Below are 57,671 nucleotides of genomic sequence, written 5' to 3'. Positions count from 1 at the left end.
TTATATTTTGCTTTAATCTTTATACTACACATCTCCAGTATAGTATTGCCTTTCTACTAAATTCTATTCAAACTTTGTTTTAAAAGATCAATCTTTATTTCAAATGTTCAAACTTTGTTTTAATAGATCAAACTTTTTTTCAACAAGATTTTCTCCATCTTTAAAGGCTCTTAAAGATAACTCTTCAAACATTTCATCATTATTTCCACAATAGTGTATGCAGCTCTTCAATTTCCAACCAAATACATCAAAAATATTATTAACATATTTAATAGCTTCTGCACCTTTATTAGGATCTAAGCTTCCTTGAGCAAATATAGTTATTAACTTTTTACCTGGATGTCTAGGAATAAAAGTATGTGGAAGCTCTTCAACCATTGGAAACATACGGTCTAACCAAATTTTTGCTTGACCTGTAATTTGGAAAACATAGATTGGAGAACCAAATACAATAGCATCTGCCTCAGCAATAGCTTTATACATTGGCTGTAAATAATCATTAATAGCACATCCGTCATGGGTACGACAATAAAAACAACCTTGGCATCCACGGATTCCAGTATCATTTAAATCAAATTCAATAACTTCAGCACCTTTTGATTTTACTCCTTTTGCTACTTGATCTAATAACTTTGTGGTATATCCATTCTTTCTTGGACTACCTTTAAAAATAACTACTTTTGACATTTCGCATCTCTCCTTTTAGATATAATTTTTTTTAAATTAATTCAGTTATCTATTTACTAACATCTTCCTACTACAACACACCCTTATAATAGCTGTTTAATTATGTGTTCTTAATATGACAGACCTTTGTTTCTAATTTATCCCTAATTACACAGATGCTACTATTCCCATTTACCTGGTTTCGGTTTCCTATTCCGATTTTTTGTACTTTGTCAAAAATAACGTTGGGATTATTGCAATCACTGTAAAACCAATGGTCCACCAAAAGGCAACATTATATGCACTTGTTACATTTTGCACGTTCGATACAGAATGCGTAGCTATCTGATGCTGAACAATAGTTGCAAGTATCGCGGATCCGAAGGCACTTCCGATTGTTTGTAATATCCTTGTGGCAATACTTGCGTGAGGAATTTGCTCATTACTTAGTCCCATATATGCTGATACCATGATTGGAATGAACACTCCTCCAAGGCCCGCTCCTCGTATAAGTAGTACCACAGCTAATAGCACTTGATTCGTTTCGGAATTGGCGAAGGCGAATGGAAGTGTACCTATTGCAGTAATTACAAGGCTTACCAAGACTATTGGCCTCGCTCCTATTTTGTCAGTCAATTTTCCCATCTGACTTCTTGTAAGCAACATACCAATTCCTTGTGGAATCAACAAAAGACCTGCATATAAAACACTTTCACCACGCACCTGCTGGTAGTATAATGGCAGAAGCAACAGTCCCCCGTTTGTAATGAAGCCCGACATGAAAAGCAAAATTGTCGAAGCAGAAAAATTGCGTGCCCTAAACAGCTGCAAATCCAGCACTGGAGAAATCTTCGTACGTAAGGCATACATAACAAACACAGTCATCAGTAACAATCCAATCACTACAGGAACAACCACTGTACTGCTGTTTAGACCACCTTTAGATGCTATTTGAGCAATTCCGTAAATTAGTAAGGCAAAGGCTGGAGACAACATCATAATTCCAACAATATCAAGCTGCTGTTTTTTGTTTGAGAGGTTGTCCTTTGGTATTCCCCACAAAGCTAGCAATAAGGCGATGATTGTCACGGGAATATTGACATAAAAAATCCATCGCCAGCCTAAGCTGTTCACAATAATCCCACCCAGCACTGGACCAAGAATCGGTGCTAACATCATTGGTATACTAGTAATGGACGCCATCCGTCCCATATTTCGACCACCGGATACCTGAAAAAGCATAGTTGTCATAGTAGGCATCAATAAACCTGCGCCAATTCCTTGTAGGACACGGAATCCAATCAAGGAACCAATATCCCATGACAGTGATGAAAGAATTGAACCTGCCAGAAATAATACTAAAGAAAATTGATAAAGCCGTTTACCACCAAAACGATTAATCGCCCAACCTGAAATCGGTACAGCCATTGCCATAGCTAGCACATATCCTGTTACGACCCATTGAATTACTGAAACGGTGCTTTTCAGATCACTTGATAAGGTTTTTATGGCCACATTGACCATTGTCGTGTCTAGTAGCGGTGCGAGAGAACCAAATACCAAGATTAATGATACTTTAAGTAGCGTCGGATCAAGCTTTTCCTTCTGAGATTTTGAATCTTTTGCTTTATTTTTTGTCATATTATAACCTCCTTATTATAGAATTTCTTACAGAACTCTTATAAGTGTCATTTAAAATTTATGTTACGGACTAAACACATCTGTATTTCGTTCTTAAAGAAACCTTTGATTCGCCAACAACTTGTTGTACAATTGTATTGTAATAATTTTATGACTCATCATCAATCAACAATCATGGATGATTTGTCGCTTTTTGCGTAAGCTAAGGAGGAAGATTCTATAAATAAGCAAACTGAAATTACTAAACAGACACGAAAAAATTTAATGGATGCATTCTGGCAGTTATACTCTGAAAAACGAATCGAAAAAATCACAATTAAAGATATTACAATTAAAGCTGGCTATAATAGAAGCACCTTCTATAAATATTTCACCGATGTCTATGATGTACTAGAGCAAATAGAATCCTCCATTTTACCGGATTTAGAAAAACATAAAGACATCCTGATGGATACTAACAAACATCTATCACTCATACATATTACTGAAGTATATAACCGAAATAAAAAGTACTTTGTTGTTCTGTTAGGTAAAAACGGAGATCCCGCTTTTCATGAAAAGATCAAAAACGTATATAAAGAATTAATACGACCTAGCTTTCAATCAATCTATACGGATGATTTAACATTGGAATATACCCTGGAATATATGATGTCTGCTTTCATCGGTGTACTTACCTATTGCTTTACACAAGAAGAAGACCCAGACATCCAAAAACTAATTCAGATTCTATGGAATCTTATGCATAATGAGCATAGTAAAATAGTCAATCTGATGTTTTAATTTTTATTACTTAATTCAATAGCTTCTTGTTAATAATAATTTGTTAACAGCGCCAACCTTATATTCAGAGGTTGTTATTTATGTTATGTGCTATTGTGAGGTTAAAATAAACTTTTATAAAAATAAGCTCGCTAAGGCCGATTATTTCTAAAAAGAAAAAGACTAGATTTTGAAACAAAGATTGATCAAAACTTAGTCTTTTTTTTGTTTTGTGAGTTACTCATTTTAGTATATTCAAAAGGTACAACTACGTTTTCGTAAATTGAATCCCTGGATTTTATCTGTAGGTTTTAAATAACGAAAGTATTACTTTAAAAAAGCAGTTTTTTAGCCTTTATCCCTACTATATATAGTCTCGTCACTATATAAGAAAATCGATTTAATAATGACTTGACAAAAGTGTATAGCAACCATATACTATTTACATGGATAAATTTATAAATAACAAACATCAAATTGCATATGATTCTCTGAATTTAGCGGTTGCCTTGACTGACCTTGATAAAAAGACTCGCAACTTCGGAACTGATGTACCGATTTTTCACTCTGAAATACATATAATAAAGGCTATTGCCGAGCATCCTGGCATTCATGTGGGTGGACTGGCAGATATTCTAGGAGTAACAAAAGGGGCTGTTTCCGAAATTCTCAAAAAGCTAGAGAGAAAGGCTCTGGTTATAAAAGAAGTTGATGATCTTAATTTATCTAGATATTCATTAAGTCTGACTGAAAAAGGTAAAAAAGCTCATAACAACCATATGCTCTATCATTCTATTGTAAATAATATGGTTGAAGATCAACTACAAAATGCCTCCGAGCATGAATTGGAGTTTTTGTCAAACTTTTTGTCTACCCTGATAAACAAGGTTAATTTTTTTAGTGAAAATTTTGATGAATAAAAATTTTATGCAAGCGTATGGTTGCTATACACTTTTTTATTATAATTACGTTAGGAGGTTTTAATATCAAAAGAAAAAAATCATCTAAGCCATATATGGCTTCTGATAATAGTGAAGTGAGTGAGCTGAGGTATAAACAAACACTTGAAGCTGATAACAGAGCTTTATGGGTTATCTATAATTCTTTAGCCTCATATGTTCTCTTTAGTTTTTATCCATATGAATGCCCAATATTTCCACCAGTCAATTCTTTTAATAACAAATTTGAAAATAATAAAATTAATGACCTCTTAAAGAGGCAAGATGAATAACCAATTGTATTCAAGCGTATAGCAACCATACACCTTTCGCCAATAATTTATGCAAGAGGATTAGTCGTGTATCAAAATATGAGTTCTTCTTAGAGGAAAAAAGCTATTTAACTTCAACAAGTATAGTAAGTCTGTTTTATTAGTTTGGAAACTTTTATAAATAATTAATTATCTAACTAACTTTATAAATGAATAAATCTCTAACTTACGGACATACTATTGTTATGTGTATGGAAAAGACCCGTTAACACTAAATTAAACTTATAGTGTTAATGTTGGTTTGAAAAAAAGTTTGATCAAGATAATCTTGCAAAAGCTGATTATAACGTATAAGAAAAAGACTAGATTTTGAAACAAAGATTGATCAAAATTTAGTCTTTTTCTTTTTGTAAATTATTTATTTTTGTAAAAAAGTTTGATTATTTTAGGATTAATATTCATATTCTCTACACCAATAGATTTACTATATATTTTCATTTTATACATTTTGCATATTTTCTCCTAGTCACTCCATCCTTCAATCTAGAGAACTTGGAGCCTTCTGGCAAATAATCCACAATTATTTCTACTGATCTAATCTTTTTTCTTTTCTGTAACAGCCTCAGCATTTCAATAAATTCCTGCAATTCACCCTTTTCTTCAACCTTCTGAAGATTAGTGAACTCAAGTCCTCTAATTACGCTCTCTCCTCCAACATCTGCTGTAGCCCTTAATTTATCAGCTTCAATAAGGTATTCCTTTGTGTTCTCGTCTGACATTTTTCTGTTTATTTTTAATCCTATTTTCTTTTTATTTATTGTTGGAATATTTTCATACTCATGAGTTATAAGGAAGTCATCTATCAGATCAGAGGCCTTTGTTGCTCCATCTGCACCAGTGTCTATTTCCTTATCTGAATTTCGCGTATTGATGAATTCTCTTTTCTTTTTTAGGATATCTGAGGCTTGTGTTTCTTCTAGACTAGGATGAAATATATTAATTTCCTTTGTATTAATTCTCTTTTTTCTTAGAGATAATATCTGAAGTATTCTTATGTAGTTATCTTTTTTTAGAACCCTTGCTTTTATATTAAAGTTCTCAAATAGAAAATCAAATTTTAGTTCTTTGCTTTGCCACATATTTAGTCCAATAGAGTTGAACATCTTAAAGATATTAGGATTGGTTATTAACCAAGCTAAATGGTTAAGCTTTTCACTAGTTAGTAATTTTTTCTCATATAAATCTGTGAAATGGATATCTAGTTCATTCTTATCAAACTCATAGATAAAATAATTCTCTAAGGTATCCATTTCCACAGCTCTATTTAAAGTGAATCTATCTGGAGCTATAACAGCTCTTATTATTTCTATTAGAGGTATTGTATATAACCTTCCATTCTTTTTAAAATTAAAGGTCTTTGATTTATAGTCATCTTCAAAGCCAATACCTCTTACTTTCCAAGGCTTTTCTATGTATTGAGGCGTAATGCCACTTAGATTTATGTCTAAAATCTCAGCCGTTTCTACCATCTCACCACTATTAAGCCTTCCATCAGTATAATACTTATCTACCGAAAGAAAGTGTAAGCTAGCCCAATTCAATAATACTCTTCTGCTGCATTTGTCTCCCCTAAAGTATGCATAAAACATATATTTATTGTCCTTTGTAAAAGGCTCACCTATCCAAGTTAGTTTAACCTTCTCACCTTTATTAAATGGCCAGTTCTTTATTGTTATTGTTTCTCTACCCATTTCTCCCCCTGTTATCCAACTGAAATATATATTCTTCTAACATAGATCTTAAGTTATCAAACTGTTTTCCTCTTAAGCCGACTAAGCGCTGGATCTCCCATAGCTTTACTGGTAATTCTTCTTCTATTAGTTGCTTAATAATTTGTTTACTTCTTCTGAGTTGAAATTCTTCTACAGTTTCACATTTTTCTTTTAAATATTCTTGAGTACTTGGCAATTTATCTAACCTTTTATCTATATCAGCTGATTTTCCAAGCTTCTTACCTATTATGGATTTAGTTATTCTTACTGGAGGTTGAAGCTCTATAAGCTCCCTATAAGCAGCTTCAACTAATTTAAGAATTTCCTTATCTCTTTCTTCCCAGGATACCAGTTTATTTGGTTCAATTTTTTTCTTCTTTTTAGGAAGTTTATCAAATAGCCAAAGTCTATCTCTTCTATATATTAGAGTATATTCTTTCTTACATAGCCCTCTTATTTCAGTTCTTGATGACTTAGGATTTTCATTTATTGAAGCTAAAATTGAAGCCTTAGCTGTTTCGAGTTTCGCCTCATTTAGTTTAGAAATAGTATCTGCATTTCCACCTTCAATACTACTGTTAAAACAGTTAATCCCAAGCTTTTTGTCAAACTTTAATATAGTTTTAGGATCACAATACATGAGTCTTGAAAGCTCTCTAAGTCCATAGTTTCCTTCCTTTAGAAATATCTTAAGCTTATCTTCCCATACCATTCCGAAAACTTTTATCCTACCTATTTTGTATCTATCCTCATAAGATTTATCTGGTCCCTTTCTTGAATATATAAACCCGCAGCTACAAGTAAAGGTACCAACTGGTAATCTGGTTTTAAAATCTTCAGTTATTTTTAAATCCGTTATGATAGCTTCATGATAGTGCTCAGCTATTTTATTTAAACAAGGCCAAGGTCCTTCACCAAAAGGATTAAAAGTATTAGTAGTTTCACTAAAAAATTGAGCTATATCTCCAACCAAAAAATTTATAAGCAATAAATGTCTTAAAGGATGAACGGCTCTTTTTAAATTTCTAGTTATTACCCTAAGCCAATTGTATTCATCAGCATTATCAATATCACACTCCAAGTTAATTAATAAACCTTTACCATAGAAATTTATAACTTCTTCGTATAATTGATTTTGCTTTATTCTCCCACTGGAAGTGGTTAATCCTTTTGAATAAAGTAGGTTTCTATATTTATCTAATAACTTTCTCTTATCAAAAGCTGTGAGTTCTTGATTAATAAGCCAATATGCATCCTTAGCTAGCTTATATTTTATTTCATAAATCTCTATAGGAGCGCTTGAGGATTTTAGATCAATCAGTTCTTCCTCCAGTTTTATAAACTCAAGTCTACTAGAAATTCTTCTATCCCTTTGATATTTATATAAAGTTATTCCATGATGTGGACACAAGCCAATTCCCTGCAACTGATGTTCTCTATGTATAAAAGCTTCTCCATATGCTTCAAGTTCTGCTTTTGCACATAAAGGGCAGTAGTATATCCCTTCCTTCTTGCATATACTCCCTGCTACCATTCCAATTTTAGTGTATACACCACTACCATCACTGTATTTAAGTTCTCTGATTATCTCCTTCAGCTTACTTTTCAGTAAGAACGGCTTGTAAAAGGGTAGTAACGTATGCTTATTCAAAATATATTTTTCAGTATAATTACCACCTAAGTTCTTTGCTAAGGCTTTAACTGGACTGCCAAATTCAAGACTTGGAATTATAGACCTTTTACCAAAGCACTCTTCTAAAGTATCCTTATAATCAATGTTTCCTACATAATAATGATATCTAGCGATTGCCGAATAGATTAATTCATCTTTATATGGATCAGTAAAAAAATGTAGCATCCTTCTTCCTTCCTTACACTTTTTACCGCCCATTCCCCTTATTTAGTTTTAATCTAAGCTTCTAAAAATTCTTCAATAGGATTTTTTATATATCCTTTTTTATGTAATAACTCATAGGTGTGAAGTTTTTCTTTTCTTGACTTTTCATATAATTCTATTAATCCACTGGACTTTACTTGAGGTTTTTCCTTAGTCTCCGCTGTCTTTTCTTCTATATTCATTGCAACTTTTAATACTTGTAGCTTTAACTTACTGTAATCTTCATCTATACCGGCTTCTTCAACTACTTTTTTACAAACCTTTTTAAACTCTTCCTTAGTTAAATTATTAAACAAACCCATAGATGTAATATCCAAAATCAAATTTTCTATAGTACTTTTTCTAATTAGCTCTATGGACTTCTTTCTTTCCTTAAAGGCTTCTTGAATCTTACCATTAAGCTCCATATCACTTCTATAATTTATGGTTATGTCATCTAAGCTTATAGAAATATCCTCATATTTCTTAATTGCAGTCACATTGTTATTTCGTAGAGCCTTAATCATAGGTTGTATCATCCTCAAGTCTTCTTTAGCAGTCTTTCTTATTAGGGTAACGTCAAAGGTTTCTTTTTCTTCAGCTAAAGCTCTTTCTTGAACAAGTATAAACAAATTAACTGCTACTGAGGTAATGCCTTGACATTCTTCATAAAAAGCCTTTTTCAACTTAGTCTTTAAAGGTGTTTCTTCCTTTAGACATTGAAAGTCCCATAAAGTTTCTAAGAAGAAGTTCCACTCGTCACTGTCTTCCTCCATCCTATCCCACATTATAGCGCCTTCACTCGCAGCTCTTCTTGCCTGTCTAAAGTTTCCCTTAAAGATATTTTGTGCCTTACTAGTTCCTATCAACACTGTTGGAATCCCAACCGTATTACTTAAGGTTACGAAGAAATTTAGCATATCCTCCATATCATTCTTAGCATTTAAGAGATGTTGAATTTCATCAATAACTAAAACACCAATACCATACATACTAGCTAGAGTGGTCATATGAAGCATCATGGTTGAAGTTATTCTATTGGCATAGCCAAACTTCTCTAAATATCTAGTACCTAGTAAATCATCTATAGTCTTGAAAAAACTCTTACAAAGGGTTGCTAAACTTCCATCATAAGGGCAGTCTATTTTTAACCACACCAATTGAGTTCTACTGAAATTTTGCCCTCTATATTCCTGATGTTTTATTATTTGAGGATACATAAGCAGTAACCTTTCTATTGCTGTGGTTTTGCCCATTCCAGATATCCCTATTATTGAAATACTATCTGCAGTAGATCTTATATGACTCATTCTTTTTTCAAGCATATTATCATCGTCCTTTGCTTGAACTCTTATTTGATTCAAAAGCTTTAATCTTTCAATAAAGCTTTTATCTAGTGGATTCCTAGCTAAATATCCACGTCTTATAAGTGCAGACAACCTTCTTTCTAAGGTAATATGTATTGGTAAAGGCTGAACAAAGTTCTTTGCTCTTTTTATTATGTGATATCTAAGATTAGAGGGTTGTTGTTTATCACTTTTAGATATTCTAGGAAACAACGTAAACTTATCAATAACTTCATCATCCGTAAATATATTAGGTAAAGCTTCTATGAAAGGATTATTATCGTATTCTTCTAGCTCTTGGGACTTGTAAACTGCTTTTTCACACTCGCCCTTTAATATGATTATGGCTTCATTAGCTTTCACGTTTTTCCTCCCTTTTCTTTCTTAATTTATCCATTAACTTATCCTTAGCTGAAGGTTCTTTATCTACATTTTTATCCTCATGTTTAGGTAGTTCAATAACTTCTGCAATCCTATCAGCCTTTACTGTATCTTCACCAAATTTGAAGACTTCCTTTTCTCTATTAATTTCTTTCTCTACAGCCCTGTTATTTCTTATTCCCCTAATCTTTTTAGCATTACTATCTTCATAAGTAACTTCTTCAGCTTTTTTCCTTTTAGCTTCCTTCACAATCTTCTCAATTTCTTCTTCTAAATCCACATTGAGCTGATTGTTCTGCTGAAGCTTTTCTCCCTTTAATTCTGCTAATAGCTCCTCATTAAACATAAGTTCTTCTAAAATGCAGCTCTTATATTGGACACTTTTATCTGTAAGATAACACTCTTCATATTCAAGTCCATTATTATAAGGAATAAATATCTTTTGAACATTTCTTGGATCATATACAACCTCCACACTTCTTTTACTAGGTTTTATGAACCACTGCTCTCTAATAGCTCTATCAGAACTATAGTATAAGCCTTTGAATCTTATCCCTGCTCTAGATATGCTGGCGTTACCTTTCGGTAAAAGATTTAGCCTTAAAACTTCTCTATCCACAGTTTTCAATCGTCCTTTTTTATTTTCAATCCCCCAATTCCACAAGTTAATAGGACTTGGAACTAATTCATCTCTTAGCATTTCTTTTTCCATAGGATATTTATCAACAATTTTGCTATTGTGGTGCAACACCATATTTATAAATATCCTTGTAAATTCATCTAAGGTTAGTGTAGCATCTAATCTATAATCCCTGTCTCCTCTTTTTCTATATTCCTTTAATATAGCACCCGGTGTCTTATGTTTTATCTTACCGTTAACTGTTCTGAAATTTCTCTCTACAATACCCTTTAAGTCGCCTCTATATGGTGAAGTATTTTCAAGCCTTACATTAAGATTATTTATTAAATTTTCTGGAGAATATCCTTCAAACTCACCTCTATCTGCGATAATAATATCTGGTAGATGTTTTGCCGGCCACTGTTCCTCTGATATTTCTATACCATAGCTTTTACAGAACTGCACTTTATCTGCTAGCATATTATCTAGAGCCATCATAGCACCTAGCCAAGAAGGGCCTTCTAAGCCTACATACACACCAGTAATTAATCTAGAATAAACATCAATAAGAGCATAAATAACTGGCCTACCTATAATCCGGCTTCTATTTAAAGAACTAACTAAATATATATCTCCTATAGTAGCATCCACTTGAAATCTAGTTCCAGGACCGTCAGTTTCTATAGCTGAATTACTTAATAAAGACCTTTCTTTAAGATTAAATTCTTTCTCACTTTCTCTAAAGCTTATATCCATTTTTACATCTTGATTTTTTCTAAACCAATAATAGAATTGATCATAGGTAGGAATTCGTCCATTATCCCAAACTCTATACTTTAACTCGCCAGCTTCCTTATAAGGATCAGAATAAAAATCTCTAAGCATTAGTGTATAAGCTTCTTTTAAGGATATCTTCGTTTTACTTCTATAATATTTATTTATAGCGAAGTTAAAGTGCCTTTTAACATCCTCAGTAATATTTATACCTTCTATTACTTCACCGTTATAATCAACTCTCTTTGGACGTCCCACTTTACTATCAGAAAGCTTTTTTTCCTTACCTTTTCCACCAGAATTTATGTAGTCTGGCAAAAGTGCATTTTTGTTCATTCCTCTTTGCCAGTACCTGCTTAAAGTTTTTTTGACCTTAGTCAAACTCACTCCACTTTGCTTTGATATATCTTCGAGCTTATTAGTTCTATTATTTTTCTCTAATAACTCAGCCTTATATAAAACTATGTATTTAGTAACAAACTCCCAATCTCTATCTCGCTTTTCAATTTGAATCTTAGAAAGCTCTTTATCTTCAATCATCCTTGAAAATGGGTCTTTAATTTGTATTAATTTTTCTGACTCTAGCTCATCTTCTATAGTTGTGATTAATTCCTTTTTAGGCATTGAAGTTGCAGCATCAATATTTACAAGATAAGCGAAAGGCTCAATAATTTCTATAATTCTCATTCGCTCCCCATTTTCGTATTTAAAAACAGAATTTAAACTTATCATATTACCTCCAACTTATTGAGCTGAATGTCACTTACATTAAGCACTTGTATAACTTCATTTATTTCAAGTTTTTTAGTTATATCAACTTCAATAATCTTATTAGACACCAGATACTTGAAGATACTTAAGCCAGTACCTTTAGCTAATGCCATTTCCTTATCAAATTGATTACAAATAGTTCTCATAGCCTTGTTAGTAACTACTATTCTTTTAAGGAACTCATAAACTAAATCCTTTAACTCATTAGGATTTATATCAATAAGACTATCTATATTCGATATATCATGATAGCCATGCACAAAGCTTATATTGTGGGCTATGTCCTTGTTTATCTCTTCTTCTGTTACTATACCCCAATTAGTATTTCGCTTCTCCCAGTATAGCCTTTCAATCTCAAACTTTTCTAAAACTCTTTTGTCTAATAAATCATCTTTGTATTTAGTTGTTCTTGCGACTTCAGCAAGCTTATTAGCAGCTTTTATCGTTATTAAAAAATCTGTAGTCATCACAATATATTCTCCACTATCAGGATGCTTAGGATGTTCTACACCTAATTCTTCAGCTATTAATAAGGTATCTTCTATTGGTAGCAAGGGAAACTGTTCTCTAATATCTAACACCTTGTCACTATACTCTAAATAATAGAAATAATTCCGCTCTAAATCTGATAAAAGCTCATGCTGTCTTTCAGTTTTTATTCCTTTTATTCTTGTGACTCTCCCTAAGGAAGGAACATCCTGAATTCTGATCCAAGGTTTATACTCTTTTCCTAACCCTTGTCCTCTGCCTTCTTTAATTAACTTTTCTGTATCTACAAGTCTTTTTCTTTTAGCTATTTTTTTTCACCTCCAAAAAAAGAAAGACTATACCTTCTCGACATGAGAATGTATAGTCTTTCATATTTATCTTTTTATTTACATTAATAGCATGCTATACCTCTCTAATAATAGTATAACTCTATTAATTATTTTGATTCAACTTTTTTCCAAAAGGTCGAACTTTTTTTCAAAGGGTGCGACTTTTTTCCAAAAGGTTTAACTTTTTTTCAAACCCACAGTTAACGGGTCTATATTTATATATTACTCAACAGTAACTGATTTTGCTAAGTTTCTTGGCTTATCAACATCGCAGCCTTTTTGAACAGCTGTGTAGTAAGCAAGAATTTGTAGTGGTATAACTGAAAGTACTGGAGCAAGTATTGACATAACCTTTGGAATGTAGATTGTTTGGTCTACAGTCTTTTCGATTTCTGTTTGTCCTTCCATTGCTATTCCTAGTACGTTTGCCCCTCTTGTCTTAACTTCTCTTATATTACTGATTTGCTTGTCATATAACTCGCTTTGAGTTGCAAGAGCTATTACTGAAGTGCCTTCTTCTATTAAAGCTATTGTTCCGTGCTTTAATTCCCCACCTGCATATGCTTCTGAATGGATGTATGATATTTCCTTAAGCTTTAATGATCCTTCCATTGCTACTGCATAGTCAAGACCTCTTCCTAAGTAGTATACATCGTTCTTGCTGTATAAATGATCTACGAATGATTTAATTGTATCTACATCATTTAATATTTCAGCAGTCTTTTCAGAAAGATTTAACAAACCATCTTTTATCTTTTCTATTTCAGTTTCTCTTACTGTGTGCTTAGCTTCAGCCATGTATAAAGCTATTATATAAAGAGCTATTAGCATAGTTATATAAGCTTTTGTTGAAGCAACAGCTATTTCAGGACCAGCCCATGTATAGAATACATCGTCTGCTTCTCTTGAAATTGAGCTACCAACAACGTTTGTTATAGCTATTATTCTAGCACCTTCTTCTTTAGCAAGTCTTAATGCTGCTAAAGTATCTGCTGTTTCACCTGATTGGCTGATGCAGATCATAAGAGTTCTGTCTGTTATAAGTGGATTTCTGTATCTAAATTCAGATGCAACGTCTATTTCTACTGGTATCTTTGCTAATCTTTCGATTACGTACTTACCAACAACACCTGAATGATAAGCTGTTCCACAAGCTATTATATAAACTCTATCGAAGTTTTCTATTTGCTCTTTTGTTAAATGAATACCATCAAGCTTAATCTTTTCTCCCTTAACAACTCTTGAAGTTAAAGTATCTTTTATAGCCTTTGGTTGTTCATATATTTCTTTAAGCATAAAGTGGTCATATCCACCTTTTTCAGCTGCATCGATATCCCAAGTTACGTGGAATATTTGTTTTTCTACTTTATTCTTGTTTTCATCATATATTGTTATTCCATCTTTAGTCATAACAACGAATTCTTTATCTTCTAGAAGATAAACGTCTCTTGTCATATTTAATACAGCTGGAATATCTGAAGCTATGAAGCTTTCTTTTCCGTCTTCACCTACACCAATTACTAATGGACTGTCTTTTCTTACAGCTACTATTTTACCAGGATCGTTCTTAGCAACAACTCCTAATGCATAGCTTCCTTCCATTCTCTTAGTTGCTTTTATTACAGCATCTTCTAAGTTTCCATCAAAGTAGTAATCAACTAAATGAGGTATAACTTCTGTATCTGTTTCAGAAACAAACTTATATCCTTCTGATATTAACCATTCTCTTAGAACTATATAGTTTTCGATAATTCCGTTATGAACAACTGCTATAGTTTCATCTTCATTGCTATGAGGATGTGAGTTAACATCAGATGGTTCTCCATGAGTTGCCCATCTTGTATGACCTATACCAATGCTACCAGCATACTCTTTACCTGCAACTTTGTCTTTAAGGTTTGAAAGTCTTCCTCTGCATTTTTCAATCTTTATTTCTCCATCTTCAACAACTGCTATTCCTGATGAATCATAACCTCTATACTCAAGCTTGCTTAAACCTTCAACTAATATTGGTGTTGCTTTCTTTTCTCCTAAATATCCTACTATTCCACACATAAAAAAATCTTCCTTTCATATCAATTATTCGTTTAATACAACCATAATTATATGAGTTATTTTATCCATGGAAGGCTTAATATATTTAATGTTTCAGCTCAACCTTAGAAGCAAAATTTTAATATTTAATTTTTAAAAAATTAGGCTTTTCTAAAGCTGAAGCCATTTTTCAAAAGATATATTTAAATATCTTGATACCTGACTGGATTTGTTCTAAAAATCACTTTTTAGGTTTACCAGGCTTTAACGGTAGTATCATACCGTGAGGCACCCGCTGAATTTCCGATACTCCTCATCCTCGTCTGGTTAAACACTGCACGTCCCAAATGTTTAACCCCAAGCGCTTAATTTAATACTTAATATTATTTCTATCCTCCTTTTTCTTGTATTTCTATAATTATGGTCTCTTCAGCCTTCACAATTTTATATATTATACTATATAGTATTTAAAGTCAATTTCTTTGTTACATTTTAAACAAGTGCCAATTTATTTTTATAAATTTATCAATTTTTTGTACTATATATGGGTATAGCCTTTCCATTTCACACCAAAAAATTCTTGTTTCATAAACAAAAATTCACTGGTATAGTCAACTATAATTATATATAATCACAACATATCTACTCACTTTTTGTTCTAAATCACTTAATCCTCAACTGATAATATCATATTAATTCTTTACGTAATCCCATTAAAGCATCAGATATCTAATCAATCAATTCCGACACTTTTTTTTAACAGTTTTAATATTTAAATTAAGCTACATAATATTTTTATACATATAATGTATTTTCTAAACTTTATATCAATAAATCAGTTACTAAAGTAACAAATAGACCTACAGTCACTAAAATATAGTTTCTGTAGGTCTATTAATGATATAGTTAATCAGAAATCTCTAGCATCTATTAAAGATGTATGGATATACAGCTATATCTATATATAATTTAAAAATTATATAACTACTTTTTTAATTTCTTTAACTCTTCATATTTCTTTGCTATTAAATCAACTAATGGACTATCTATTGATAAACCTGTAAATTGAACAATAGCTTCTTTTATACCCTTAGTGTTGATAGCAGTTTGAATCTCTTGTGCCTTATCATCTTCTTTAGCATCAAATAAAAGACCTGCTGCCACACCAGTTACTATATTTCCACTTTCTAAGTTAAGTTCATAACAAAGCTTTAATGGAGTTATTAATCTATCGTTAGCTGATAGCTTTCTTATTGGATCACGTCCTACACGGAAAACTTCATCTTGAAGATATGGATTTTCAAATCTTCCAACAAGCTTTTTAGAGTATTCAGTAAGTGCATTGAAATCCATTTTGTGTTTTTCACTTAAAGCTTTAACAGCTTCTTTGTGGAAGTCTACAATTACAGCTCTTATATATTCATCTTTTATAGCTTCATGTATGAAGTTGTATCCCATTAAATATCCAAGGTATGCTGTAGTTGCATGAGCTCCGTTCAAAAGGAATAACTTTCTTTCAAGATATGGAGCTAGGTTTTCAACGTACTCAGCACCAGCAACTGATCCATTTACCTTTACTTTACCTTTTTCAATATCCCATTCATAGAAATCTTCAACTGCTACGTCTATAGGAAGTTCCTTTTCGATATTTACATTAGGAACTATTCTATCAACTGCACTGTTTGGGAAACCTACATAAGTATCTAAATACTTAACTAATTCTTCACTAGCATCTTCAAGTATAGCCTTCTTAATCATGTCAGTAGCCATGATTGCATTTTCACAAGCGATTATGTCAACCTTCTTGTCAGTTACTGCCATTCTCTTTTCTAGTAAGCCTTTTAATAGCTTTCCAGTGCTGCCTAGGTTGTTTGCACCTATAGAAGTAGTAATTAAATCAGCTTCTATTACAACTTTCTCTAAGTTTTCAAGATCTTTAAGATGTATTGCGTCTACACCGTTAATCTTTTCTTTATTTTCTGAAGTACTTAAAGTAATTACAGTATATTCTTTGTGTTTATTGATTTCATCAACTAAAAAGTCAGAAATATCTACGAAGGTTACTTGATAATCTGATTTTGATAATAGGTATCCTATAAAGCCTCTACCTATATTTCCAGCACCAAAATGTACAGCTTTCATTACATTTCACCTTCTTCTTGTATAATCTCCATTATTGCTTGTGGAGTTTTTGCATTTTTTAGTTTTTCTACATTTTCTTCATATTGTATAGTTAATGCTATTTGGGAAAGTATAGCCATATGCTCATCACCAACACCTGCTATCCCTATTACCATATATGCAGTATTTCCGTCACCAAAATCAACACCATTTGGGTATTGTAGTATAACTATTCCTGAATTTAATATTTGTTTTTTATATTCATTCATTCCATGAGGAATAGCAACACCATTTCCCATAAATGTTGAAACTTCATCTTCTCTTTCTCTCATTCCTTGGATATAGTTTTCATTAACATATCCATTAGCTACTAATAATCTTCCTGCTCTTGCTATAGCCTCATATTTACCTTCTGATTGGAGATTTAATACAATATTTTCTTCGACTAAAACGTTTTTGTTCATTCAAATGTCCTCCTCTTTATTTACGATATTAACTAGATAGTTCCTTATATCAGTTATTCCACCTAGTTTTAATATATTCACAAAATTTTTATCTTCTATTAATGCAACACTTATCTTACCTAAAAGCTGCAAGATATAATTGCTTTCATTTTTTCTAGCAATAAGTACTATAAAAGTACCTGTTTGCTCTGTAGCAAAACCAATACTGGTCATGCTTAATGGTTCAGCAATTCTATATACCCCTACAAAAGGTTTTATCATTTTGTCACTTCTTGTATGAAGCAATGCAATATTACTTCCTGGAACAACTACATTTCCTTTTTCTTCTCTTTTAAGTATACCAAATTTAATTGCTTGTTTGTCATTTGTAAGATTACTTTTATATACATCATCTGAAATAAAATCTATTAGTTCTAAAAAATTATTAACTTTTGTTTTATTCAAACGAAAGTTTTTCAGAAGATCATCTGCAAGCTCATAATCTAAACTTGTGACCTCCTCATTTTTTAAAGAACTGGAAAGTGTTGAAGTTCTTTGTTCTCCATTTACCTTAAAATCAAATATAAAATTACTTATCTTTTCAATATCAGTTTTTGACATAAACGGCGATACAACAATAACCTTCCCTTTAGTATGAGAATTAATAGCTACTGTAGATATGATTAAATCATATAAATCCTCTTCAATTTTATTATTCATATTATTTATAGATGAAACAGTAAGTTCTCCTATATCCGGAAAAAGTGAGTTCACCTTACTGGAAAGTATCCTAGCTGTAGCTATTCCACCAGGACATACTATTAAGGCATTTATCTTCCTAGAGGCTTCTTGCTGCCTTTGAAGAGCCACATCTATATGCATAGCAATATATCCTACTTCATCAGAAGGAATTTTCAAATTATATCTTGAAAAAATGAGCTTACACCTATTTTTTATTATCTTAAATAGCTCACTATAGTGCTCCTTTATTTCATTTACTAATGGATTTATTACAACAAGACCTATGTTAAGCATATAAAAAGTTTGCTTAAAATGCTGTGATAAATCCTTAATTAATTGTGTATCTCCGGTAATATCAACTTGTATTTTCTTTGATACATCAGCTACTAACTCTAAAGCAATATCTTCATAATTAACATCTGATTGCATAAAATTATTACTATTATTATTTAGAAAATAATTGTATTCACTTAAATACAAAGTTAAATAAACCAATTCTTCTTCTGGTAAAGCTATTTCATTTTCTCTTAAAGCTTCATCAATAATCTTTATTTTTTCATAAGCTTCCGAGTTAATTATTTCATTTTTCATTTTTTCTGGTAGTTTAATACTGTCACCAGATTCAGTTCTTCTAATTGCTAAAAGTAACTGTATAAACAATGTGAAATACTTCACATCATTTACTCTTATATAACTAAACTTAGAACCATTGAATATTGACTTTACAAGTTTTATAAGTTTAGTTCCAAATATTATCTCGAAGAAAGCTTGAACTGTTTGATCAACCTCTTCATCATATAATATTGCTAAAAGATCTTCGTATGGCTTAAGTTCTAATAAAAATTCAACCAAAGCTATTCTTATATTCCATTCAGAGCCTTCAATACTTATGCCTTGATTTCTTCTTCTGAATAGGCATAAATTTTTAGTAAGCAGTAACTTTTCAATGTTATCTAAATCTAAGCTTATACTCCCCATAACAACATTAAATTTATGGCTAAAATAAGTAGCCTTTAATGGTTCCTTTGTTATAAGAAGTTCACATGCCATTATTATCTGCCTTTGTTCTTTACTAAATAGCCATTGCATAGGAACTTGATTTAAAGATATTTTTAATTCTTCAATATTCTTCTTATTACCTGAAATAGATAATTCCATATCTTCATGCGAAAATATGGTAACACTGTATTTCTTCAGTTCCTTATTTATCGCTGTGATCTCTCTTAGAATTGTTCTCGTGCTGACATCTAATTGTTTAAGAAGGCTCTTTATATTTAAAGAGCCTTCATTTAAAATTTTACTTAATATAAACTGTTGTCTAGGGGTGAAATTTTCCATTAATTTATACACCTAGTTTTAGTTTATTTCTTTAACTGACTTATAAACTCATCATATCTAGCACGATCTAAGAAATTTTTCACAGTTAGGATTCTATCAGTTTTAGCTGATTTTTTAGCTCTTTCGTATAAGTTTTCCTGAGTAAATACTACATCAGCATTTCCTGGAATACTATCTACAGGGGAGTGGCTAACATCAATACCTGTAATACCTGCATCTTTTAATGCTTTCTTAAGTATTGACTCTCCCATTGCTGAAGATCCCATACCAGCATCACAAGCAAATACTATTAACTTAACGTCGCCAGTTGTTGCTTCTGCTATTGTTTGACCTTTGCTTTCAGCTTTCATATCTTTAACTTTTGCTTGAGCTTCTTCGATGTCTTCGCCTTGTGGATCTCTCTTGATTATTATAGAAGCAACCAAGAATGATACTGCTGTTGCTACTGCAACACCTGCTAATACTGGTAATTGTCCACCCTTAGGAGACATTGCCATTAAGGAAATTATACTTCCTGGTGATGGAGCTGCTACAAGACCAGCATGTAATACTACAAATGTTAAATCTCCAGCGATTCCACCAGCTATTACAGCTAATAATAAAAGTGGTTTCATTAATACATATGGGAAGTAAATTTCATGTATACCACCTAAGAAGTGGATTATGATAGCACCAGGTGCTGATTGTTTTGCAGTTCCTTTAGCATATAACCAGAATGCTAGAAGTATACCAAGTCCTGGACCTGGGTTTGGTTCCAATAAGAAGAATATTGATTTTCCAGCTGAAGCTGCTTGTTGAATTCCTAAAGGAGATAATACTCCGTGATTGATAGCGTTGTTTAAGAATAATATCTTAGCTGGTTCAACAACTATTGCTATTAAAGGAAGTAAGCCAGCATCTGTAATTGCTTGAGCTATATTACCTAGACCAGTTGACACTCCTGCAACAAGTGGTTCTATGTAAGTGAAAGCTAATAATGAAAGTCCTCCACCTAATATACCTGATGAGAAGTTGTTAACTAACATTTCAAATCCAGTTGGGATTTTTCCATCTACTAGTTTGTCAAACTTCTTGATTAACCATCCACCTAGTGGACCCATTACCATTGCTCCTAAGAACATTGGGATTGATGCTCCAACTACAACACCGGCTGTAGCTATAGCACCTACTACTCCTCCTCTTGTATCATATACAAGTTTACCACCTTGGTAACCTATTAGTATTGGAAGTAAGTAAGTGATCATTGGACCAACCAATTTTGCAAAGTATGCGTTTGGCATCCAACCTGTAGGAATAAATAATGCTGTGATTAAACCCCATGCAATAAATGCTCCTATGTTTGGTAAAACCATTGAACTAAGGAAATTACCAAATCTTTGAATCTTGGCTTTTGCTGATGAATTATTTGCCATTATGAGACCTCCTGTTTAAAAATTTTTTATTAATTTTTATAATGTTTAATTCCTATGTACTTATAATAAAATAAAAAGTATTCGTTTTCAAATCATTTAACTTCAATTTTGTGATACGTTTTCAATGACAATTTTAAAGTCGTTGAAACTGGCTTAAACACTAGCCTCAGTAGGTACACTACTATTTTTATATTTTTTTGACAAAGAACACTTACGACAAATTTAAACCACAAATTAAATAAATTTATACCTTTTATGTATAATTTAATTTTTATCAAAGAGATTCTTTACGAATGCTTCAGTTATCCATGTTCGAAAATCATGCACCTATGACTTTTAGTATATATAACTAAATAGTTAAATTTGAATCTCTCTATATATTTCGCATAATACTTAAGATATAAACTAACATTTAGTGGATAAAAATGTACCAATCTGCCTATGTGGCCTTAAAAATATGTTATAATATTATCTGCTTCACAGAACGAAATCAATATTAATAATACCACATAATTGCTAAAGGTGTTAAAAATACTCTGCAAAATGAGGTGAGACAATGGATATAATGAATTTAAAACAAATAATTTTTAAGCCTTCTTCTAATTTAATGAAAGTAAAAGGAAATGAAATATTCAAAGAAGGCTTTGTAAGAAAAGTTAGAGGAAAAAGAATAGATGCTATTTATCATATATATGGTGATATAAAAAATAAAGATAACACATCTGAATTTAGCACACATATAAAGATAGATTTAGTAAAAGGAACTGTAATAAGCACTCGATGTAATTGCAATCTTTTTAAAGATTTTTCTCAAAACAAGCCACTATTTATGTGTGAACATTTAACTGCTACATCATATAAATTTATAGACTCTATGAAAAAACGCAGTGAATCACAGACTAATTCAGATAATCAGCCGGCTATAAACACTAAAGATAAGTCGATTCTCACAATGCAGATTTCACTTATATCTAAATCCTTCAAAGAATACTCAACATACGAGGCTGAGTTCCGTATTGGATTAAAACATAAATATTTAATTACTAATTTAAATCAATTTATTTCATCTATATTTCATAAAGATTATATCTATATAGATGATCATCTTAAATACGACCTTATGGAATATGAGATTAGTCAAAATCATAGTAAGCTTTTACAATTTTTAAAACAGCGGCTACAATTAAATGCAACTACGTCCATTAATGGGCGCTCTATCTTATTAGCTTCGTCAGAACTAAAAGAATTTTTTAAAGCATTGGTCAATGAAAAAATACAATTTAAATATAAAAGCATAGAGTACTCCCCTACTATATTTGAAGAAGATCTGCCACTTAGCTTCACCTTGAAAGACGATGCCACGCATTTTATATTAACAACCCATAAAAAGCTCCCAGTTATGCTTGATACTAAAGCTAATATATTTTTCTTTAATGGCAATATATATTTACCTAGCAAAAATCAGACTTGCAATTATTTACCTTTTTATAATGGATTTTCTAAAGAAGATAGTTTAACTTTTGCTAAAACTGAAGAAAATTATGATATGCTGATTTCTAAAATCACAAGTATATCCAAAGCTATAAGCTTAAGTGAGGGAGTAAAAAACTTTAGTTTAAATTACCTCAAATTTGAATTTGATATTTTCAAAGAAGCTGCAAGTATATATTGCAAAGTTTATGGTGTTTATTTTGATAATAAAATTGATATTCTCGTAGAAAAGAATAGTAGTTTAAACCACCTAAGAGATTATTCTAAGGAAAATAAACTTTTAATGAAGCTAGAGGCTCTACGATTTATATACAGAGAAGATAAGTTGCTATTTATAGGTGATGATCTAGATCTCTTCGATTTATTAGCCAACAAAGAAAATAATATTCATAAACTTGGTAAAGTTACCTTCGGCAAGGGTTTTGAAACAATTAAAATATATAATTCAAGTAATGTAAAGATTGATTTTTATGATGAAGACTCTTATGTAAAAATAGTATATAAAATTGGAGATATGTCTGTATCAGAGCTTAATTCGGCACACGAGGCATATAAATCTGGTGACAGCTTCTACAAAGATAGCAATAATAATTTTCTAGATTTTAGAGATGAAGCAGTTTTAAGATTTTTCAATTTACTTGATTTACTGGCAAATGATAAACCATCTTATGATGGAATATTTTATTTAGACAAAGATAAACTTCCATATGCAAGTCTTCTACTTAATAATACAAACTATGTAATGAATAATTTTTCAAAACAGCTAGAAAACATAGAGCAAAGTTTATTTGACTTAAAGAACAATAAAATTATTATACCTAGTGGACTTAAGGCTTCCTTGAGAGATTATCAAACAAGAGGCTTCAAATGGCTTAGTAATCTAGCTAGTTTAGGGTTTGGTGGCATTTTGGCAGATGAAATGGGACTAGGAAAAACTGTGCAAACCATAGCTTTTATAACATCAGAAATAAACAAAAAATTTCTGATAGTTACTCCTACTTCTCTAATATATAACTGGAAGGATGAGTTAGAAAAATTTTCTCCCGATATTACCTTCGAGATAATACACGGAAATAAAAATAAAACAGAAAATTTATCTGAACTGATTGAAAATAATACAGTGATTTTAACCACCTATGGTACACTAAAAAATAATGTTCATAACTATATAGACTCTTACTTTGATTACTGTATAATTGATGAAGCTCAGAATATAAAGAATTCAACTTCAAAAACTAAATTAGCAGTTAAAAGTATTAACGCAAAAGTTCATTTCGCTTTGACTGGAACCCCTTTGGAAAACACTTTAACGGAACTTTGGTCTATATTTGATTTTGTAATGCCAAATTATCTCCATTCTAAAGAAAGTTTTGAAAAAAATTTTTCAGCTAATGATAATGAAAGCATTGAACTTCTTAAAACACTTATTGGTCCATTTATCTTAAGAAGAACTAAACAAGAAGTTATAGATGAATTGCCTGACAAAGTAGAAAAAAAATTGCTTATAGAAATGACTTCAATGCAGAAATCAATATATAGTTCTTATATAAAAGATATAAGACAAAGTTTAAGAGATGCTTCAAAAGGAAAGATTGAAATATTCTCTTATCTAACAAGACTTCGCCAAATTTGCTTAGATCCTTCCTTGCTAATACCTAACTACTCAGGAGGCAGCTGTAAATTAAAAGCAGCTATGTCTATTATAGAAAATCAAATTAAAAATAAAGGAAAGGTTCTTTTATTTTCACAATTCACCTCTGCTCTAGCAAAGATAGCAGATGATCTTAATAAGCTAAATATAGCTTATTACTATATAGATGGTTCAATTCCTGCAAAAGAAAGACTGAGACTAGTGAATGAATTTAATGAAAGTGATACCGCTCATGTTTTTTTAATTTCTTTGAAAGCTGGTGGAACTGGACTAAATTTAACTTCTGCAAACCTAGTTATTCATTTTGATCCTTGGTGGAATCCTGCTGTAGAAGATCAAGCCACAGATAGAGCTCATCGAATCGGACAGAAAAATATTGTTGAAGTCATTAAATTAGTAGCTAAGGGAACCATAGAAGAAAAGATATTAACCCTTCAGCATAGCAAAAAGCAATTAATAGACTCAATTTTAACTGGCGAATTAAAAGATAGTGATTCTTTTGATAAGTTAAGCACAGAAGACTTGATTAGACTTTTCTATAGAACTGAGTAAAAATCAGAGTAAAATTGAATCAATCACTTTAATATTAATATCAAACTTTAAACTTAAATGAAGGTGCTTTCGCAAAACGAATATTTATTAGTTTGATATTAATAAAGCCATGCATAATGTAGGAATTACCCTCTTATTTATGCATGGCTTTCGTATTATTTAGGACTTTTATACAACATGGTATCTCTTTAACTACAGTCTGTAATTTTCTCTTCCTTCTTGCCAAAAGTAAGAATTCCAATGCTAATCAATTCAATCTTGTTTTGATATAGAGAAATGAAACTCTCAATAATTGCAAAAACATCATCATTATCAATTCCTAAAACATTTTGCTTAATTATTATGCTATAGGTTTCATCATAAATTGATTTCACAGGATCTACGTCTATAACCGGAGATATAGCTGGAGCAACATTATTTTTCACTTTTCCTGTTGAATCAAATAATAAATCCAAATATTCTTTCGACCTTCCAGAAATATCAATTATATATTTTTCTTTTAAGGGTAAGCTTTTAACTTCTATTTTATAGTTATCAAGATATCTAGCTTTAAACATGTAACTACTTGTAAATATTTCATGATCAAATATCCTCTCCAAAAAGCCATTTGAATAAGTATACATTATGCCAACCGCATATCCTCTTACCTCTAAAAAGCTACCTCTTACCAGAATTTCATCTCTACCATCACCGTTAAAATCACCTAGAAAAAGTTGAAAATAATATCCACTAAAAGGCACTTTAACAATAGATGGTCTTTTTTTTCCTTTAGGTTGTACTATTAATTCAATATTATTGGTAAAGGTCGTCTCTACATAAGGGAATTCACCAGTTAAAATAACTTTATCCTGAGAAAAGTATCCAGTCACATTACCTTCTTTTACTGAAACAATTTGTCTGCTTCCAAAATCGCTCATATATCCTATCTCTCAATCCATTTAGTAAGCTCTTTTCCACTTTTCCTTACAGTAGGTTTCTTATCCATATCTGAATATCCAATATAAATAAGAGCAACCACCTCGTCTTTCTGCTTTAAGCCGAAAAACTCCTTCATTTTATTGTCATAACAAGCCTTTCCTGTCTTCCAGTAAGCTGCTACTCCCAAGGCATGTGCAGCTAAAAGCATATTTTCCACAGCAGCATATGTTGCACCAAGTTCTTCAATCCTTAATGCTTTTTCATTTTCAGTAACCTCTGCAGCAACCGCTATTATAACTGGAGCCCTAAAAGGTTTGTTTATTTCTTTCTCTAATTTTTTCTTTCCAGCTTCACTTTCTATATCTACCCCTGAAGATAGTACAATATCTTCCATTACCTTTGAAAGAGCTTTCCTACCTTCACCACTTATAACAAAAAATCTCCAAGGTTGAGTTAGATATCTATTTGGTGCATGTGTCCCAGCCTCAATTATATTTTCTATTATCTCCCTTGGTACACTTTCTTCTCTTACTTTACCTATAGAGGTTCTTGTTTTTATTGCTTCTAATATATCCATTTATTATACCTCCATTTAAATTTACTAGTTTTATACTTAAGCTTTGATTATTTATAAATCACTTAATAATTATAATTAATATATTTTACTAAGTTTAATTTTTGATTATACTGAATTTTAAAAAATTAAATTATTTATAGTTAAACTCCTTCAATCCATAAACTCAAAATAAAGATATCTGGTTGTAGTGTTTAATATTTAATATATAATTTGAAAGGAACAATAAAAAAATATATAAGTAGCTAAAGCAATTCCTTTAGCTACTTATTTGAGCATCTGCATTTCCTAATATCCAAATAGAAAATATGAAATGCAAATATTTTTTTATAATAATTGTATTTGATTATTATAATTACAAAGCCTAATATTACTGATTCTTACCGAAAACTTTATAAAGTACCTTATCATATACTTCTAATTTTTCTGCAAGCATATGCCAATTTTTATGTTCAGCGTTTGCAACTTGGATCTGATTCTTTTCAATAGCAGCTACTCTTTCTTTTATATCTTTCACTTCCGTAAGCAATTGCTTTAATAATTCTTTTACTTCATCTTGATTCTGTTCCATAATACCTTCCTCCTAAAATCTTTTTCTAGTCATATTGTTCACTTTGTTGAAAAGTGAACTCTTTAGAAACTTCTATCTTATGGTTCCATGCTACAGTTCTCAACTTTTCTTCCACACTTTCAACGATGTGTTTTAAAAGTTCATATTCATCCATCAATTCATCTTTTGCAACACTTAATATTAATGTATCAAGTTTATCTTTTATTAATCCACTTAAATTCAAACTTAAAGAATAATTTCCTAAATAATTTATATCATAACCATCTTCTTCAAGCTTTTCTCTTTCACTTTCAGTTCCAATAGTAATATTTATATCGATTGCTTCTGAATCATAAAAGTATGATAATCCCATTGTATAAATATTTATTTCATTGTATTTTAATTTTATGTCTGTTATAAAAAAATCACTTATGTCTTCAATTAATTCTTGCATATCTTGCTTGATTTTTAGCAGGTTGTATCTAATATAAACAGGAATGTAATCCTTATTTAAATCAGATATTATTCCAAACTCACTTAAAATGCCATCCTTGTCATAAGAGGTCTTTATATTCTTTAGATCCTCATACAGCTTTATATCATACAAATGCCTATAACCATTGTTCAATATATCATATGTAGGAGAATAGCAAAAGATTAAATTTTGGTTTTCAACTTCATTATCATATTCAAACTCTTTTTCCACTAAAACTCTTGCTTCACCATCTACATTTTTATTAATCAAAATAATTTGATCAGAATCTGTATATACATTATACAACTTTTCCATTCAACTACTCCACCTCATTTTAAAATTAACTATTAAATTATAACAGCAAATTATCAAATATATCTATATATTTAATACTATTATGAGTAACTATATTAAAAGCTCAGTACATTATTTTAGCACTTTTATAACTTAATTTAAATATATAAAGCCCTAATATAGCACAATCTATATTAGGACTTTCTTAATTAGCAATTATTGATTTTTAGCATCTTTATCTTCAAATACATAATTTTGTATTCTCTTCTTTAGTGCATCTTTATCATATTTAAAGTAGAACGTTCCAGTAGTAGTTCCTACACAATTATCCAGACCTTCTATCGGGAATATTTGCTGTTGTATATTTCCAACACCGCTCTTTAATACTCCAGTTCCTAAATTAAGTATATCTGATGCTCCTAATGTTGTTTCTAAATATGGTGATATTTTTTTAATTACTCCAGGCAACTCAGTTGGACTTATTGTTTTCACCTTATTGAACATTGCTACTAATACATCTCTTTGCCTATCTGTTCTGGCAAAATCACTATCGGTATATCTTATTCTACAATATCCAACAGCTTGTACACCAGTTAAACGTTGCATTCCTGGTGCTGTAAGAGTCTTACCAGGTTTGTTAGCTTCTTTCATTACTGACTCTATATACTTATTAGTTTCAGTAAATTCACTTTGCTTTACATTAATATCTACACCACCAAGTGCATCTATTATATCTGCTAATTCACCGAAATCAACAACTACATAATCTGTTATATTAAGTCCAAAATTTTGATTAATTGTTTTTATTGATAATGCACCACCACCATATGCAAATGCTGCATTTAGCTTGTCCATTCCATGACCATCAATACTAACATAGCTATCTCTCATAAGTGAAGTAAGTTTGAGCTTATTGTGTTTCTTATCAACAGTTAGAACCATAGTTGCATCTGATCTTCCTGTATCACCTTTTCTTCTATCAACCCCAAGTAAAGCTATATTTATTATACTATCATCATACTTTGCTTTTACATCACTATCTATACTTTTTTCGATCTCTGCTTTTGAAATTGTATCTTTCTTTATACCTGAGAAGGTATTATAGAAATACATCGTTCCAAAGCCTATTACAAATAATAAAATAGCTGTTATAGTAATTAAAGTTATTTTTGTAGACTTTTTCATCTTTTTCTTCTTAGCTCTTTTTACCATTTTTATTCCTCCAATTATACTGTTATTGTCAAATTCTTATAAATATTTATGGACGTCAAAGCTCACATACAGTATTCTATCACAAATTTACTTATTTTTCACAAAAATAATACTGTTTTTGAGTAAATGAGACATGATTTTCATTTAAACTACCATAATAGCTTATTTAAATGAGGTTATTAAATTATTATGAACATTAATATTGAATGTTGAAAGCAATTTAATATTTACTATATATAATCTATAATAAAACTTTATTATAATATTAACAAAACGGTTAAATCCCATAACTTTTTAACTTATAATTTTGCATAATCTAATAATATAAACCTGTATCTTAGTATAACACAAACAAAGAAAGTATCGTCTGCCTAGTTTCCTCATATATATTCGGAAAGGCAGATGCAAAAAAAAATCGCTGAAGAAAGTTGCTTCAGCGATTCTTTAACGTAAGATTTTAAGTCAGTATATTTAAAAATCTATTCATTCTTTCATTTTTAGGATTTGTAAAAATTTCTTCAGGACTACCCTCTTGAAGTATTTTTCCATCCTCCATAAATACCACTTTATGTGCAACTTCTTTAGCAAAATTCATATTATGAGTTACAACTACCATTGTCATTCCTTCTACAGCTAATTCTTTCATTACTTTAAGAACTTCTGCTTCTAGTTCTGGATCTAAAGCAGAGGTTGGTTCATCAAAAAGTATAATTTTTGGATCCATAGCCATGGCCCTAGCAATTGCTACTCTTTGTTGTTGACCTCCAGATAATTCGTATGGAAAACTATTTTCTTTTTCACTCAAGCCTACCTTAGCTAAAAGTTTTCTTGACTTTTCTTTTGCTTCTTCTTTGGAACGCTTTAAAACAGTTACTTGTCCTTCCATTACATTTTGAAGTACGTTCATATGTGGAAATAAGTTAAACCCTTGAAACACCATTCCTGTTTGCTTCCTAAATGAAATTATTTCTTTTTCAGATAGCTTGGCATCTTTATGAAAGACGATTGTCATATCCCCTAAAGTTATTTCACCTTCGTTCGGAATTTCCAAGAGGTTTAAACATCTAAGTAATGTTGTTTTACCTGATCCTGAAGGACCAATAACAACAGTTGTTTTTCCTTCATTAATGTTTAAATTTATGGACTTTAAAATGTGATTATTTCCTATAATCTTATCTAAATTTTTTATATCAATCATTGTACTCCTCCATTACTTAGCAACATATTTTTCTAGTCTTACTTCTATTCTTCTTTGAATTGCTGAGAGTACAGTACAGAATATCAGATAAACTACAGCAGCTTCTGTATAAAGCCATAATGGTTCATAAGTTGTTGCAGTAACTCTTTGAGCGATTTGAAACATTTCTGTTAAAGTTATAGTTGCTGCCAAGGATGTATCCTTTACTAAACTTATAAAAGAATTAAATAAAGGAGGCACTGAAACTCTAGTTGCTTGTGGCAAAATTATTCTTCTAAGAGCTTTATTTCTGCTCATTCCAAGTGAAAATGCAGATTCCCATTGTCCCTTTGGTATTGATAATATCGCTGCCCTAATAACCTCTGAGTTATATGCTCCAACACTTAAAGTAAAAGCAATAATGGCAGAAGGTAATGGATCTAATACAACTCCTATTTTGGGCAAACCATAGAAGATTATAAATAATTGAACCAATAACGGAGTACCTCTTATTATCCAAACATAGAATTTTGCTATTCCATTTAAAACTTTTGAATTTGATAATCTACAAAGAGCAGTAAAAAGCGCTACAATTAAGCCTAATATAAAAGATATGATGGTAACAGGCATGGTAAAAACCAAGCCTGCTTTTAATATAGGCCAAAAAGCATCTAACAGAATATTAATTATTCTCGTAGTACTGTCGTCAAAAACCATTTTATATCCTACTTAGATACATCTGTATTAAAGTATTTGTTAGATATTTTTAGATAAGTACCATCACTCTTCATATCTGCTAAAGCTTTATTTATTGCATCTACTAGCTCTTTATTTCCTTTATTTATAAGTATAGCATTTTGATCTGCATCTTTCTTTTCCGCAGCTATCTTTACTGCAAGATCAGGTTTTTGCTTTTTTAAATCATAGAAAGATAAACTATCATTAATTGTTGCATCTGCTCTTCCAGCAAGCAATAAATCTATTGATTGGTTAAAACCATCTGAAGTAACTATTTCAGCACCATTATCTTTTGCTAATTTTCCTAAGTTGCTTGTTAAAGTCTGTGCTGCTTTTTTACCCTTAAGATCTTCAAAAGTTTTTATAGTAGTGTTATCACTCTTAACTATAAGTACTGCTCTAGAAGTTACATAAGGATCAGAGAAGTCATATTTTTGCTTTCTTTCATCATTTATCCCTACCTGATTTACTACAATATCAAATCTCTTTGCATCTAGACCAGCAAGCATTCCGTCCCATTTTGTTTCAACAAACTCAGGTTTAACTCCTAATCTTTTAGCTACTTCTTCAGCAATTTCAACATCAAAACCTACTAACTTTCCAGTACTATCGTGAAAAGTGTATGGTGCATAAGTACCTTCAGTTCCTATTTTGATTGATCCTTGTTTTTTTATACTCTCTAATAAATTTGTAGTTTTAGTTGTATCGTTACTCTTTGTTGTGCATCCAGCCAAACCCACTGCTGCAATTAGTAAAGCGCCCATAAGTAATGCTATCTTTTTCATTCTTCTCCCTCAATTCCTAGTATTATTATCATTTTAGTATGTTATAGGTATAGTATCATTTTCTCTATAATATGTCAACTTATATTATATGTTACTTTAACTTATATTTATAAGATTATTTTTTATAACCTTTATTTATATTATTTTGAATTTTTTCATTTAATATTATGCATTTATAAAATTGTTCTAATAAAAACTTATCTCACTTTAAAGTGTATTACTGCCAATATTTTAAATATATGTATGATATTGAATCGATTTATGCTAAAATATAAAAAGCTTAATCTTAAAAATTATATAGTATTTATTTTAAAAGGGGGAAAAATAATAATGGACAAATTTGGGATACTTGAATTTATACTTTCTTTTTTTCCATTTGTAGTTTTCGTACTTGGAATTTACGGTTTTGTTCTTTTCGTAAAACTTTGTAATAGAGGAATAAAGGCTTTTGATATATACATAGCAGAAAAAACAAATAAGGATGTTAGATAAAATTTAATCATTTATGATAATTTAAAACAGATCAAAAAATGAAAGACCTAATAAAATCACTTAATACGATTTTATTAGGTCTTATATTTTATAAGCTTCTTCTTGGTATCTTATATTTTATAGCTCTTTCTATTTCTTCTAAATCTCTTTTGTTCTTTGGATCTATGAAAAGGCAAGTATAGCCTTCCTCTCCAGCTCTACCAGTTCTTCCTATACGATGGATATACCCTTCTGCATTTTCAGGTATATCATAATTATATATATGCCCTACTCCAGTTACATCTAGGCCCCTGGCTGCAACATCTGTAGCTATTAAATATTGAATTTCAGCATTTCTAAAAGCCTTCATAACTTTTTCACGCTTTGACTGGATTAGATCTCCATGAAGCTTTTCGCAGTTATATCCACGTTTATGAAGAGCTTCTTCTAAATCATCTGCTCTTCTCTTAGTTCTACAGAATATTATAGACATAAAAGGATTATCTTCATCTAGCACTTTGCAAAGAGCATCTTGCTTATTTCTATCAGTAGTTTCTACAACTTCCTGCTTAATGTTATCAAGAGTGATTTCCTGTGATTTCTTTACTGAAACTACAACAGGGTCTTTCATATATCTATATGCCAATTTTTTGACCTGCGAATCCATTGTTGCTGAAAAACAAAGAATTTGTCTTTTCTTTGAGGTTTCTTTCATTATAGCTTCTACTTCGTTTTTAAATCCCATAAGAAGCATTTGATCTGCTTCATCTAGAACAAAAGTCTTTAGTTTTGATAAGTCAACAGCTTTTCTTTTAATATGATCTAATAACCTTCCTGGTGTTGCTATTATTAAATGTATATTACCTTTAAGTTTTCTAAGCTGTCCCTCAATGTCTTTCCCGCCGTATGCAGCTAAGATATTTATATCCTTAGCTTCTTTTAATTTATTTGCTTGTTCTGTTATCTGGATAGCTAATTCTCTAGTTGGAGTCAGTATCAAAGCTTGAACAGTATCAGTTTTATCCCAAAGATTTTCAAAAATAGGTAGCAAAAATGCTAAAGTCTTTCCTGTTCCAGTTTGAGCTTCTGCAATAACATCTCTACCTGATTTTACAAACTTGATACTTTCTTGTTGTATTTGAGTAGGGGTTGTAATCCCTGATTTTTTTAATACTTTTATTATTTCTTCATTAATTCCAAGTTCTTTAAAATTCATTATAATTACCTTTCTTCTTTATATAATTTACCTTTATACACTTACATAAGATATATCACTTGTAACTCATCTTACTTTAACCAATAGATACAGTACTTTTTTGAAACTTATATTTTCAATAAGATATATCTAATAAATTTATAACTGCATTTTATGTAACAATTAATAATAACACATAGTTTTAATTATAGATAGAAACTTTATTCTTTATTTATATAAATTGTACCGATATCAGATTCTATTTCGAAGTTTATCAAAGAAAAAGTACTCCAAATACATCTTCATATATTTAGAGTACTTTTATATAAATCATTTTTTATTATAAGTCATTACTAAAGATATGCCATTTTGGTTTAAAATCAATCTTCCAAACTAAGTTATTGGTGTATCAATAATTTCAACCTTTTTTACTCCAATTTCTCTTACAAGCTTTTCAATATAATTCATTCGCTCTTTTGTCGGAATTTTATCTTTTATTTTTTCCTTTTGCGTCTCTTTCAAACCTTCAGTATGAACTCTTATGAGTTTATATATAACCTCAGGATAGGCTTTAAGAACATTTGCTACAGTAACCACTGTATTATCTAAATCCATTAACTCTTCAATCAATACAGTTCTTACCTCATATACTTTATCAATACTCAAAAGATACTTTAGATTATCTAAATTATTTTTCATTTTAGTATCACACAAAGCCTCCAACTTATCTATAGCCTTTATATCAACCATAAACTTATCTGTGACTTCAATTAGCTCCGAGATGCTATCTCTATCAAAAAAGCCATTGGTATCAACGAAACAAGTAAGACCTAAACTCTTAACTTTTCTAAAAAGCTCAGTTATAAAGGCTGCTTTTAGTGTTGGTTCACCACCTGAAACAGTTATACCTCTTATAAAAAGCTTATATTCCTCGATTATTTCTACTAGCTCATCTACACTATAGTTTTTTGTTCTTGGAGAAGATTTAGTTTTACATGTTTTTATGCACTTATCACATTCAACACATAGTTTATCATCAAAAAACACTTTCCCGTCTATTTCTTTAATAGCCTTTGCAGGGCATCCTGGAATACATAATTTACAATTAGAACAAAGGTTAATAGTCTCAGGATTATGGCAGTAGACACAACTAATGTTGCAACCTTGAAAAAATATAGTCAATCTATTACCTGGACCATCTACATTTGAAAAAGGTATAATTTTATTTACAGGAACCTTAATTTCCATCTTTTCTCACTCTTCTATCAAGAACACGTGCCATTGTATTTGACCCAGAGCCTAAGATATCAGTGTCTCTAAGCACTGCTTCACCTTCTCTTACTTTCATTATCTCACTTTTCTTTACAAGATAACCAGTAACTCTTATTAAATCTGTGTTGTGAAGATAAGTAGTTAGATATCTTCCACCAGCAGCAAATGCTCCATCAATTATATCTAATACTGCATCTAGCTTATTCAAATATGTTTGATCTAAAGCAAATAAATCACCAGTACCAGAAGTAAAATAAACATGGAAAGGCATTGCTTGTTTTATATGAACTGGAAGTATTGGTTCTTCTCCAACTGGAACTCTATGAGCTGGAGTATTATTGTGATCTTCTTCACTTAGGCTTGCACCAACTTGTGCATGAAGGAGATATTTATTATCAGTTCTTTCGCAGTAAACTGCTTCATGTTCATTTGCAATCTTCTCAACCAACTTCAATATACTATGAGCTATTTCATCTCCTCTTTTAGAAGTTCCAAATCTTTCTTCTAAACCTTCAAGGTTTAAAATATAATTAACCGCATCAGCAAGCCCAACTATACCAAACATTGCAGAAAAATTCTCTCTTCTTAGAAAACCTTCTTTCACTAAAAAAGAGCTTTCAAAGAAATTTGATTTTTCAACTAGAAATTTTATTCTTTTGTCCATCATCGTTGCCATAGCTTTTGTTATTTTTGGAAGTCTTTCATTTAAAAGCTCATCAAGAGAATTTATGCCTTTAACTATAGTTCCAAGTCGAAGTCTTGGGAGAGTATAAGCCCCTCCACCGTTTGGCAGAGCATTATAACAGCTTACTATTCTATGATCGCCAACATCCTCTGTATATTTTTTATTGTTACTAAAAGATGGCTTGGATACTTTTAAACAAGCTTCTGCAGCTTTTAATGCAAAGTCTCTTGGAGTAATATCTTTATCATATCTTATAGACATATTAGGTGTTGGATTTTGAAGTTCAACTATAGCTCTTAATATTAATTCTCCTGCTCTAGTTTTTTCTGGACCTATATCAGCATGACAGAAGGAATCTACAATAGTTTTATCTACATGGTTTAAAAATCTCTTTATCTTTTTATAGTCTTCTTCTACATCAGTTATAAATGGTTCCATCAACTTATCCAAATCTCCTATATATACAGGGAATGAAGTTATAGATGGTATATGAACATATAATATTAATAAACTATCTAAAAGCTCGTCTAAATCAGTTGGAGCTTTTAAATCTAAAAACTCACAGCCTTTTTCTAGTAATACAGAATAATCAGGAACTATATATCTCGGTCTGTAAATCGCATAACCTTCATTAAGATCACAAATCATTTCCTCTTCAATATATTTCATCTCTTCTTCTGTATACCCTAGTATTTCACGTGGATCTAAAAGTCTTTCTGCAACATTAGCTAGATTGAAAAGCTTTTGTTGGTAAGTTAAACTTTTACTTGTTGCTATATCATAAATATCGCCAATCTTAGATATCATAAAAGTACCTCCTAATTTATATATATTTATTTACATGTTTTAAGATATTATTCTCCTTCAAGAAAATTGTTAACTACAACTTTACTAAGTATTTCTTCAATTTATATTATTAAACTTACTTGTTGTGAATAAAATCTCTAAAATATAAGATTATATGTAGTTAGTGCTTTTTTATATTACACATTTGATTATAAACCATTTTATCGAGATTTTAAATAAACATGTGCTTAGATACCGTACTGATATTTTTTCTATAATTGGTGTTTATAAATACAAAACCCATCACTAATTAGGACATACATATATACTTTTAATGAAAACGATATTATAATGTACTTATAAGCAATTATAATTATATATTGAATTTTTATAGAGAGGAGCATTGCTCATGGAAAAAGCAAAAAAGGTTTCAATTACTTTTTACGGTATTATAATAGGTTTATTTCTTATTACGGGGTTTGTAAATATAAATAAAAGCTGGGGTGGTCCAACCTTTATTTTTTTAGCTGTCTTATTTATGGTATTCGCTGCAATGGATTTCCTTTCAAGAGGAAAGCTTCAAAAAAAAGCTGTAGCTAATAGTACAGTTTCAAAGAATACTCCTAGTGGAAATAAAAAGAAGAAAAAGAAAAGAAAATAATATGTTAAGGAGCTGACTCATATTCTTATTATATAATATGAGTCAGCTCCTTTGTTAGTTTATTGCTTTCCAGTTATGACAAGCAACTAAATGTTGTGCAGAAACCTCTTGCAGTACAGGCTCCTTTTCTCTGCATATTGAAGTGCAATGTATACATCTAGTATGGAACTTGCACCCTTTTGGTGGATTTGCAGGACTTGGCACATCACCTTTAAGAATTATTCTATTTTTCCTAGATAACGGATGCGAAGTAGGAATTGCAGAGAGTAGAGCTTTAGTATATGGATGTAATTGATCTTTAAATAATTCTTCACTAGTTCCAACCTCAACTAAATTTCCTAAATACATAACTCCTACCTTATCACAAAAATACCGTACTACTCCTAAATCATGAGAAATAAATAAATATGTAAGCTTAAATTTCTCCTTTAGTTGTAGCATAAGATTTATTACCTGAGCTTGAATAGAAACATCGAGAGCAGCTATTGGCTCATCTCCAACTATAAATTTAGGCTGCAGAGCAAGAGCTCTTGCTATTCCAATACGCTGCCTCTGTCCACCACTAAATTCATGTGGAAATCTTTTTATACAGTTTCCTTCTAATCCGCATAATTCTAGAAATTCCTTAGAAATATTCATTGCCTCCATGCCGGTTGCGATGTGGTGCTTTTTAATTCCTTCTGATACAATATCCCCAATGTTCATTCTAGGATCTAAAGAGGCATATGGATCTTGAAAAATAATTTGCATCTTTCTTCTAAGTGCTCTCATTTCTTTCTTATCAATGTATAGCCCTTTTTCAACATCAAAGATCAACTTGCCATCAAACTCAACAGCTCCACCTGTAGGTTCAAGAAGATTTAAAATAGTTCTTCCTGTAGTTGATTTTCCGCATCCTGATTCTCCTACAAGGCCAAAAATCGATCCATCTTCTATGGTAAAAGAAACCCCATCTACAGCTTTTATACTGCCTTTACTTAGAGATAACACTCCATTTCTAATTGGAAAATGTTTTTTTAATCCGCTAACCTTTAGTAACTCTTTTCCCAATTATATCTCCTCCTTTTTCCCATATAACCAACATCTGACTTTATGACCTTGTTCAATTTCTATAAGTGGTGGCTTCTCACGTCTGCAAACTTCCATACAGCTTGAACATCTAGGATTAAAGGAACAACCCTTTGGTATATTTACAGGGCTAGGAACCATTCCTGATATACAGTTTAGAATTTCACCTTTCTCTACATTCTCTGTTCTTGACTCTAATAGTCCCTTAGTATATGGATGTTTAGGATTGTCAAATATATCTACAACACCGCATTGTTCGACTATTTTTCCTGAATACATTACCACTACATCATCTGCCATTTCTGCAATAACACCTAAATCATGTGTAATAAGCATAATTGATGTTTGTAGTTTTCTTCTTATTTCTTTCATAAGCTCTATAACTTGAGCTTGTATAGTAACATCTAAGGCTGTTGTAGGTTCATCCGCAATAAGAAGTTTTGGATTGCAGCATAAAGCAATAGCAATCATAACTCTTTGTCTCATACCACCGCTTAATTGATGTGGATATTCATTCACTACTTTATCTGCTCTTGGTATGCCTACAAGTTCTAGCATTTCAATACATTTTGCTTTATTCTCTATTCCTTTAAGTTTTTGATGAATTTTTAATGATTCTCCTATTTGTGCTCCTATTGTAAATACAGGATTTAAAGAAGTCATTGGCTCTTGAAATATCATAGCTATTTTATTGCCTCTTATGATTTTCAGCTTTTGTTCTGAAAACTCAAGGAGGTTCTGATCTTCAAAAACTATTTCACCACTTTCTACTGCACCTGAAGATTTATCTTGAAGCCTAAGAATAGACATGGCAGTTACACTTTTACCGCAGCCGGATTCACCTACTATTCCTAAGACTCTTCCCTCATAGATAGAAAAACTTACATCATCTACTGCATTCACTATTCCATAAGAAGTATGAAAACAAATTTTTAATTCATTAACTTTGAGTAATTCTTTTACCATTATCTCACCTCTACCGTCTTAACTTTGGATCAAGTGCATCTCTTATTCCATCCCCAAGGAAATTTATCGATAATACTGTTAGAAATACCATAAGTCCAGGTGGAATCCATAACCACCATTCACTTTGAAGTATGGTCATCTTCTGAGCTGCCGATAGCATATTTCCCCAGCTAGGTTGAGGTTGTTTTACTCCCATCCCTAGAAAACTTAATCCTGCTTCAGAAAGTATCCCTCCAGCAATTCCGAGAGTTGCATAAACAATAATTGGTGCAAAAATATTTGGCAATAGATGTTTAATTATAATATCCTTGCCATCTAACCCAAGAGCTTTGGCAGCTTCTATAAACTCTCTTCTTTTTAAAGATAATATTTCTGCCCTAACAATTCTTGCAAGGTTAGTCCACTGTAATACACCGATAATAATCATTACATTCCATATACTTGGGCCCAAAATTGCCGCCATTGAAATGGCAATAACAAAAAAAGGGAAGCACATTATTATGTCAACCAATCTCATAATAATTGTGTCAACCACACCACCACAATATCCTGCTATTGATCCAAGAATTATTCCAATAGCAAGCTGAATAGTTGTTGCTACAACACCAACGCTTAAAGAAATCTGTCCACCATATATTAATCTTGTAAAAACATCTCTTCCAAGTTCATCCGTACCTAATATATGTACTTTACTTGGACTAGCTTCTATATTTATCATATCTATTGTATCTCTACCATATGGCGCTATTATTGGAGCTATAATAGCTAAAACTATGAAAACTACTAATACTATAAGACCAAATAGGGCCAATTTATCATTTCGAAACCTTTTCCATGCATTCTCTGAAGTTTCTACTTTTTCTTTCGACATACTTGAAACCTCCTTTATTAGTATTTTATTCTAGGGTCTACAATAGCATATAGTAGATCAGCAATCAGGTTTATTATTAAAGTCATAACAGCGAAAATCATTACAATTCCCATGATTAAAGGATAATCTCTATTTAATACAGCCTCATAATTAAGTCTACCTATCCCTGGCCAAACGAATATTGTTTCTGTAAGCAAAGCCCCAGAAAGAAGTGATGGAAGCTGAAAGCTTAGTATCGTTATAATTGGAATTAAAGCATTCTTCAGTGCATGTTTAAAAGTAATACTTAAAGAACTTACGCCTTTTGCTTTTGCAGTTCTTATATAATCAAGCTTAATTATCTCTATCATACTTGATCTTGTATACCTCATAAGTGAAGCTGTGTTTATTAGTGCTAAAACAATAGTCGGTAATATCATGTGATTTATTACATCCATAACATGATTTATTCCTAAATAATTTTTTCCAAAAGTAGTCATTCCTGAAATCGGAGTAATATTTAAATCTACAGAGAATGTTTTTATTAAAAGCATTCCGAAGAAAAAAGCTGGTATAGACAATCCTATAAAGGCTAGTATTGTCATACTATAGTCAAAAATGGAGTTTCGTCTAACTGAACTTACAATTCCTATAGGTATAGCCAATAAAGTGCTTAGAAATAATGCTGATAAAGCTAAGATTATTGTATTTGGTATTCTTGAATTAATAACCTCTTTAACAGGTTCTTTGTAGGTTATTGAATATCCAAAATCCCCGATAACTGCTCTACTAGCCCACTTCACATACTTTATTGGTAAAGGATCATAGTATCCTACTTTCTTTAACATCTGCTCCTTTATTTCTGGAGTAACATTTGGGTCTATCATATTTGAATATGGATCTCCCGGTTGACTATTTACAAGTATAAAAACCAATATAGAAATTCCAATAAAAATTGGGATAGTCTGAATTAGCCGTTTACTCAAGTATTTAATCATTAATTTCTCTCCTTTAATTGTGTATTAACTAATATATTAATTATGGAAATAGCCCTGTATCTTTCTACAGAGCTATTTCGATTTCATACTCAGTTTGTTAAATCTATAATAAATTTACTTTTGGAGGCACTTTAATTTGAAATTGTATATATTATTGTTCTATATACCAGTTTTGAACATTTGAATATTCCACAAAAGTAAATGGATCGTACCCTTTTAGTTTTGAACTATATGCTCTTCCATCATTTTGGTTATATAAGAATACTGCTGGAACCTCTTCATTCATAAGCTTAGCCCACTCACTATAAATCTTTTTACGCTGTTCTTTATCAAGAACCTTTCTTCCATCATCAAGAAGCTGATCATTTTTGTCATTTATAAACCCAACCATGTTCCAGCCTCCTTTTTTAGCTACACTTGAATGCCACATTGTCTTTGAATCTGGCTCCGGATCCAATGACCACCCCATTAGATATACATCAAAATCTTGATCGTCTCTCACTTGTTTTTGAAGAGTTGCAAACTCCATGCTAACTAAATTAACCTTTATACCTAAATCTTTTAAGTTTTGCTGAATTATAGGAGCTGACTGTTCTCTTACTTTATTTCCTAGTGGATATTTCAAGGTTATCTCAAACGGTTTACCATCTTTATAAAGAACACCATCTTTCTCTACAAAGCCGGCCTCTTTAAGCAATTCCTTTGCTTTATCAACGTTATATGCATATTCATTTAATACACCTTTATCAGGATATGCCCAGTTTGTCTCTAAGATCGGAGTGTTCACAATTTTACCATGTCCTTCTAATAGGTTATTTACAATACCACTTCTATTTATTCCATAGGTTATTGCCTGTCTAACTTTTTTATCTTGAAAAATCTGTTTTCTAAGATTAAAGCCCATGTACTGATATCCACTACCAGCAAATTCAGATACTTTAATGCCAGCAGTTTTATATGCATCCAAATCTTTTTGCTTTAAAGATGACAGCATTGCCAAATCAATATCTCCCTTTATAAGTTCCGATTGTGCAGTTTCTTGATTAGTAACCTTTAGAATTACTTTATCTAGCTTTGGCTCACCTAAATTATAATCCTTATACTTTTCTAATTCTGCATATTGATCAGGTACAAATTTAGTAAGCTTGAACGGACCACTTCCAATAGGTGTCTTAAGTTGTTCGCTTTTAGCCCATTCAGCCACGGGTATTTTCTCCCATATATGTTTAGGTAATATTCCTCTTGCTGCAAAGGTTGATAAAGCCGGCGCGAATATTTCTGAGAAAGTGAAGCTTATAGTATGATCATCAATTACTTTTATTCCACTTACACTTGAAGCTTTTTTATCTTTATAATCTTTAGCTCCAACAATTTTATCTATTTGCCCAAATCTTGGCCCAGTATATGCTGGATCTGCTATAGTTGTATAAGTGAATGCAACATCCTCAGCAGTAACTGCTTGACCATCATGCCATTTGGCCTTCTTATTTAAATAAAAGGTTATGGTTAAGTTATCCTTTGAAACCTCATATTTATCTGCAAGACTCGGGATATAATTATAATTTTTATCCAAGTTTAATAGCGATTGATAAACAAGTGAATTAACTTTATCGTCATAAATATCATCATATAAGCTAGGATTGAACACGCCTTTTGGCGAACTCCAAATAGCATAGCGTAAAGTGCCCCCAGATTTTGCGCTTGCAGTAGTAGTTTTATCTTTTTCTGCTTCTTGTGGTTTGCAGCCTGTAAGTACAACACTAATTATTAATATCAACGTAGTAATTATATATAATCCTCTTTTTTTCATATTTACCCCCAATTTCTTAGCTAAATTTCACTAATGTAAAATATTTTTCACCTTGTTATATTAAACTATATTTTTATATGCATATTAGCTTTGTAGTTTTATGGATAACCCACTTCTACTTAAATTCATATTTTTAAAACCTTTCACATATCAGATGAAAAAGTTTTTGTTTTTTTATGCATAGTTTTAAAGGGTTTCTTAAACCATTAACATTTCTCAGTTTAAGATGCATAAAAATTTTATACTTTCCTTATACAGCAAATAAAAATCCTCTTCCTGCAAATGCGGAAGAGGATTTTTTAATCAGCAAAAAAACGCTGCTATATACTTACACCTCCCTCATCTTTCAGAAATAATTCCTGCTGGATTTAGCACCTTATCATACTAATGATTGTATGACGGTTGCTGAGACTTCATTGGGCCACTCCCTCTGTCTCTCTTGATAAGGATATTTAATTTTCTTTATCATGATAAAGCTTAATAATGAAATTATACTTATATTTTCCAATTATGTCAATATGTTTACTAGGTATTGTGGAAATTTACTCTTTATATACAAAAAATCGCAAACAGTTATTATCATTAAAATAGAATAGACTTCTTTTATTTCTTGCATTAAAATATCATTCTTGATACCATATAAAAGGAATTAAAGTTATATAGTATTGCTTTAAAGGAGATTTTTTTATGACGGTAGAAAATGTTAGCGAAATTGCTCTTATGGCAGGCGGCATACTATTAGAAAATGGTGCTGAAACACATAGAATAGAGGGAACTGTTTCATCTATTTGCCAATCCTACGGGCTAGATGCTGAGTGCTTATCAATGTCCAATGGTATATTATTATCAATACAAGATTCTGAAAGTAAAAAAAACACCTCAATGAAAAAGGTATGCCCTAAACAGGTTGATTTATATAGGATAGAACTTATAAACTCTTTTTCCAGAAAACTTAAAAGCAAGCAAGTATCTTACTTAGACGCAATAAAAACTCTTGAATCCATACAGGATTCTCCTACTTTTACCTTGCCAGTTCGTACCTTTGCTTCTTGCATGACTGGATTTGTTTACTCTTTATTTTTTAATGGCTCCTTTATTGATGGAATAGCTTCAATTGTTGTATGCCTTATTACTTATTTAATTACTGAAAAGATTTCAAACTTTGGGATTTCTCAATTTTTTAAATATTACTTAGCTGGCTTTATAATTGGTGGTGCAAGCCTTTTATCACATATTTTATTTACTTCCATAAATGAAAATAGCGTAATTACTGGATCCATTATGATTCTACTCCCGGGGGTTGTACTCACAAACGGAATAAAAGATGTAATTTTCGGTTATTTTTCTGCTGGTATTGCAAAATTTTGTGAAGCATTAATAATTATAACAGCTGTTAGTGCTGGAGTTGGTACTGCACTACTTGTTGGAATGAAAGGATTTTAATGTTATGTCAATAAAGATGGTTGCTTTAGCTTTTGTTGGAAGTATATTTCCTGTAATATTATTTAATATTGATAGAAAAAAAATCATATATGCTGGAATAGGTGGCTCCCTTGGTTGGATTGTATACAGTATTGTTCTTAATAAGACAAGCAGTGAAGTGTTAGGTTCATTTTTTGGAGCGTTAGTGGTAAATGCTTATAGTGAACTGATGGCGCGAATTATAAAAACTCCTGCTTCCATGTTTTACGTACCTGGTATCTTTCCTTTAGTTCCAGGAATTACAGCCTACAGCACTATAACTTATCTAGTTCAAAGTAATTTTACTGCTGCTCAAAATAGCGGAGTACTAATGCTTGGAATTGCTGGAGCTATTGCCTTTGGAATTATGTTATCTTCAACATTTTTTGGTTTTATATCAAAGATATATAAAAACTACATTTAAAATATTTTTATTACTACATACTATTTTGTAAAAACTTGAGGGAGCCTTTATAGGCTCCCTCTTTATATTTACGTATCAATAATAACTTTAATTTATGAAAAAATAAGAAACATAGTGATGTGGTTAGCACCAATAAAGATAATTTATCACCTAGTTAAAATCTTTCGACTATAAAAAAGCACATCACTACCAATATTAATGGTTCACTCGACCCTATTACATATTTACACAACTATATATAACCTTTCGGCTATATATAACCATTACAACACCTAATAAAATCTTATCTCGACCTTATATGATAAGTTGGAACCTCATTATGATCAAATAATGACCATAATAAAGCTTTTCCTAACCATATAAAATCTACTACATCTGAACACAAGCAGTTCCAGGCTGCAACCATTCAGAATCACTTATAATGTTAGTATAAACTAGTTTCATAAGCATTGCCTTATCACTATGTTCCTTACGATATTAATATAACCTTTATACAGAATTTAATACGCTTATTTTAAAAAAATTTTAAAAATTTTTTTTAAAAATATGTGTCGGGTAGAACTCTTACTTCTTTAACCCTTAATCACTTCGTATTTTTCTCCAACTTTTGTATCAAAAATAATAAGAGATTTTTCTTCATCGTAGCTTCCAACAGACTGATTATTACATACTACTTTTATATTATCTTTTGAATATATTTTACATGGTTGCCCAGCCTTAGATAAAATAGTTGACTTAATTAGATTACAATCACTCCATATAATATCAATCTCAAAACCGCCACGTGCACATAAGCCCTTAACTTCTCCACCCTTCCATTCCTTTGGTAAGGCAGGCAAAAACTTAATAGCTTCAGTATGACTTTGTAGCAACATTTCTGCCACACCCGAACAACCGCCAAAATTTCCGTCAATTTGAAAAGGAGGATGATTGTCTAATAAATTTGGTAAAGTAGACTTTGTTAGTAAAGCCTTAATATTTTTATATGCTAAATCGCCTTCATCTAAACGTGCCCACATATTTATTATCCAAGCTCTACTCCAGCCAGTATGACCACCACCATAGGTTAATCTTCTTTCAATAGTTTTCTTTGCTGCAGCTGCAAGCTCTGGAGTTTTTTGCAAATTGATTTGGTTTGATGGATGTAATGCAAATAGCTGTGATATATGTCTATGCCCAGGCTCAACCTCATCGTAATCTTCAGCCCATTCTTGAATCTGTCCGTATTTTCCTATAGCTGGTTTAGGTAATCTATCTCTTAATTCATGTAATTTATCTCTAAACTCATAATCACAATCTAAAATATTTGAAGCATTTATACAATTAGAAAATAATGCAAATAAAATTTGACTATCCATAGAAGGTCCTATACATATACACCCAGTTTGTCCATTAGGTAAACTATAAGTATTTTCAGGAGATACTGATGGGCAAGTAACTAATTGCCCCTTTTCATTTTCTATTAGAAAATCAACAAAAAACAAAGCTGATTCTTTCATTGTATCATATGCTTTTTCTAAAAAAGCATAATCCTTTGTAAACTCATAATGTTCCCATAGGTGAAGACATAACCATGCTGCTCCCATGGGCCACTGCGTTGCTGGCATCCATAAATCTTGCGGAGCTGTGTCTCCCCAAATATCAGTATTATGATGACATACAAAACCTCTGCAATCGTACATCGTCTTAGCTGTTAATCTTCCTGGGGCTCGCATCCTTTCTATATGATCAAAAAGTGGTAAGTGAAGTTCTGAAAGATTACAAATCTCAGCAGGCCAATAGTTCATTTCAGTATTTATATTAATAGTAAATCTTCCTCCCCAAGGCGCAATCATATCTTTATTCCATACACCTTGAAGGTTGGCAGGCAAAGTTCCTGGCCTGCTGCTACTTATCAACAAATATCTTCCATATTGAAAAAATAAACTGATTAAGCCTAGATCTTCTTTACCTTCCTTCATTCTCATAAGCCTTTGATCTATAGGCATTTTCTCAACGCTTTCGTCATTATCTAATTTTAAAGTCACTCTATCAAAAAAGTTCTTATAGTCAGTGATATGTTCATTTTTCAAATCGCTATAAGTTTTTTTCTCTGCTTTTTCTATAATCTGTTTGCACCACTTTTCAGGTTCATCTTTATAATAATCAGTTCTAGCAGTGAGAAATATTATAACTTCATCTGAATTTTCAACAACTATTTTATTTCCTATGCTGTAGGTATTTCCTCCATTAACTTTTACTTTAACCATGGAGCAAAATCTAATGCCTTCTTCACTTCCACTCTTTCCTTTTAAAACTACTGTATCATCAGATACAGCATCAATATGGTCAAAATATCTTTCTCGACTCAAGTTCAACATAAAAGAAATGCAATTTTTTCTACTTGAGGAAACTTTCATTACCATAACTTTGTCCACTGCACTTATAAATATTTCTCTTTTATAATCAACGTCACCTTGCTTGTACTTAACCTCTGTAACAGCATTGCTTATGTCCAAAGACCGTTCATAATTAGTAACTTCCTCTGTGTTTTCATTGAAAGTTAAAAATATATCTCCTAGAGGTTCATAATGCCGTGAATCTTCTGGAGTCCCAGCCATAGCTAAAGCGGTTAATTTCTCTGCTTCTTTAATATTCCCTTCAAATAGAAGTTCTCTTATCTTAGGAAGATATTTAAGTGAATCTTTATTATTTCTATCTCTTGGTCCACCATCCCACACAGTTTCCTCATTAAGCTGAATCCTTTCAGACTTTATTCCTCCGAAAACCATAGCTCCAATGCTACCGTTTCCTATTGGTAAAGCTTGATTCCAATTGTCTAATTCAGCTGGCTTTGTATACCATAATTTCAATAGATCCACCTCCTATTATTGTTTATATTCAATATATATTTTAAGTCTATGCTTTAACATCACCTTTATTATTTAAATCTAAAAGATCTAATCTTCATACCTTTATATAATTTTATATAGAGATCATGTACTCCAACTACTGGCTTTATTTCAAAACATATTTTTGTGTACCAGTGGGAATCATCTAACTTTTGGTATCTGTATGAACTTATTGCAGAGTTTTCCATAGAATCTAAAAACAGCTCTATATCTAAATCATTATTTGAAATCAATATCTCACACTGGCTTATTTCTGATGTAAATTCAATGTCATTGAATCTTACATAGCTTTCATCGCTATTAGCTATCACACAGTCTTCACCTGGCTGCCATTCATGGATTATAACATTCTTATAATCATCATAATTTTCAGCCAATATTTCTTTTCTACAATCTCTGTTTTCTAAATGATTTCCATTGACCTTAATAGTTTTCTCCAATCTTATATCCTTAGAAGAACTTCCTATCATAATAGTGTAGATTCCTTCTTCTAATAGAAAATCATTTGATCTTACATCCCAAAACACTAGATCTTCTGCCCTTAAGACAAGTTGAACCTTCTTACTTTCCCCTTTTTTAACAGTTACTCTTTTGAAGTCTTTTAACTCTTTAGAGGGTCTTTTAACCTTAGAATTATTTGATTTTACATAAAGCTGAACAACTTCATCACTGTCAAATTTTCCCGTATTCTCTATATAAAAGCTTATTTCAATTTGTCCAAATTCATCAATTTCTTCTGAAGAAAGCTTTATGTCTTTATATTCAAAGTAAGTATAACTAAGTCCATGTCCAAAAGGATATAATGACTTTCCATCAAAATACATATAAGTTCTATTGCCTTTTATGATGTCATAATCATTTATTGGTGGAAGCTGGTTTAAATCTCTATACCAAGTCATACTTAGTCTTCCGGATGGACTGTAATCGCCAAAGAGCACATTAGAAATCGCACTACCAAGCTCTTGACAACCATGTGATGTATAAAGAATTGCAGGAATATTTTCGTCTATATAATTGATAGCAAAAGGATAACTCCCAACAACAATTACAATGGTGTTTGGATTTGCATTATATACCGCTTTAACTAATTCCTCTTGCGCTTTAGCTAGAGTTATATCTTCCCTATCAATTTCCTCCTTACCATTAATCACTGGATTGTTACCTACAAAAACTATAGCTACATCACTACTCTCAGCAGCCTTAACAGCTTCACTTTTACCATCAAGTATCTTTTCTATTTTTAGCTTCTCATGTAAATTCAAGTTGTTCTTATCTTCAACTTTGTCATTGGTTTTATTTTGTATATCATTAACCTTTAAATAGCTGTCTTGGTCCAAGTACAAATTACTATTATTCCAGGTATTTATTGATACATTATTCTCTTTACCTTCTTTTACTTTAAATACTTCTCTAACAAACCATCCAAATACTTCATCAGCTGTAGCCATTATCTCTTTATCATCAGTGGTTAAATACTTATTCTCACTGATTGATTTAAGTGTACAGTTATCCCAGCCCCAGTCACTGAGTTCAAATTTTTCGTTTTCATCTGATGATTCATTATCAAGCTTAAGCATTTTACTAGTTTTATCAACCTTTAAAACTTTCCCGTTATCTATATTCTTTATTTTTACAATATCGTTTCCACTTTGATAAGAAATCTTATCTCTTCCTAACTTATCTATAATTCCTTCAAGCGGAGTGATTTTGTATTCATGTTTACCAGTGTACCAATCTTTATAAACAACATCAGCCAATGGTCCTATTACAGATACCTTCTTTAAATTTTCTTTCTTAAGTGGAAGAAAATCGTTGCTATTTTTCAATAATACAATAGCTTCTTCTGCAGCTTTTTTAGCTACTTTTTTATGCTTTTCACAGTTTAATATACTTTCAGGAATATTTTCATATGGATTAATTTCTGGAGGGTCAAATTGACCTAATCTAAACCTGATTTTAAAGATATTTTTTAAAGAATTATTTATATCTTCTTCAGACAAAATTCCTATATCGATAGCCTCTTTCGTCGCAGAAATCACCAACTCTTTATCATCAGTCATTACATCTACTCCATTTTTTAGAGCATTAGCTATGGTTTCTGCATGAGTTTTATAATATTTGTGGTATTCTACTGTTTGGCTCATATCACCACCATCACATACTATAAAGCCATCACATCCCCATTTCTCTTTTACAATGTCCTTTACTTCATGATTTACGAGGCAAGGTCTTCCATTTATTTCATTATAAGCTGTCATCATTGAGCAAGCTTTTCCTTCAGTAAATGCTTTCTCGAAGGCTTTTAGATAATACTCATGCTTATTTCTTGGATCAATGCTACTTGAAGAGAAAATCCTTCCTTCTTCATTGTTATTACCATAAAAATGCTTAGGGGCTGGTACCATTTTTAGATAAAATTCATTGTCTCCCTGCATTCCCTTTATCAGTTCTGTCGAAAGCTTTCCTGTAAGACATGGATCTTCACCGTAAGCCTCTTCAGTTCTCCCCCATCTTGGATCTCTTTCCATATCAATGGTCGGAGCCCATAAGGTTAAGCCACCTTCTTCATTATTTTTCTTATAATAAACTCTCGCTTCATCACCGATAATACTACCTATTTCTTTCATCAGTTCCCTATCCCATGTACAGGATAAGCCTTGTGGTTGAGGAAATACTGTAGCAGTGCCAATAGGTGATACAACCCCATGTGCTGCTTCTCCACCAACGTTATAAGCTTTTATTCCTAATCGCTCAACTTCTCCCTGTCTTGTAGGTATCATCGAAATCTTCTCATCCAAAGTCATTCTTGATATTAGATCTTCAATTCTCTCCATTAAAGGCAAACTAGGATTTAAATACGGATATTTTAGGGCCTTATTAACTGTTTCAATCCATTTTCTTGCTATAAGTTCATGTCCTGCAGCAGTAGGATGTACTCCATCCCAAATCCAATATTCTGGTTTAGTATTTTTACATGCATCATTGAATTCTTCTTGTAAAGGTACAAATACACAATTATATTCTGTTGCAATCTTCATTGTTGCTTCCTGACGTTTTTTTATCTCTTCACACCAATAATTCCAGTTATCTTTAACTGCTGCCACTGGAAGAATAAAGGGCTCACAAATTACAATAACCATTTTAGGGTTTACTTCTCTTGCCTCTTCGATCAGAAGTTTATAAATCTTTTCATATTTTTCAGCTGAGATTCCTGCCTTAACATTTAATTCCCAAACTATATCATTAACACCAACTAATATACTTAAGATATCTGGCTTTAGATTTAAAGTATCTTCCTTCCATCTACCATATAGATCCACTATTCTGTTACCACTTACGCCTCTATTAAAAAATTCGTAATTCTTTTCTGGCTCATCAGCTCCAAGTTTTGCTGCTATTATATATGCATATCCGTGGCCTAAAAAATGGTTAGGATCATTATCGCGAGTCCTATTACCATCAGTTATCGAATCACCTTGAAAAAGAACCTTGCTATTATTTTTAAAATTCATATATTGCCTCCTAAAGAATTCAATTTGTTCTTAGATTTTATCCTCTAATATAAGTAAATCCTTAGAATTTATTGTGACTGATTCAGATTTCTTTTCTCCAGTTAAAAGATCTAAATATACATTTTTATTTAGTTTGATCTCCACACTGTATTCATTATGATTAAGTATAAATATATACTTACAGTCGCCCTTCACTCTCTCCGTTATTTCTACGCCCTCAATATTATCAAAATTTGATGATATATTTTTCTCATTACATACCTGTCCAATAAAGTCTTTTATAAACAGTTCTTCTGGATCTGAAGCTATATAATACGCTCTTCCTTTTCCAAACTCATTTTTAGTAATCACAGGAGAACCCTTATAGAAATCACTTCCATAAAAAGCTAGTGCTTTAGCACCTTCAAGATGAAGAATATCACATAACATTCCACAGCTATATTCATCACTTAAATTAATTGCTTTATCAACTACTTTTATACTGTTTTTCATATGTGGGAATAGAGCATCTATTTCTTCTACCCAAATACCTAAAACCTTTCTGAGTTCACCAGGATATCCCCCTAAGGTAACTAAGTCATTTTCATTAACTATTCCACTAAAGAAAGTAGTAATGAAAGTTCCTCCATTTTCCACGAAATTTTCTATATTCTCTGCAACACCTTTTTTAACCATATACAATAGTGGCGCAATAACTACATCATATTTAGAAAAATCTGCTTCAGATTTAACAAAATCTATAGCTATGTTTTTATCATGGAAAGCTTTATAATATTTTTCAATTTGCTTTAAATAATTCAGCTCTATAGTTGGACCGCTAGAAAGTTCAACTGCCCACCAATTTTCCCAATCAAAGACTATTGCTACCTTTGCCTCTATTCTTGAATCAATTATTTTATCCTTTAGGCTGTTAAGCTCCTCTCCAAGTTTAGTACATTCCCTAAATACCCTTGTGTTTTCGTGACCAACATGTTCAATCACTGCACCATGATACTTTTCACATGCACCAATAGATCTTCTTAGTTGAAAAAACATGACTGTATCTGCTCCATGGGCAACAGCTTGATAGCTCTGAAGTCTCATAACCCCTGGACGTTTCAATCCATTGTAAGGCTGCCAATTTTGTTGGCTTGGAGTTTGTTCCATAAGCATAAATGGCTTTCCATCCTTTAAGCCTCTCATAAGATCATGCCTTAAAGCAGTAACATACATTGGATCTATCAACTGAGGATAATTATCCCAAGATATTACATCCATTTTTTCTGCCCATTTGAAATAATCTAAAGGTTTATAAGTTCCCATTAGATTCGTTGTAACATATAAATCAGGAGTAATTTCTTTAATAATCTTGTATTCCTCTAGATAACAGTTAAAGATAGCCTCAGACATAAACCTGTGATAATCTAGTGAAATCCCTTGGAAATTCGATCTATCTCTACCATTATCCCTCCACATCTCACTTATTCCAGATGGCACAACTATTTCATCAAAGTCATAAACAGTATGCCCCCAAAAACTCATATTCCAGGCTTTATTTAAATTTTCAATAGTTCCATATCTTTTCTTTAACCAAATTCTAAATTCTTCTTCACAATGCTCACAATAACAGTAGTTTCCATACTCATTGCCAATATGCCATAATAATAAACTTGGATGATCTTTATACCTTTCTGCTAGTCCTCTAGTTAATTTCTTAGACATCTCTCTATATACTTTGCTGGTTGGACAGAAGTTAACCCTTCCTCCATGCTTTCTCTTCCTACCATCAAAATCAACTGGCAACATCTCTGGATATTTTTTAGACATCCAAGCAGGTTGAGCTGCAGTTGAAGTTGCAAGACAAACATATAAATTACTTTCTGCTAGCTTATCCAAAATCTTATCTAACCATTGAAAATCATATACTTCTTCAGAAGGTTGTAGCTTTGCCCAGCTAAATACCGGCAAAGTAACTACATTAATATTTGCTTTTTTAAATAGTCTTATATCCTCTTCAAGGACTTCTTCTGACCATTGGTCAGGATTGTAATCTCCACCATAAAATATAAAAGGTAATTTTTCATTTATCATAAATTTTCTCCTATCAAATCTAAAAATAAAAGCATGCTCAAAATTCTTCCGTTATCTTTTGAGCATGCTTTTTCACAATAAAATTTATATAGTAAATACCTTGTCTAGTTTTATATCACTTGAAGAACTTCCCACAAGGACTTTAAATTCTCCGGCTTCACATACCCATTTATTTTCTTTATCATTATAGAAGGATAAGTCTTCTTTATTAAGGCTTAATTTAACTAATTTCGTTTCGCCAAATTCCAAGAACACTTTCTTGAAAGCTTTTAATTCTTTCTTAGGTCTTATTAATGACGATTCTAAATCAGATACATATACTTGTGCTATCTCAGCTCCTGAAACTCCTCCAGTATTTGTTATGTTGAAACTTAATTCAATATTGATTTCTTCAGAGTTATCTATTATTAGAGATAAATCACTGTATTCAAATTTTGTATAGGATAATCCATATCCGAACTCAAACCTTGGTTTAATATCCTTTGAATCAAAATACCTATAGCCAACAAAGATACTTTCTTTGTATTCTACAGTTTCAACTCCTGGAAAATCACCTATGAAATGTGCTGGTGAATCTGATAGTGCTTTAGGGAAAGTTACTGGAAGTTTTCCAGAAGGATTTACATCACCGAATAAAACTTCTGCCAGTGCATATCCGCCTTCCATTCCAGCGTAGAAAGAATGTACTACTGCTTTAGCCTCATTAATCCACTGTTCCATATCTACTGGTGAACCACTTATGTTGACAACTACAGCATTTGGCTTAACCTCTAAGACTGCTTTAACTAATTCATCTTGATTATATGGAAGAGTTAAATCCTCTTTATCTTTTCCTTCAACATCAAAGTCATGATCTAAACCAACAACAATGATGACTTCATCAGAACTTTTAGCCAACTTCACTGCTTCATCTAATAAATCTGCTTTTAAGGATTCATCTTTTGAGTATCCCTTTGCATATTGCACCTTTGTATTACCGCCAATTCTCATCTTAATCCCCATAAGTGGTGTATATTCATACAATGCTTTTATCTCAGCACTTCCTCCACCATTTGAATGTTGTTTGTCAGCATTTTCTCCAATGACTGCTAGAGTTTTTATCTTATCATCCTTAAGTGGCAATAGATTATCTTGATTTTTCAATAAAACTATTGATTCTCTTGCTATATTTAAAGCTACTTGTCTATGGTCAAGAGTATTGTAACTTCCTCTTACTCTCTTTTCAGAGAATATATTCAACTTAAACATTAATCTTAAGATTCTTTCAACTTTCTCATCTATAAATTTTTCATCAATTAATCCAGCCTTTACTTTTTCAATCAATGGATCAGCTAAGAAATATTCATTAAAGTTGTCTGTAACACTCATTTCAATATCAACACCATATTTAGCTGCATTTTCAGTATTGTGTACAGCACTCCAGTCAGATATAACCACACCGTCAAAGTTCCATTGCTTTCTTAAAATCCTATTTAGTAGGTAATCACTCTCACAACAGTGTTCACCTCTAAGCTTATTGTAAGCTCCCATAATGGTGTATGAGTTTCCCTCTTCAATTGCAGCTTTAAAACCAGGAAGATATATTTCATGAAGTGCTCTATCATCCATTTCTACATTTATATTAAGTCTCTCATACTCTTGATTATTAGCAGCAAAGTGCTTTACACAAGCAGCTGTATCCTTTGTCTGAACACCTTTTATAAAAGGAACTGCCATCTTTGAAATTAAATGCGGGTCTTCACTCATGTATTCAAAATTTCTACCACAAAGCGGAGTTCTTATTATATTTATTCCAGGACCTAATATTACATCTTTTCCTCTTGCTCTTGCTTCTGCTCCTATTGACGTTCCAAATTCATATGCCTTATCTGGATTCCAAGTAGATGCTAAAGCCATATTTGATGGAAAATATGTTGCATAATCATAGGTGTTTCCGATATCTTCCCACTTATCATTTCTATAGTCTTTTCTAACTCCCATTGGTCCATCAGACATAGTTAAAGCAGGAATACCTAGTCTTTCAACAGCTTCTGTTCTAAAAAGACCATTGCCATGAACCATTGATACTTTTTCTTCTAATGTCATCTCTTCAATAATTTCTTTTATTTTTTTATTTACAGACTGATTTAATTCGTTCATTCTCAAAATCCCCCACAGACCAAATTTATAATTGTTTACTTATATTTTAAACTTAATGTACTTTATATTAGATGCACCTAAAATTAGATACATTCGTTTTTCATAAACTATAATCTTATTGTAAGTTTGTTTATATCTTTATTTATTAAAACTCGTACACCTAAATTGCTACTATATATTAAAGCATCTTCAGCTTCACTAATCTCGTTTATTCCTCTAAGAAGGATACTGAAAGTCTTATGTTCTCCTTCTATTTCGATAGTAATAATATCATTTTCTCGTTTAGCTATTACTGAGAATACTGGTTGACTTTCTAAGTTAAGCAGATTATTAGTTGCTGTTTTTCCATCTTTAAGGTTAAATAAGTGCAATGTAACATCATCAGCATAATCATAATCAGGCTTGCTTGTATTACTTCCTACTGGAATCAAGCTATTTTCTTTAGCCATTAAAGGTATACTTAAATAATCATGTTTTTCACTTCTCCACACTCCGCCTTCGACAACTTCGTTTGTTATGAAGTTAGTCCAAGTTCCTTTAGGAAGATAGTAAGAAACTGTTCCATCTTCACTAAACACTGGAGCAACTAAAAGTGAATCTCCAAGCATGTATTGTCTATCTAAATAATGAGTTGCTGGATCATCTTGATACTCAAGTACCATTGCTCTCATCATAGGAACACCAGTATGTGAAGTATTGTTTGCTTGAGTGAATATATATGGCATTAAGCTACATTTTAGTTTGCTGAAAAGTCTAACCACATCACAGGATTCCTCATCATAAGCCCAAGGTACTCTATAGGAATGACTTCCATGTAAACGGCTGTGAGTAGAAAGAAGACCGAACGCCGCCCATCTCTTATACACATCGGCTGTTGAAGTGCTTTCAAAGCCTCCAATATCATGACTCCAAAAACCAAAACCTGATAAAGTAAGTGATAAACCACCTCTTAAGCTTTCAGCCATAGATTCGTAGTCAGAAGAACAATCTCCACCCCAATGAACAGGGAACTTTTGCCCTCCTACAGTAGCTGATCTTGCAAACAAAGTTGCCTTATCTTTACCAAAATTCTTTTCTAACAGTTCAAAAACTACCTTATTATATAAATAAGTATAATAGTTATGCATCTTTTTAGGATCAGAACCGTCATAGTAAACTACATCCGTAGGAATTCTTTCTCCAAAATCAGTCTTAAAGCTATCTACTCCCATATCTATAAGAACTTGAAGTTTACTTTGGAACCACTCACATGCCTTTGGGTTTGTGAAATCAACTATTCCCATAGCAGGTTGCCACATATCCCACTGCCATACATCTCCATTTGCTCTTTTTATTAAATATCCCATTTCCATTGCCTCTTCAAAAAGCTCTGAAGCCTGTGCTATATATGGGTTAATCCATACACATATTTTTAAACCTTTATCTTTTAATCGTTTAAGCATATTTACTGGGTCTGGAAAAACTCTAGTATCCCATTTAAAATCACACCAATTAAATTCTTTCATCCAGAAACAATCAAAATGGAATACATGAAGAGGAATATCTCGTTCTTTCATTCCATCAACAAAACTTGTTACAGTAGCTTCGTCATAGTTTGTTGTAAAAGAAGTTGTAAGCCATAATCCAAAAGACCAAGCTGGTGGCAGTGCTGGTTTTCCTGTAAGAGTAGTATAATTTTCAAGAACCTTTTTCATTGACAATCCATTTATTATAAAATACTCTAAGTATTCACCTTCAACGCTAAATTGAACCCTTGTTACCTTCTCTGAACCAACCTCAAAGGATACATTCTCAGGATGATTTACCAACACTCCATAGCCTTTATTAGTCATATAAAAAGGTATGTTTTTATATGACTGTTCTGTGCTAGTTCCACCATCCTCGTTCCAGATATCTACCACCTGTCCATTTTTTACAAATGGTGTGAATCTTTCTCCTAATCCATATACAAGCTCTCCTACTGAAAGGCTGAGCTGCTCTCTCATGAATACTCCATCATCGTTAGTTTTAATATAAGCCATATCTCTAAAGCCTGTACCTGTTAACTTCTTATCTTGATTAAAAAAGCTCATTTGCCATCCAGAAGTCTTATCTACACTTACACTTAAGTCTCCAGATTTAAGTTTTACTTCTTGATCATTTTCACTGATTTTCACTATATTTCCTTGATTTTGTATGTCAAACTCAGGAGCTTTCTTGTTAACACCCATATAATGATATAATTGCACCCTTATTACATCTTCCATTGGTGAAGATAATTTTACAGTAATACCAGGTCCACCTAAAGTATCACCTCTATGATTAATCTTATTGCATGGTGCATATACAATTACTGAATCATCCTTCACTTTAATATCATAAGCCTCAGCTGGACTGTAGGTTGTTACACCTTCTCTATTAAGCCAGCAACCATTACTAAATTTCATATAATTACACCTCACTAATTCAGTTTTGCGTAATAGATATACTATTTCCATCATCTAAAACCATACAAACAACTATTTAAACTAATAATTGTATTTTGTTTGATAAATAGACTTTATTTGAAATTGATATACCTATACGTAAAAATATTTTTTAACTTGAAAATAGTTTCTAATATAATGTAAATGTTTTCCTAGCATTATTATAAATTACTATGCTTTATGATGTATATAATAAAAATCAACTATTATCTCGAAAATCAACTTAATAATTGAAATCACTGGATTTAGATAAATTATAAATTATATATTTTCAATTGAAGTGTTTCATCTTTAATAAAAAGAAGTCTGATATAAAAACTTAACTTATATCAGACTCTCCTTCATCATATTAAACTATTTTACGTTCTTTCTAGCAGCAAATCTCTTTTCAGCTTGCGTTACATAGAACTTAACTACATCGTCGTAGCCTAAGCCCTTAGACTTATCTATCATGTCTTTTTGTAGTGAAGCAAATTCTGCATCACTCTTAGCAAATACCATCTTCCAGGAATCTTGTTTAATTACTGTAGCTATTTGTCCCATTTTTTGTTGTGTTGCACTATCTAAAGCATCACTACTAATATTAGTTACTGGATTTACAACGATTTTATTATTTTTAACAAAGTAATCTTTATCGTTGTTAGCATTCATAGCTGCTCTCCAGTTTTTATCAAGAGTTGATACATTATCGTTAGTTGTTGAAGACCATAATTGCCAGTTATAAGGTTCCTTAGTTTCAGGATTTATAGAGTTTGCATTTACTGTTACGAAGTTAAGAGCATTTACACCATCTTTATATGCTCCA

Annotated in this window: 41 protein-coding genes and 1 riboswitch (1 of these 42 only partly in view); of the genes, 7 read left to right on the top strand and 34 right to left on the bottom strand. The window is 31.6% G+C overall.

Features of this window, described 5'->3' with window-relative positions:
- Positions 1–99: 99 nt before the first annotated feature.
- Entirely contained in the window at positions 100–687 is a 588-nt protein-coding gene (locus J3477_RS21690; RefSeq protein ID WP_206872304.1) for a flavodoxin family protein, read from the bottom strand.
- A 189-nt stretch (positions 688–876) separates the two neighbouring features.
- Positions 877–2,307: an MDR family MFS transporter gene (locus J3477_RS21685; protein ID WP_206872303.1), complete on the bottom strand. Its 1,431-nt coding sequence runs from the start codon at positions 2,305–2,307 to the stop codon at positions 877–879.
- 264 nt (positions 2,308–2,571) lie between these two features.
- Here J3477_RS21685 and J3477_RS21680 point away from each other — a divergent pair, with 264 nt between their 5' ends.
- Positions 2,572–3,090, top strand: a complete 519-nt coding sequence (locus J3477_RS21680; protein ID WP_206872398.1) for a TetR/AcrR family transcriptional regulator — start codon at positions 2,572–2,574, stop codon at positions 3,088–3,090.
- Between the two features lie 425 nt (positions 3,091–3,515).
- Positions 3,516–3,989, top strand: coding sequence for a MarR family winged helix-turn-helix transcriptional regulator (locus tag J3477_RS21675; RefSeq protein ID WP_206872302.1), 474 nt, complete (start codon positions 3,516–3,518; stop codon positions 3,987–3,989).
- Positions 3,990–4,773: 784 nt separating this feature from the next.
- On the opposite strand, the gene J3477_RS21670 is transcribed toward J3477_RS21675, so the two are convergent.
- From J3477_RS21670 to J3477_RS21625, 10 genes are all read right to left on the bottom strand, one after another.
- Positions 4,774–6,030 carry a hypothetical protein gene (locus J3477_RS21670; RefSeq protein ID WP_206872301.1) on the bottom strand — a complete coding sequence of 419 codons (1,257 nt, stop codon included), beginning with the start codon at positions 6,028–6,030 and terminating at the stop codon, positions 4,774–4,776.
- The gene (locus tag J3477_RS21665) at positions 6,023–7,942 is read right to left on the bottom strand and encodes a TnsD family Tn7-like transposition protein (RefSeq protein ID WP_206872300.1); all 1,920 of its coding nucleotides are present in this window, start codon (positions 7,940–7,942) and stop codon (positions 6,023–6,025) included. The genes J3477_RS21670 and J3477_RS21665 overlap by 8 nt, the downstream gene beginning before the upstream one ends.
- A 20-nt stretch (positions 7,943–7,962) precedes the next feature.
- Entirely contained in the window at positions 7,963–9,636 is a 1,674-nt protein-coding gene (locus tag J3477_RS21660; protein ID WP_206872299.1) for an ATP-binding protein, read from the bottom strand.
- Complete coding sequence (locus J3477_RS21655; RefSeq protein ID WP_206872298.1) at positions 9,626–11,779, bottom strand: TnsB C-terminal domain-containing protein; 2,154 nt, start codon at positions 11,777–11,779, stop codon at positions 9,626–9,628. The genes J3477_RS21660 and J3477_RS21655 overlap by 11 nt, the downstream gene beginning before the upstream one ends.
- Entirely contained in the window at positions 11,776–12,399 is a 624-nt protein-coding gene (locus J3477_RS21650; RefSeq protein ID WP_228731338.1) for a TnsA endonuclease N-terminal domain-containing protein, read from the bottom strand. The genes J3477_RS21655 and J3477_RS21650 overlap by 4 nt, the downstream gene beginning before the upstream one ends.
- A 459-nt stretch (positions 12,400–12,858) precedes the next feature.
- Entirely contained in the window at positions 12,859–14,691 is a 1,833-nt protein-coding gene (gene glmS, locus J3477_RS21645; RefSeq protein ID WP_200268899.1) for a glutamine--fructose-6-phosphate transaminase (isomerizing), read from the bottom strand.
- A gap of 963 nt (positions 14,692–15,654) precedes the next feature.
- Positions 15,655–16,812, bottom strand: coding sequence for a mannitol-1-phosphate 5-dehydrogenase (locus tag J3477_RS21640; RefSeq protein ID WP_206872297.1), 1,158 nt, complete (start codon positions 16,810–16,812; stop codon positions 15,655–15,657).
- A complete protein-coding gene (locus J3477_RS21635; RefSeq protein ID WP_206872296.1) occupies positions 16,812–17,255 on the bottom strand; it encodes a PTS mannitol transporter subunit IIA in 444 nt (147 codons plus the stop codon). Before J3477_RS21635 ends, J3477_RS21640 begins: the two co-directional genes overlap by 1 nt.
- On the bottom strand, positions 17,256–19,313 hold the full coding sequence (locus J3477_RS21630) for a BglG family transcription antiterminator (RefSeq protein WP_206872295.1): 2,058 nt from the start codon (positions 19,311–19,313) through the stop codon (positions 17,256–17,258).
- Between the two features lie 23 nt (positions 19,314–19,336).
- Positions 19,337–20,725, bottom strand: a complete 1,389-nt coding sequence (locus tag J3477_RS21625; protein ID WP_206872294.1) for a PTS mannitol transporter subunit IIBC — start codon at positions 20,723–20,725, stop codon at positions 19,337–19,339.
- A 556-nt stretch (positions 20,726–21,281) separates the two neighbouring features.
- Here J3477_RS21625 and J3477_RS21620 point away from each other — a divergent pair.
- A complete protein-coding gene (locus J3477_RS21620) occupies positions 21,282–24,419 on the top strand; it encodes a DEAD/DEAH box helicase (RefSeq protein WP_206872293.1) in 3,138 nt (1,045 codons plus the stop codon).
- 188 nt (positions 24,420–24,607) lie between these two features.
- On the opposite strand, the gene J3477_RS21615 is transcribed toward J3477_RS21620, so the two are convergent.
- The 8 genes from J3477_RS21615 to J3477_RS21580 all read right to left on the bottom strand — a co-directional run bounded on the left by J3477_RS21615 (position 24,608) and on the right by J3477_RS21580 (position 31,142).
- Positions 24,608–25,336: a YybI family spore inner coat protein gene (locus tag J3477_RS21615; RefSeq protein ID WP_206872292.1), complete on the bottom strand. Its 729-nt coding sequence runs from the start codon at positions 25,334–25,336 to the stop codon at positions 24,608–24,610.
- Between the two features lie 5 nt (positions 25,337–25,341).
- The gene (locus tag J3477_RS21610; RefSeq protein ID WP_206872291.1) at positions 25,342–25,914 is read right to left on the bottom strand and encodes a nitroreductase family protein; all 573 of its coding nucleotides are present in this window, start codon (positions 25,912–25,914) and stop codon (positions 25,342–25,344) included.
- 367 nt (positions 25,915–26,281) lie between these two features.
- Positions 26,282–26,482 carry a hypothetical protein gene (locus J3477_RS21605; RefSeq protein ID WP_206872290.1) on the bottom strand — a complete coding sequence of 67 codons (201 nt, stop codon included), beginning with the start codon at positions 26,480–26,482 and terminating at the stop codon, positions 26,282–26,284.
- 25 nt (positions 26,483–26,507) lie between these two features.
- Positions 26,508–27,251, bottom strand: coding sequence for a hypothetical protein (locus tag J3477_RS21600; protein ID WP_206872289.1), 744 nt, complete (start codon positions 27,249–27,251; stop codon positions 26,508–26,510).
- A gap of 195 nt (positions 27,252–27,446) precedes the next feature.
- A complete protein-coding gene (locus J3477_RS21595) occupies positions 27,447–28,442 on the bottom strand; it encodes an LCP family protein (protein ID WP_206872288.1) in 996 nt (331 codons plus the stop codon).
- A 457-nt stretch (positions 28,443–28,899) separates the two neighbouring features.
- Positions 28,900–29,640: an amino acid ABC transporter ATP-binding protein gene (locus J3477_RS21590; RefSeq protein WP_206872287.1), complete on the bottom strand. Its 741-nt coding sequence runs from the start codon at positions 29,638–29,640 to the stop codon at positions 28,900–28,902.
- A gap of 12 nt (positions 29,641–29,652) precedes the next feature.
- The gene (locus J3477_RS21585; protein WP_206872286.1) at positions 29,653–30,336 is read right to left on the bottom strand and encodes an amino acid ABC transporter permease; all 684 of its coding nucleotides are present in this window, start codon (positions 30,334–30,336) and stop codon (positions 29,653–29,655) included.
- An 8-nt stretch (positions 30,337–30,344) separates the two neighbouring features.
- Positions 30,345–31,142 (bottom strand): amino acid ABC transporter substrate-binding protein, encoded by a 798-nt coding sequence (locus tag J3477_RS21580; RefSeq protein ID WP_206872285.1) that lies wholly within the window; start codon positions 31,140–31,142, stop codon positions 30,345–30,347.
- A 330-nt stretch (positions 31,143–31,472) separates the two neighbouring features.
- On the opposite strand from J3477_RS21580, the gene J3477_RS21575 reads away from it, so the two are divergent.
- Entirely contained in the window at positions 31,473–31,634 is a 162-nt protein-coding gene (locus J3477_RS21575) for a hypothetical protein (RefSeq protein WP_206872284.1), read from the top strand.
- An 88-nt stretch (positions 31,635–31,722) separates the two neighbouring features.
- Here the strand turns inward: J3477_RS21575 and J3477_RS21570 are convergent, their stop codons facing one another.
- The 3 genes from J3477_RS21570 to J3477_RS21560 all read right to left on the bottom strand — a co-directional run bounded on the left by J3477_RS21570 (position 31,723) and on the right by J3477_RS21560 (position 35,572).
- Positions 31,723–32,829, bottom strand: coding sequence for a DEAD/DEAH box helicase (locus J3477_RS21570; protein WP_206872283.1), 1,107 nt, complete (start codon positions 32,827–32,829; stop codon positions 31,723–31,725).
- Between the two features lie 372 nt (positions 32,830–33,201).
- Positions 33,202–34,056 carry a YjjW family glycine radical enzyme activase gene (locus J3477_RS21565; protein WP_206872282.1) on the bottom strand — a complete coding sequence of 285 codons (855 nt, stop codon included), beginning with the start codon at positions 34,054–34,056 and terminating at the stop codon, positions 33,202–33,204.
- A complete protein-coding gene (locus J3477_RS21560; protein WP_206872281.1) occupies positions 34,046–35,572 on the bottom strand; it encodes a YjjI family glycine radical enzyme in 1,527 nt (508 codons plus the stop codon). Before J3477_RS21560 ends, J3477_RS21565 begins: the two co-directional genes overlap by 11 nt.
- Positions 35,573–35,960: 388 nt before the next feature.
- Here J3477_RS21560 and J3477_RS21555 point away from each other — a divergent pair, with 388 nt between their 5' ends.
- On the top strand, positions 35,961–36,212 hold the full coding sequence (locus tag J3477_RS21555) for a hypothetical protein (RefSeq protein ID WP_206872280.1): 252 nt from the start codon (positions 35,961–35,963) through the stop codon (positions 36,210–36,212).
- Positions 36,213–36,266: 54 nt separating this feature from the next.
- Here J3477_RS21555 and J3477_RS21550 read toward each other — a convergent pair whose 3' ends face one another.
- From J3477_RS21550 to J3477_RS21530, 5 genes are all read right to left on the bottom strand, one after another.
- Positions 36,267–37,262, bottom strand: a complete 996-nt coding sequence (locus tag J3477_RS21550; RefSeq protein WP_206872279.1) for an ABC transporter ATP-binding protein — start codon at positions 37,260–37,262, stop codon at positions 36,267–36,269.
- Positions 37,263–38,246: an ABC transporter ATP-binding protein gene (locus J3477_RS21545; RefSeq protein WP_206872278.1), complete on the bottom strand. Its 984-nt coding sequence runs from the start codon at positions 38,244–38,246 to the stop codon at positions 37,263–37,265.
- Positions 38,247–38,256: 10 nt separating this feature from the next.
- Entirely contained in the window at positions 38,257–39,117 is an 861-nt protein-coding gene (gene opp4C, locus J3477_RS21540) for an oligopeptide ABC transporter permease (RefSeq protein WP_206872277.1), read from the bottom strand.
- A 17-nt stretch (positions 39,118–39,134) separates the two neighbouring features.
- The gene (locus tag J3477_RS21535) at positions 39,135–40,094 is read right to left on the bottom strand and encodes an ABC transporter permease (RefSeq protein WP_206872276.1); all 960 of its coding nucleotides are present in this window, start codon (positions 40,092–40,094) and stop codon (positions 39,135–39,137) included.
- A gap of 151 nt (positions 40,095–40,245) precedes the next feature.
- Positions 40,246–41,904, bottom strand: a complete 1,659-nt coding sequence (locus J3477_RS21530) for a peptide-binding protein (RefSeq protein WP_206872275.1) — start codon at positions 41,902–41,904, stop codon at positions 40,246–40,248.
- A 336-nt stretch (positions 41,905–42,240) separates the two neighbouring features.
- Positions 42,241–42,353, bottom strand: a riboswitch (SAM riboswitch).
- Between the two features lie 238 nt (positions 42,354–42,591).
- On the opposite strand from J3477_RS21530, the gene J3477_RS21525 reads away from it, so the two are divergent.
- Entirely contained in the window at positions 42,592–43,347 is a 756-nt protein-coding gene (locus J3477_RS21525; protein ID WP_206872274.1) for a threonine/serine exporter family protein, read from the top strand.
- A gap of 4 nt (positions 43,348–43,351) precedes the next feature.
- Positions 43,352–43,789, top strand: a complete 438-nt coding sequence (locus J3477_RS21520) for a threonine/serine exporter family protein (RefSeq protein ID WP_206872273.1) — start codon at positions 43,352–43,354, stop codon at positions 43,787–43,789.
- Between the two features lie 572 nt (positions 43,790–44,361).
- On the opposite strand, the gene J3477_RS21515 is transcribed toward J3477_RS21520, so the two are convergent.
- From J3477_RS21515 to J3477_RS21490, 6 genes are all read right to left on the bottom strand, one after another.
- Positions 44,362–46,650, bottom strand: a complete 2,289-nt coding sequence (locus J3477_RS21515; protein ID WP_206872272.1) for a glycoside hydrolase family 95 protein — start codon at positions 46,648–46,650, stop codon at positions 44,362–44,364.
- Positions 46,651–46,709: 59 nt separating this feature from the next.
- The gene (locus J3477_RS21510; RefSeq protein ID WP_206872271.1) at positions 46,710–50,192 is read right to left on the bottom strand and encodes a glycoside hydrolase family 3 C-terminal domain-containing protein; all 3,483 of its coding nucleotides are present in this window, start codon (positions 50,190–50,192) and stop codon (positions 46,710–46,712) included.
- A gap of 30 nt (positions 50,193–50,222) precedes the next feature.
- On the bottom strand, positions 50,223–52,262 hold the full coding sequence (locus J3477_RS21505; RefSeq protein ID WP_206872270.1) for a beta-galactosidase: 2,040 nt from the start codon (positions 52,260–52,262) through the stop codon (positions 50,223–50,225).
- A gap of 84 nt (positions 52,263–52,346) precedes the next feature.
- Positions 52,347–54,401 (bottom strand): beta-glucosidase, encoded by a 2,055-nt coding sequence (locus J3477_RS21500; protein WP_206872269.1) that lies wholly within the window; start codon positions 54,399–54,401, stop codon positions 52,347–52,349.
- Positions 54,402–54,508: 107 nt separating this feature from the next.
- Entirely contained in the window at positions 54,509–56,827 is a 2,319-nt protein-coding gene (yicI, locus tag J3477_RS21495) for an alpha-xylosidase (protein ID WP_206872268.1), read from the bottom strand.
- Positions 56,828–57,220: 393 nt separating this feature from the next.
- Positions 57,221–57,671 carry the 3' end of an extracellular solute-binding protein gene (locus J3477_RS21490; protein WP_206872267.1) on the bottom strand. It continues 1,274 nt past the right edge of the window, so the window shows 451 of its 1,725 coding nt (coding positions 1,275–1,725); the start codon falls outside the window, past its right edge; its stop codon occupies positions 57,221–57,223.

This window comes from Clostridium zeae (genome assembly GCF_017312485.1).
Lineage (GTDB): Bacteria > Bacillota > Clostridia > Clostridiales > Clostridiaceae > Clostridium_AR > Clostridium_AR zeae.
The sequence above is the reverse complement of the archived record's forward strand: the minus strand, read 5'-3'. Positions and strand labels throughout refer to the sequence as shown.

Bases quoted from the DNA above. Each gene is read 5' to 3' on its own strand.
- J3477_RS21610 (WP_206872291.1), bottom strand. From the start codon at position 25,914: ATGGATATATTAGAAGCAATAAAAACAAGAACCTCTATAGGTAAAGTA.
- J3477_RS21615 (WP_206872292.1), bottom strand. From the start codon at position 25,336: ATGAGCGATTTTGGAAGCAGACAAATTGTTTCAGTAAAAGAAGGTAAT.
- yicI (WP_206872268.1), bottom strand. From the start codon at position 56,827: ATGAAATTTAGTAATGGTTGCTGGCTTAATAGAGAAGGTGTAACAACC.
- J3477_RS21565 (WP_206872282.1), bottom strand. From the start codon at position 34,056: ATGGAAATTAAGGTTCCTGTAAATAAAATTATACCTTTTTCAAATGTA.
- J3477_RS21595 (WP_206872288.1), bottom strand. From the start codon at position 28,442: ATGGTAAAAAGAGCTAAGAAGAAAAAGATGAAAAAGTCTACAAAAATA.
- J3477_RS21665 (WP_206872300.1), bottom strand. From the start codon at position 7,942: ATGGGCGGTAAAAAGTGTAAGGAAGGAAGAAGGATGCTACATTTTTTT.
- J3477_RS21620 (WP_206872293.1), top strand. From the start codon at position 21,282: ATGGATATAATGAATTTAAAACAAATAATTTTTAAGCCTTCTTCTAAT.
- J3477_RS21685 (WP_206872303.1), bottom strand. From the start codon at position 2,307: ATGACAAAAAATAAAGCAAAAGATTCAAAATCTCAGAAGGAAAAGCTT.
- J3477_RS21605 (WP_206872290.1), bottom strand. From the start codon at position 26,482: ATGGAACAGAATCAAGATGAAGTAAAAGAATTATTAAAGCAATTGCTT.
- J3477_RS21655 (WP_206872298.1), bottom strand. From the start codon at position 11,779: ATGATAAGTTTAAATTCTGTTTTTAAATACGAAAATGGGGAGCGAATG.
- J3477_RS21520 (WP_206872273.1), top strand. From the start codon at position 43,352: ATGTCAATAAAGATGGTTGCTTTAGCTTTTGTTGGAAGTATATTTCCT.
- J3477_RS21640 (WP_206872297.1), bottom strand. From the start codon at position 16,812: ATGAAAGCTGTACATTTTGGTGCTGGAAATATAGGTAGAGGCTTTATA.
- J3477_RS21635 (WP_206872296.1), bottom strand. From the start codon at position 17,255: ATGAACAAAAACGTTTTAGTCGAAGAAAATATTGTATTAAATCTCCAA.
- J3477_RS21580 (WP_206872285.1), bottom strand. From the start codon at position 31,142: ATGAAAAAGATAGCATTACTTATGGGCGCTTTACTAATTGCAGCAGTG.
- opp4C (WP_206872277.1), bottom strand. From the start codon at position 39,117: ATGTCGAAAGAAAAAGTAGAAACTTCAGAGAATGCATGGAAAAGGTTT.
- J3477_RS21675 (WP_206872302.1), top strand. From the start codon at position 3,516: ATGGATAAATTTATAAATAACAAACATCAAATTGCATATGATTCTCTG.
- J3477_RS21555 (WP_206872280.1), top strand. From the start codon at position 35,961: ATGGAAAAAGCAAAAAAGGTTTCAATTACTTTTTACGGTATTATAATA.
- J3477_RS21505 (WP_206872270.1), bottom strand. From the start codon at position 52,262: ATGATAAATGAAAAATTACCTTTTATATTTTATGGTGGAGATTACAAT.
- J3477_RS21560 (WP_206872281.1), bottom strand. From the start codon at position 35,572: ATGATATCTAAGATTGGCGATATTTATGATATAGCAACAAGTAAAAGT.
- J3477_RS21690 (WP_206872304.1), bottom strand. From the start codon at position 687: ATGTCAAAAGTAGTTATTTTTAAAGGTAGTCCAAGAAAGAATGGATAT.
- glmS (WP_200268899.1), bottom strand. From the start codon at position 14,691: ATGTGTGGAATAGTAGGATATTTAGGAGAAAAGAAAGCAACACCAATA.
- J3477_RS21575 (WP_206872284.1), top strand. From the start codon at position 31,473: ATGGACAAATTTGGGATACTTGAATTTATACTTTCTTTTTTTCCATTT.
- J3477_RS21570 (WP_206872283.1), bottom strand. From the start codon at position 32,829: ATGAATTTTAAAGAACTTGGAATTAATGAAGAAATAATAAAAGTATTA.
- J3477_RS21590 (WP_206872287.1), bottom strand. From the start codon at position 29,640: ATGATTGATATAAAAAATTTAGATAAGATTATAGGAAATAATCACATT.
- J3477_RS21600 (WP_206872289.1), bottom strand. From the start codon at position 27,251: ATGGAAAAGTTGTATAATGTATATACAGATTCTGATCAAATTATTTTG.
- J3477_RS21585 (WP_206872286.1), bottom strand. From the start codon at position 30,336: ATGGTTTTTGACGACAGTACTACGAGAATAATTAATATTCTGTTAGAT.
- J3477_RS21630 (WP_206872295.1), bottom strand. From the start codon at position 19,313: ATGGAAAATTTCACCCCTAGACAACAGTTTATATTAAGTAAAATTTTA.
- J3477_RS21625 (WP_206872294.1), bottom strand. From the start codon at position 20,725: ATGGCAAATAATTCATCAGCAAAAGCCAAGATTCAAAGATTTGGTAAT.
- J3477_RS21670 (WP_206872301.1), bottom strand. From the start codon at position 6,030: ATGGGTAGAGAAACAATAACAATAAAGAACTGGCCATTTAATAAAGGT.
- J3477_RS21545 (WP_206872278.1), bottom strand. From the start codon at position 38,246: ATGGTAAAAGAATTACTCAAAGTTAATGAATTAAAAATTTGTTTTCAT.
- J3477_RS21535 (WP_206872276.1), bottom strand. From the start codon at position 40,094: ATGATTAAATACTTGAGTAAACGGCTAATTCAGACTATCCCAATTTTT.
- J3477_RS21525 (WP_206872274.1), top strand. From the start codon at position 42,592: ATGACGGTAGAAAATGTTAGCGAAATTGCTCTTATGGCAGGCGGCATA.
- J3477_RS21530 (WP_206872275.1), bottom strand. From the start codon at position 41,904: ATGAAAAAAAGAGGATTATATATAATTACTACGTTGATATTAATAATT.
- J3477_RS21500 (WP_206872269.1), bottom strand. From the start codon at position 54,401: ATGAACGAATTAAATCAGTCTGTAAATAAAAAAATAAAAGAAATTATT.
- J3477_RS21510 (WP_206872271.1), bottom strand. From the start codon at position 50,192: ATGAATTTTAAAAATAATAGCAAGGTTCTTTTTCAAGGTGATTCGATA.
- J3477_RS21680 (WP_206872398.1), top strand. From the start codon at position 2,572: ATGGATGCATTCTGGCAGTTATACTCTGAAAAACGAATCGAAAAAATC.